This is a genomic window from Pseudomonas sp. SWRI92 (genome assembly GCF_014268685.1).
GTDB classification, from domain to species: domain Bacteria; phylum Pseudomonadota; class Gammaproteobacteria; order Pseudomonadales; family Pseudomonadaceae; genus Aquipseudomonas; species Aquipseudomonas marvdashtae.
This window is the reverse complement of the sequence record NZ_JABWQY010000002.1, coordinates 113965-171254: the sequence shown is the minus strand read 5'-3', so window position 1 is coordinate 171254 and position 57290 is coordinate 113965. Positions and strand designations below refer to the sequence as shown.

At 59.7% G+C, this 57290-nt stretch carries 50 protein-coding genes (2 of these 50 only partly in view); 34 read left to right on the top strand and 16 right to left on the bottom strand.

The features are described from left to right. From atpA to nudK, 12 genes are all read left to right on the top strand, one after another. A protein-coding gene (atpA, locus tag HU762_RS04080) for a F0F1 ATP synthase subunit alpha (RefSeq protein WP_186611298.1) crosses the window boundary here: on the top strand, positions 1–239 show its end. The gene continues 1306 nt to the left of window position 1, outside the view; 239 of the gene's 1545 nt are visible here — the last part of the coding sequence; its start codon lies beyond the left edge, outside the window; the stop codon is at positions 237–239. A gap of 50 nt (positions 240–289) precedes the next feature. Next, positions 290–1150 (top strand): F0F1 ATP synthase subunit gamma, encoded by an 861-nt coding sequence (gene atpG / locus HU762_RS04075; protein ID WP_186611299.1) that lies wholly within the window; start codon positions 290–292, stop codon positions 1148–1150. A 27-nt stretch (positions 1151–1177) separates the two neighbouring features. Next, positions 1178–2554 (top strand): F0F1 ATP synthase subunit beta, encoded by a 1377-nt coding sequence (gene atpD / locus HU762_RS04070; RefSeq protein ID WP_186611300.1) that lies wholly within the window; start codon positions 1178–1180, stop codon positions 2552–2554. A gap of 45 nt (positions 2555–2599) precedes the next feature. Next, positions 2600–3025: a F0F1 ATP synthase subunit epsilon gene (locus tag HU762_RS04065; RefSeq protein WP_186611301.1), complete on the top strand. Its 426-nt coding sequence runs from the start codon at positions 2600–2602 to the stop codon at positions 3023–3025. 115 nt (positions 3026–3140) lie between these two features. After that, entirely contained in the window at positions 3141–4508 is a 1368-nt protein-coding gene (gene glmU, locus HU762_RS04060) for a bifunctional UDP-N-acetylglucosamine diphosphorylase/glucosamine-1-phosphate N-acetyltransferase GlmU (RefSeq protein WP_186633316.1), read from the top strand. Between the two features lie 145 nt (positions 4509–4653). Beyond that, the gene (locus HU762_RS04055; protein WP_186633313.1) at positions 4654–5430 is read left to right on the top strand and encodes a DeoR family transcriptional regulator; all 777 of its coding nucleotides are present in this window, start codon (positions 4654–4656) and stop codon (positions 5428–5430) included. A gap of 1 nt (position 5431) precedes the next feature. Then, positions 5432–7264: a glutamine--fructose-6-phosphate transaminase (isomerizing) gene (gene glmS / locus HU762_RS04050; RefSeq protein ID WP_186633310.1), complete on the top strand. Its 1833-nt coding sequence runs from the start codon at positions 5432–5434 to the stop codon at positions 7262–7264. Between the two features lie 519 nt (positions 7265–7783). Then, on the top strand, positions 7784–8755 hold the full coding sequence (locus HU762_RS04045; protein ID WP_186633307.1) for a tripartite tricarboxylate transporter substrate binding protein: 972 nt from the start codon (positions 7784–7786) through the stop codon (positions 8753–8755). Positions 8756–8834: 79 nt separating this feature from the next. After that, positions 8835–9308, top strand: coding sequence for a tripartite tricarboxylate transporter TctB family protein (locus tag HU762_RS04040; protein ID WP_186633304.1), 474 nt, complete (start codon positions 8835–8837; stop codon positions 9306–9308). Positions 9309–9317: 9 nt separating this feature from the next. Further along, complete coding sequence (locus HU762_RS04035) at positions 9318–10838, top strand: tripartite tricarboxylate transporter permease (RefSeq protein ID WP_186633301.1); 1521 nt, start codon at positions 9318–9320, stop codon at positions 10836–10838. Positions 10839–10992: 154 nt separating this feature from the next. Next, a complete protein-coding gene (locus tag HU762_RS04030) occupies positions 10993–12423 on the top strand; it encodes an FAD-binding oxidoreductase (protein ID WP_186633298.1) in 1431 nt (476 codons plus the stop codon). 52 nt (positions 12424–12475) lie between these two features. After that, positions 12476–13072 carry a GDP-mannose pyrophosphatase NudK gene (gene nudK / locus HU762_RS04025; protein ID WP_186633295.1) on the top strand — a complete coding sequence of 199 codons (597 nt, stop codon included), beginning with the start codon at positions 12476–12478 and terminating at the stop codon, positions 13070–13072. Between the two features lie 6 nt (positions 13073–13078). On the opposite strand, the gene ftrA is transcribed toward nudK, so the two are convergent. Continuing rightward, the gene (gene ftrA, locus HU762_RS04020; protein ID WP_186634404.1) at positions 13079–14074 is read right to left on the bottom strand and encodes a transcriptional regulator FtrA; all 996 of its coding nucleotides are present in this window, start codon (positions 14072–14074) and stop codon (positions 13079–13081) included. Positions 14075–14401: 327 nt separating this feature from the next. Between ftrA and HU762_RS04015 the strand changes: the two genes are divergently transcribed. The 5 genes from HU762_RS04015 to HU762_RS03995 all read left to right on the top strand — a co-directional run bounded on the left by HU762_RS04015 (position 14402) and on the right by HU762_RS03995 (position 19282). Continuing rightward, positions 14402–15685: a cation:proton antiporter gene (locus tag HU762_RS04015; protein ID WP_186633292.1), complete on the top strand. Its 1284-nt coding sequence runs from the start codon at positions 14402–14404 to the stop codon at positions 15683–15685. Further along, a complete protein-coding gene (locus HU762_RS04010) occupies positions 15686–16480 on the top strand; it encodes an ArpA protein (protein WP_186611307.1) in 795 nt (264 codons plus the stop codon). 82 nt (positions 16481–16562) lie between these two features. Continuing rightward, complete coding sequence (locus HU762_RS04005) at positions 16563–17309, top strand: iron-containing redox enzyme family protein (protein ID WP_186633289.1); 747 nt, start codon at positions 16563–16565, stop codon at positions 17307–17309. Beyond that, positions 17306–18235 (top strand): EamA family transporter RarD, encoded by a 930-nt coding sequence (rarD, locus tag HU762_RS04000; protein ID WP_186633287.1) that lies wholly within the window; start codon positions 17306–17308, stop codon positions 18233–18235. Before HU762_RS04005 ends, rarD begins: the two co-directional genes overlap by 4 nt. 57 nt (positions 18236–18292) lie before the next feature. Beyond that, positions 18293–19282 carry an aspartate-semialdehyde dehydrogenase gene (locus tag HU762_RS03995; protein ID WP_186633284.1) on the top strand — a complete coding sequence of 330 codons (990 nt, stop codon included), beginning with the start codon at positions 18293–18295 and terminating at the stop codon, positions 19280–19282. A 60-nt stretch (positions 19283–19342) separates the two neighbouring features. On the opposite strand, the gene HU762_RS03990 is transcribed toward HU762_RS03995, so the two are convergent. Next, entirely contained in the window at positions 19343–21547 is a 2205-nt protein-coding gene (locus HU762_RS03990; RefSeq protein ID WP_186633281.1) for a sulfatase-like hydrolase/transferase, read from the bottom strand. A gap of 230 nt (positions 21548–21777) precedes the next feature. On the opposite strand from HU762_RS03990, the gene HU762_RS03985 reads away from it, so the two are divergent. The 4 genes from HU762_RS03985 to HU762_RS03970 all read left to right on the top strand — a co-directional run bounded on the left by HU762_RS03985 (position 21778) and on the right by HU762_RS03970 (position 26865). After that, entirely contained in the window at positions 21778–22680 is a 903-nt protein-coding gene (locus tag HU762_RS03985) for a LysR family transcriptional regulator (protein WP_186633278.1), read from the top strand. A 125-nt stretch (positions 22681–22805) separates the two neighbouring features. Further along, complete coding sequence (locus HU762_RS03980; RefSeq protein WP_186633275.1) at positions 22806–23432, top strand: glutathione S-transferase family protein; 627 nt, start codon at positions 22806–22808, stop codon at positions 23430–23432. 102 nt (positions 23433–23534) lie between these two features. Continuing rightward, positions 23535–24728 (top strand): DUF3142 domain-containing protein, encoded by a 1194-nt coding sequence (locus HU762_RS03975; RefSeq protein WP_186633272.1) that lies wholly within the window; start codon positions 23535–23537, stop codon positions 24726–24728. Next, positions 24715–26865 carry a hypothetical protein gene (locus HU762_RS03970; RefSeq protein ID WP_186633269.1) on the top strand — a complete coding sequence of 717 codons (2151 nt, stop codon included), beginning with the start codon at positions 24715–24717 and terminating at the stop codon, positions 26863–26865. Before HU762_RS03975 ends, HU762_RS03970 begins: the two co-directional genes overlap by 14 nt. Before the next feature lie 64 nt (positions 26866–26929). Here HU762_RS03970 and lpdA read toward each other — a convergent pair whose 3' ends face one another. After that, positions 26930–28330 (bottom strand): dihydrolipoyl dehydrogenase, encoded by a 1401-nt coding sequence (lpdA, locus tag HU762_RS03965; RefSeq protein ID WP_186633266.1) that lies wholly within the window; start codon positions 28328–28330, stop codon positions 26930–26932. A 217-nt stretch (positions 28331–28547) separates the two neighbouring features. On the opposite strand from lpdA, the gene HU762_RS03960 reads away from it, so the two are divergent. The 5 genes from HU762_RS03960 (at position 28548) to cfaB (ending at position 35875) form a co-directional block, all read left to right on the top strand. Continuing rightward, entirely contained in the window at positions 28548–30512 is a 1965-nt protein-coding gene (locus HU762_RS03960) for a protease modulator HflK (RefSeq protein ID WP_186633264.1), read from the top strand. Then, positions 30509–31549 (top strand): protease modulator HflC, encoded by a 1041-nt coding sequence (locus tag HU762_RS03955; RefSeq protein ID WP_186633261.1) that lies wholly within the window; start codon positions 30509–30511, stop codon positions 31547–31549. Before HU762_RS03960 ends, HU762_RS03955 begins: the two co-directional genes overlap by 4 nt. After that, the gene (locus HU762_RS03950; protein WP_186633258.1) at positions 31546–32598 is read left to right on the top strand and encodes a protease modulator HflK; all 1053 of its coding nucleotides are present in this window, start codon (positions 31546–31548) and stop codon (positions 32596–32598) included. Before HU762_RS03955 ends, HU762_RS03950 begins: the two co-directional genes overlap by 4 nt. Continuing rightward, positions 32595–34490 (top strand): heavy metal translocating P-type ATPase, encoded by a 1896-nt coding sequence (locus HU762_RS03945; protein WP_186633255.1) that lies wholly within the window; start codon positions 32595–32597, stop codon positions 34488–34490. Before HU762_RS03950 ends, HU762_RS03945 begins: the two co-directional genes overlap by 4 nt. A gap of 197 nt (positions 34491–34687) precedes the next feature. Beyond that, entirely contained in the window at positions 34688–35875 is a 1188-nt protein-coding gene (gene cfaB / locus HU762_RS03940; RefSeq protein ID WP_186633252.1) for a C17 cyclopropane fatty acid synthase CfaB, read from the top strand. Here cfaB and cls read toward each other — a convergent pair. Then, entirely contained in the window at positions 35872–37311 is a 1440-nt protein-coding gene (cls, locus tag HU762_RS03935) for a cardiolipin synthase (protein WP_186633249.1), read from the bottom strand. The two genes, cfaB and cls, sit on opposite strands and share 4 nt — an antisense overlap. 140 nt (positions 37312–37451) lie before the next feature. Between cls and HU762_RS03930 the strand changes: the two genes are divergently transcribed. Beyond that, positions 37452–37973 carry a DUF3617 domain-containing protein gene (locus tag HU762_RS03930; protein WP_186611323.1) on the top strand — a complete coding sequence of 174 codons (522 nt, stop codon included), beginning with the start codon at positions 37452–37454 and terminating at the stop codon, positions 37971–37973. A 70-nt stretch (positions 37974–38043) separates the two neighbouring features. Here HU762_RS03930 and HU762_RS03925 read toward each other — a convergent pair whose 3' ends face one another. From HU762_RS03925 to HU762_RS26675, 5 genes are all read right to left on the bottom strand, one after another. Beyond that, entirely contained in the window at positions 38044–38919 is an 876-nt protein-coding gene (locus tag HU762_RS03925; protein WP_186633246.1) for a metal ABC transporter substrate-binding protein, read from the bottom strand. 11 nt (positions 38920–38930) lie between these two features. Beyond that, positions 38931–39797 (bottom strand): metal ABC transporter permease, encoded by an 867-nt coding sequence (locus HU762_RS03920; RefSeq protein ID WP_186633244.1) that lies wholly within the window; start codon positions 39795–39797, stop codon positions 38931–38933. Beyond that, a complete protein-coding gene (locus tag HU762_RS03915) occupies positions 39797–40465 on the bottom strand; it encodes an ATP-binding cassette domain-containing protein (RefSeq protein WP_186633241.1) in 669 nt (222 codons plus the stop codon). Before HU762_RS03915 ends, HU762_RS03920 begins: the two co-directional genes overlap by 1 nt. Continuing rightward, positions 40462–41358 carry a GTP cyclohydrolase FolE2 gene (gene folE2, locus HU762_RS03910; RefSeq protein ID WP_186633238.1) on the bottom strand — a complete coding sequence of 299 codons (897 nt, stop codon included), beginning with the start codon at positions 41356–41358 and terminating at the stop codon, positions 40462–40464. Before folE2 ends, HU762_RS03915 begins: the two co-directional genes overlap by 4 nt. Positions 41359–41472: 114 nt before the next feature. Continuing rightward, on the bottom strand, positions 41473–41868 hold the full coding sequence (locus HU762_RS26675) for a glutamine synthetase (protein WP_238340349.1): 396 nt from the start codon (positions 41866–41868) through the stop codon (positions 41473–41475). 163 nt (positions 41869–42031) lie between these two features. On the opposite strand from HU762_RS26675, the gene zigA reads away from it, so the two are divergent. Both zigA and HU762_RS03900 read left to right on the top strand, forming a co-directional pair. Further along, positions 42032–43240, top strand: a complete 1209-nt coding sequence (zigA, locus tag HU762_RS03905) for a zinc metallochaperone GTPase ZigA (RefSeq protein WP_186633235.1) — start codon at positions 42032–42034, stop codon at positions 43238–43240. Continuing rightward, complete coding sequence (locus HU762_RS03900) at positions 43240–43881, top strand: DUF1826 domain-containing protein (protein WP_186633232.1); 642 nt, start codon at positions 43240–43242, stop codon at positions 43879–43881. Before zigA ends, HU762_RS03900 begins: the two co-directional genes overlap by 1 nt. Here the strand turns inward: HU762_RS03900 and HU762_RS03895 are convergent. Next, a complete protein-coding gene (locus tag HU762_RS03895) occupies positions 43878–44231 on the bottom strand; it encodes an NADH:ubiquinone oxidoreductase (RefSeq protein ID WP_186633230.1) in 354 nt (117 codons plus the stop codon). The two genes, HU762_RS03900 and HU762_RS03895, sit on opposite strands and share 4 nt — an antisense overlap. Before the next feature lie 29 nt (positions 44232–44260). Between HU762_RS03895 and HU762_RS03890 the strand changes: the two genes are divergently transcribed. Further along, positions 44261–45226 carry a CobW-like GTP-binding protein gene (locus tag HU762_RS03890; protein ID WP_186633227.1) on the top strand — a complete coding sequence of 322 codons (966 nt, stop codon included), beginning with the start codon at positions 44261–44263 and terminating at the stop codon, positions 45224–45226. A gap of 12 nt (positions 45227–45238) precedes the next feature. Here HU762_RS03890 and HU762_RS03885 read toward each other — a convergent pair whose 3' ends face one another. Then, a complete protein-coding gene (locus HU762_RS03885; RefSeq protein ID WP_186633224.1) occupies positions 45239–45661 on the bottom strand; it encodes a DUF3301 domain-containing protein in 423 nt (140 codons plus the stop codon). A 118-nt stretch (positions 45662–45779) separates the two neighbouring features. On the opposite strand from HU762_RS03885, the gene pdxY reads away from it, so the two are divergent. Further along, positions 45780–46652 carry a pyridoxal kinase PdxY gene (gene pdxY, locus HU762_RS03880; RefSeq protein ID WP_186633221.1) on the top strand — a complete coding sequence of 291 codons (873 nt, stop codon included), beginning with the start codon at positions 45780–45782 and terminating at the stop codon, positions 46650–46652. A gap of 56 nt (positions 46653–46708) precedes the next feature. On the opposite strand, the gene HU762_RS03875 is transcribed toward pdxY, so the two are convergent. Next, positions 46709–47194 (bottom strand): acyl-CoA thioesterase, encoded by a 486-nt coding sequence (locus HU762_RS03875; RefSeq protein WP_186611335.1) that lies wholly within the window; start codon positions 47192–47194, stop codon positions 46709–46711. A 257-nt stretch (positions 47195–47451) separates the two neighbouring features. Between HU762_RS03875 and HU762_RS03870 the strand changes: the two genes are divergently transcribed. Beyond that, on the top strand, positions 47452–49215 hold the full coding sequence (locus HU762_RS03870) for a cation:proton antiporter (protein WP_186633218.1): 1764 nt from the start codon (positions 47452–47454) through the stop codon (positions 49213–49215). Between the two features lie 22 nt (positions 49216–49237). Here the strand turns inward: HU762_RS03870 and HU762_RS03865 are convergent, their stop codons facing one another. The 3 genes from HU762_RS03865 to uvrD form a co-directional block, all read right to left on the bottom strand. Next, positions 49238–49645 carry an SMI1/KNR4 family protein gene (locus tag HU762_RS03865; RefSeq protein ID WP_003187120.1) on the bottom strand — a complete coding sequence of 136 codons (408 nt, stop codon included), beginning with the start codon at positions 49643–49645 and terminating at the stop codon, positions 49238–49240. A gap of 141 nt (positions 49646–49786) precedes the next feature. Further along, a complete protein-coding gene (locus HU762_RS03860; protein ID WP_186633215.1) occupies positions 49787–50662 on the bottom strand; it encodes a Tim44 domain-containing protein in 876 nt (291 codons plus the stop codon). Between the two features lie 229 nt (positions 50663–50891). Continuing rightward, positions 50892–53075 carry a DNA helicase II gene (gene uvrD, locus HU762_RS03855; protein WP_186633212.1) on the bottom strand — a complete coding sequence of 728 codons (2184 nt, stop codon included), beginning with the start codon at positions 53073–53075 and terminating at the stop codon, positions 50892–50894. Positions 53076–53335: 260 nt separating this feature from the next. On the opposite strand from uvrD, the gene HU762_RS03850 reads away from it, so the two are divergent. Continuing rightward, complete coding sequence (locus HU762_RS03850) at positions 53336–56206, top strand: EAL domain-containing protein (RefSeq protein ID WP_186633209.1); 2871 nt, start codon at positions 53336–53338, stop codon at positions 56204–56206. 75 nt (positions 56207–56281) lie between these two features. Here HU762_RS03850 and HU762_RS03845 read toward each other — a convergent pair whose 3' ends face one another. Continuing rightward, on the bottom strand, positions 56282–56617 hold the full coding sequence (locus HU762_RS03845; RefSeq protein ID WP_186633206.1) for a hypothetical protein: 336 nt from the start codon (positions 56615–56617) through the stop codon (positions 56282–56284). A 424-nt stretch (positions 56618–57041) separates the two neighbouring features. Here HU762_RS03845 and hexR point away from each other — a divergent pair, with 424 nt between their 5' ends. Next, positions 57042–57290 carry the beginning of a transcriptional regulator HexR gene (hexR, locus tag HU762_RS03840; protein ID WP_003187110.1) on the top strand. 618 nt of this gene lie beyond the right edge of the window, so the window shows 249 of its 867 coding nt (coding positions 1–249); the start codon lies at positions 57042–57044; its stop codon lies beyond the right edge, outside the window.

Here is a 57290-nt window from a genome sequence, read left to right as displayed (position 1 = left end):
AATACGCTCCTATGTCGATCGCTGACATGGCGTTGTCGCTGTATGCCGCTGAACGTGGGTTCCTGACTGACGTTGAAATCGCCAAGGTCGGCAGCTTTGAACAAGCGCTGATTGCTTACTTCAACCGCGATCACGCCGATTTGATGGCGAAGATCAACGTGAAGGGTGACTTCAATGACGAAATCGACGCTGGCATGAAAGCCGGTATCGAGAAGTTCAAGGCCACCCAAACCTGGTAAGCCGCAGCGGGAGTCGCAAGGCTCCCGCTTGCTAACCTGATAGGTGTTACATGGCAGGCGCAAAAGAGATTCGCAGTAAGATTGCGAGCATCAAAAGCACGCAAAAGATTACCAGCGCCATGGAAAAAGTGGCGGTCAGCAAAATGCGCAAGGCACAAATGCGCATGGCTGCTAGCCGTCCTTACGCGGAGCGCATCCGCCAGGTGATTGGTCATCTGGCCAACGCCAACCCGGAATATCGCCACCCGTTCATGATCGACCGCGCCGTCAAGCGCGTCGGTTACGTCGTGGTGAGCAGTGACCGTGGTCTGTGCGGTGGCTTGAACACCAACCTGTTCAAGGCCCTGGTCAAGGACATGGCGGTAAACCGCGAACAAGGCGTCGAGATCGATCTGTGCGTGATTGGTAGCAAGGGTGCGGCATTCTTCCGCAACTTCGGCGGTAACGTCGTCGCCGCTATCAGCCACCTGGGTGAAGAACCGTCGATCAATGACCTGATCGGCAGCGTCAAGGTGATGCTGGATGCTTACCTGGAAGGCCGGATTGACCGCCTGTCCGTGGTATCCAACAAGTTCATCAACACCATGACGCAGCAGCCAACCGTGGAGCAATTGATCCCACTGGTGGCGACCCCGGAACAGGAACTCAAACACCACTGGGACTACCTCTACGAACCCGATGCCAAGGAGCTGCTTGACGGCTTGATGGTCCGCTACGTGGAGTCGCAGGTGTACCAGGCGGTGGTCGAGAACAACGCAGCTGAACAAGCGGCGCGGATGATCGCGATGAAAAACGCTACCGACAACGCCGGTGATTTGATCAGCGATTTGCAGCTGATCTACAACAAGGCGCGTCAGGCTGCGATCACCCAAGAGATCTCGGAAATCGTCGGCGGCGCTGCCGCGGTTTAACGGTTCAAATATTCAGAGGATCCAGCTATGAGTAGCGGACGTATCGTTCAAATCATCGGCGCCGTTATCGACGTGGAATTCCCACGCGACAGCGTACCGAGCATCTACAACGCGCTGAAAGTACAAGGCGCGGAAACCACCCTGGAAGTTCAGCAGCAGCTGGGCGACGGCGTGGTTCGTACCATTGCGATGGGTTCCACCGAAGGCTTGAAGCGCGGTCTGGACGTTATCGACTCTGGCGCTGCCATCTCCGTACCGGTCGGTAAAGCGACCCTGGGCCGGATCATGGACGTACTGGGCAACCCGATCGACGAAGCTGGCCCGATCGATACCGACGAGCGCTGGGGCATTCACCGTCCTGCGCCATCCTTCGCTGAACAGGCAGGCGGCAACGACCTGCTGGAAACCGGCATCAAGGTTATCGACCTGGTTTGCCCGTTCGCCAAGGGCGGTAAAGTCGGTCTGTTCGGTGGTGCCGGTGTAGGCAAGACCGTAAACATGATGGAACTGATCCGTAACATCGCCATCGAGCACAGCGGTTATTCCGTGTTCGCCGGTGTGGGTGAGCGTACTCGTGAGGGTAACGACTTCTACCACGAGATGAAGGATTCCAACGTTCTGGACAAAGTGGCACTGGTCTACGGCCAGATGAACGAGCCGCCGGGAAACCGTCTGCGCGTAGCCTTGACCGGCCTGACCATGGCCGAGAAGTTCCGTGACGAAGGTAACGACGTTCTGCTGTTCGTCGACAACATCTACCGTTACACCCTGGCCGGTACCGAAGTATCCGCACTGCTGGGCCGTATGCCTTCGGCAGTAGGTTACCAGCCGACCCTGGCTGAAGAGATGGGCGTTCTGCAAGAACGTATCACTTCGACCAAGGAAGGTTCGATCACTTCGATCCAAGCGGTATACGTACCTGCGGATGACTTGACCGACCCGTCGCCAGCGACCACCTTCGCCCACTTGGACGCCACCGTCGTACTGTCCCGTGACATCGCTTCCCTGGGTATCTACCCAGCGGTCGATCCACTCGACTCGACTTCGCGCCAGCTGGACCCGAACGTGATCGGCCAGGAGCACTACGACACCGCTCGCGGCGTCCAGTACGTGCTGCAGCGCTACAAAGAGCTGAAGGACATCATCGCGATCCTGGGTATGGACGAACTGTCGGAAACCGACAAGCAGTTGGTATCCCGCGCTCGTAAGATCCAGCGCTTCTTGTCGCAACCGTTCTTCGTGGCTGAAGTCTTCACCGGTGCCTCGGGTAAATACGTTTCCCTGAAAGACACCATTGCTGGCTTCAAAGGCATCCTCAACGGTGACTACGACCACCTGCCAGAACAAGCGTTCTACATGGTCGGCGGCATCGAAGAAGCGATCGAGAAAGCCAAGAAACTGTAATCCCGGCGCCCGGCAACGGGCGCTAATTTAGGTTGAGGCAATCAGATGGCTATGACAGTCCATTGCGATATCGTCAGTGCGGAAGGGGAAATCTTCTCCGGTCTGGTCGAGATGGTGGTTGCGCATGGTGAGCTGGGCGATCTTGGTATCGCTCTGGGTCACGCACCGCTGATCACTAACCTGAAACCAGGTCCGATCCGCTTGATCAAGCAGGGCGGGGAAGCAGAGGTGTATTACATCTCCGGTGGTTTCCTCGAGGTTCAGCCGAACATGGTCAAGGTCCTTGCCGACACCGTGCAACGTGCTGCCGACCTGGACGAAGCCTCCGCTCAGGAAGCCGTCAAGGCTGCCGAGAAGGCCCTGAACGAAAAAGGCGCAGACTTCGACTACGGTTCTGCTGCTGCACGTCTGGCCGAGGCCGCAGCCCAGCTGCGCACCGTCCAGCAGATCCGCAAGAAGTTCGGCGGCTAACCCGTCTGCTTTCTGTGCGATTGATTAAAAAGGGTAGCCTCGGCTACCCTTTTTTCTTTTCCCGACTCTCATCATCTGGTCGCAGCCGCTGACCACCCAGGATTGGTAGCCAGTCATGTCTCTCGAAATCGTTATTCTCGCGGCCGGTCAAGGCACTCGCATGCGCTCGGCGCTGCCCAAGGTGCTGCATCCGGTAGCCGGCGACTCCATGCTCGGCCATGTTATCCACAGCGCGCGGCAACTTGATCCACAGCGCATTCACGTGGTGATCGGCCACGGTGCCGATGCGGTACGTGAACGCCTGGCGGCGGATGACCTGAATTTCGTGCTGCAAGACAAGCAACTCGGTACCGGTCATGCGGTGGCCCAGGCCGTACCGTTCATTACCGCCGATACCGTGCTGATTCTCTATGGCGATGTGCCGCTGATCGAAGTCGATACGTTGCAGCGCCTGCTCAAGCACGTTGCACCTCAGCAGCTTGGCCTGCTGACAGTCGAGCTGGATGACCCGACCGGCTACGGCCGTATCGTGCGCAACGGCGCCGGCCAGGTGACCGCTATCGTTGAGCAGAAGGACGCCAACGAGTCCCAGCGCGCGATTACCGAGGGCAACACCGGAATTCTTGCCGTGCCGGCCGAGCGCTTGGGCGACTGGATGAGTCGTCTGTCGAACAACAATGCCCAGGGCGAGTACTACTTGACCGATGTCATTGCCATGGCGGTGGCGGACGGGTTGGTCGTGGCCACCGAGCAACCGTTGGATGCCATGGAAGTGCAGGGCGCCAATGATCGCCGACAATTAGCCGAGCTGGAGCGCCATTATCAGTTGCGTGCCGCCCGCCGCCTGATGGCCCAAGGCGTGACGTTGCGCGACCCGGCTCGTTTCGATGTTCGTGGTGAAGTCAGCGTGGGACGCGACGTGATCATCGACATCAACGTCATCCTTGAAGGCAAGGTTGTCATCGAAGACGACGTGGTCATCGGTCCGAACTGCGTGATCAAGGACAGCACCCTGCGCAAAGGCGTGGTGATCAAGGCCAACAGTCATCTCGACGGCGCAGTCATGGGCGAGGGCAGCGACGCCGGGCCGTTTGCCCGCCTGCGTCCTGGCACTGTGCTGGAAGCCCGTGCCCATGTGGGTAACTTTGTCGAGCTGAAGAATGCCCACATGGGCGAGGGCGCCAAGGCGGGTCACCTGACTTATCTGGGCGACGCTGAGATCGGCGCGCGGACCAACATTGGCGCCGGCACCATTACCTGTAACTACGATGGCGCCAATAAGTACCGCACGACCATTGGAGAAGACGTATTTATCGGCTCCAACAATTCCTTGGTAGCTCCCGTGACGATAGGCGACGGGTCAAACACGGCTGCGGGTTCGACCATCAATCAGGATGTGGATAAGTCCCAACTGGCAGTGGGTCGAGCACGCCAGCGCAACATTGATGGCTGGAAGCGTCCGGAAAAGATCAAGAAGCCATAAAGTTATCCACAGCCCGTATGAGAGCGAGTAAGCCGCTCCCATACGGGCCCAATAATTTCTGAATTTTTCTCCTCACGGCTTGACGGTATCCCTTCAATAGGTTTTGATTGCTTACGTTATCTTTCGAATCGAAACTTAAGCCGATATGTCAAAGCGCAACACACCACAGCGCCGTCACAACATCCTCGCCTTGCTTCAAGAGCAAGGCGAAGTCAGTGTGGACGAACTGGCCAAGCACTTCGAAACCTCCGAAGTTACGATTCGCAAGGATCTTGCCGCGTTGGAAACCAACGGTCTGCTGTTGCGCCGTTACGGTGGCGCGGTGCCGATGCCGCAGGAACTGGTGGCCGATAACGGCCAAACCGTCTCCAAATACAAACAAGCCATCGCCCGGGCTGCTGTGAAGCGGATCCGCGAGCACGCGCGCATCATTATCGACAGCGGCAGCACCACGGCGGCCATGATTCCCGCACTTGGCCTACAGCCGGGCTTGGTGGTGATGACCAATTCCCTGCACGTCGCCAATGCCTTGAGCGAGCTGGAGCATGAGCCGGTGCTGTTGATGACTGGCGGAACCTGGGACCCTCATTCCGAATCGTTCCAAGGCCAAGTCGCCGAGCAGGTGCTGCGCTCCTATGACTTCGATCAGTTGTTCATCGGTGCCGACGGCATCGATCTGGTGCGTGGCACTACCACTTTCAACGAACTGCTGGGCCTGAGCCGTGTGATGGCTGAGGTAGCCCGCGAAGTGATCGTGATGGTGGAGGCCGACAAGATCGGCCGCAAGATCCCCAATCTGGAGCTGCCGTGGAGCAGCGTCCATACCCTCATTACCGATGATCGCCTGCCCGTGGAGGCACGCGATCAGATTCAGGCCCGCGGCATCAATTTGATCTGCGCGCCTGTCAGCCAGGAGAAATAGCATGTGTGGAATTGTCGGCGCCGTTGCTGAACGCAACATCACTGCAATCTTGCTTGAAGGCCTCAAGCGTCTCGAATATCGCGGCTATGACAGCGCGGGCGTGGCGGTCTTCACCAACGATGAGACGCTTGAGCGGATGCGTCGTCCGGGCAAGGTCAGTGAATTGGAACGGGCGCTGGAAGCGCAACCCCTGGTCGGTCGCCTGGGCATTGCCCATACCCGTTGGGCCACTCACGGCGCTCCGTGTGAGCGTAACGCTCACCCGCATTTCTCCAACGACCTGGCAGTGGTGCACAACGGCATCATCGAAAACTATGAAGCCTTGCGTGAACAGCTCAAGGCGCTTGGCTATGTGTTCACGTCTGATACCGACACTGAAGTCATTGCCCATTTGCTCAACCATAAGCTCAAGGATCTGGTTGACCTGACCGTGGCGCTCAAGGCGACGGTCAAGGAGCTGCATGGCGCTTACGGTCTGGCGGTGATCAGCGCAAAACAACCGGATCGCCTGGTCGCGGCCCGCAGTGGCAGTCCGCTGGTGATCGGCCTGGGCCTGGGGGAAAATTTCCTGGCGTCCGATCAGCTGGCGCTGCGCCAGGTCACTGACCGCTTCATGTACCTGGAAGAAGGCGATATCGCCGAAATCCGCCGCGACAGCGTGCAGATCTGGGACCTCAATGGCAAAGAAGTCGAGCGCGAGACGGTCCAGTACCGCGACGGCGCCGAAGCCGCCGACAAAGGCGAGTTTCGCCATTACATGCTCAAGGAAATTCACGAGCAGCCTGCCGTTGTCCAGCGCACCCTGGAAGGCCGCATGAGCCAGAGCCAAGTACTGGTCCAGGCATTCGGTCCCCAGGCGGCCGAGTTGTTCGCCAAGGTGCGCAACGTGCAGATCGTCGCCTGCGGCACCAGTTATCACGCCGGTATGGTCGCCCGCTACTGGCTCGAAGAACTGGCCGGTATTCCGTGCCAGGTCGAAGTGGCCAGCGAGTTCCGCTATCGCAAAGTCGTGGTGCAACCCGACTCGCTGTTCGTCACCATTTCCCAATCCGGCGAAACGGCCGACACCCTGGCCGCCTTGCGCAACGCCAAGGAACTGGGTTTCCTCGCCAGCCTGGCGATCTGCAACGTGGGTATCAGTTCGCTGGTGCGTGAATCCGACTTGACCCTGCTGACCCAGGCCGGCCGTGAGATCGGCGTGGCGTCGACCAAGGCGTTCACCACGCAACTGGTGGGCCTGCTGTTGTTGACCCTGTCCCTGGGCCAGGTCCGCGGCACGTTGGGCGAGGGCGTCGAGGCCAAGCTGGTGGAAGAACTGCGTCGCCTGCCGGCCCGCCTGGGCGAAGCCTTGGCCATGGACAGCATCGTGGAAAAAATCGCCGAGCTGTTCGCCGAGAAAAACCACACCCTGTTCCTGGGCCGAGGCGCGCAATTCCCGGTGGCGATGGAAGGCGCGCTGAAGCTCAAGGAGATTTCCTATATTCACGCCGAAGCCTATCCGGCCGGTGAGCTCAAGCACGGCCCTCTGGCGCTTGTGGATAACGACATGCCGGTCGTCACCGTGGCGCCGAACAACGAGCTGCTGGAAAAGCTCAAGTCCAACCTGCAGGAAGTCCGCGCCCGTGGTGGGCAGTTGATTGTCTTTGCCGACGAGAAGGCCGGCATGACCAACGGCGAAGGCACCCACGTGGTGCACATGCCGCACATCCACGACATCCTGTCGCCGATCCTCTACACCATCCCGTTGCAGCTGCTGTCGTACTACGTCGCGGTGCTTAAGGGTACCGATGTGGACCAGCCGCGTAATTTGGCGAAATCGGTAACGGTTGAGTGAGATAAGGATGGGGCCACCGGATCTGGCCCGCTAGCGTTAACCGAAAGCTAGGGCAAAAAAAACCAACCCCCTGAAATCAGGGGGTTTTTTATACGTGCGAAAAAAGGCATTTCCTGTTTGAAGTCGAAACAGAGGTTCCAGTGCCAGTTCGTCGGCAACCCTTTTCGTCGTATTGAGCGCGGGCCGCTTAACAACTGCGTTGACAACATAGGGTATAGGTGATGATATTCAGTCATACGACGACGTATGACATAACAACAATAAAAAACGAAAGGCGCAGTCATGTCTTTTACATTTGCCGCCCAACGCGTTTGTAATCCACCGCCATCCCACTTTAAAGCAGTGCGTAGGCAGTCTCCCTTAATGCCCGAAAAGCTCCGTGCGGGCTCGTCAGTGCAACCGACTTCCCTCATCTCCACGTTCAAGCATCCTTGCCTGTCCCTACAAGCGTGGCGTTCGGGCGTGTCCGTTTCTTGCTCAACTTCTCACCCAATGAATGGCAGCACCTGGAGAACAATAATGAAGAAAACACTCTGCGCCTCTTTGATCGCCTCATTTCTGAGCTTGACCGCCGGTACGGCCATGGCCGCCGACGCTGGCGACTGGCCAAGTCGTCCGGTGCAGGTGGTGGTGATTGCCAACGCCGGGGGGGACACCGATTTCAACGCACGAATGATGGCCAAGTACTTCACCAAGCTAACCGGTAAAACCATGGTGGTAACCAATATGGCCGGTGGGGGCGGCACTATCGCGGCCGATGCGGTCAAGAGCGCAGCGCCAGATGGCAATACCATCCTGTTCACTCACACCGGCCAGTTGATCGTCAACGAGGTTGCGGGGCTGTCGGAAGACCGCTTCGATGCGTTTGATATCTCTTGCATCGCCGGCGTCGACAAAGGCGCGGTGTTCGTCTCGGCGAAAAGCTCGGGCATCGACAGCCTTGACCAATTGATCGAGAAGGCCAAGGCCAAGCCCGGCACCATCACCTATGGCACCGAGATGGGCAACTTCTCTCACCTGCAGGGCCTGATGTTCGAGAAGCTCGCCGGCGTGAAACTGAAAATGGTCGACAGCGGCACCGTCTCGGAAAAAATCGTCGCCTTGCTGGGCAAACGCATTGACCTCGGCGCCATCAGCTATGGCTCGGTCCAGGATTACATCTCCAGCGGCAAGATGACCGCGCTGGGCCAACCCAACGCCGAGCGCAACGCGCTGCTGGGCGACGTCAAGACCTTCAAGGAACAGGGCGTGGACCTGATTCTGGACAAGCCTTACGTCGTGGCTTTCCCGAAAGGCACCGACCCGGCCATCATCAAGAAAATGGCCGACACCATGAAGAAAATCACTGAACAACCGGAATACGCCGAGGAGTTGAAGAAGTCGTTCAAGCAGCCGGTCAGCTTCCAGGGCACCGAAGAAGCCGTCGCTACCTTGAGTAAAACCCGCGATAGCTTCATGGAGTTCAAGGACGAAATGCGTAAAGGCAAGTAAGTTTGCGTAACGGGGTCGGGTGTGCGCCGCGTTGGCAGCAAGCACCTGACGCCAGTCCTTTCCAGTAAGAGGAGCCTGTATGGATTCCTATAAAAGAAACGAGCTGATAGCCGGCCTGGCTATGTTCGCCGCCGGCATCGCTTATCTGGTGTTGACCATGAACCTGCCGCGTCGCGGGACGGTCGATGCCGCGTTTGTACCTTGGATACTTGCCGTCTCGTTGTGCCTGTTGGGTGCGCTGCAATTGTGGATGTGGCGAAAGCTTCCGAACAAAAGTGCCGAACTTGCAGAAAAGCCTGAGGCGATCGATTACCCAACGGTCATCAAATCCATGGCATTGGTGCTGCTTTACACGGTGCTGATGGAACCGGCGGGTTTCGTGATCGCGACCGTGCTTTATCTCTATGCCCAGTTCATCGTGCTGACTCCCGCGGAACAGAAGGCCAAGCACTTGCAATACGCGCTGATTGCAGTCGTCTCGGCGATCCTGATCTTTTACATCTTTCGCCATGGTTTCGACTTGCTTCTGCCGGTCGGCCTATTGGATTTCTAGGGGACGGCCATGATTGAACTCATGCAAACAGGCTTCGCAGCCGTACTTACACCCTACGCTTTCCTGATAATCACCCTCGGCGTGGTGGTTGGAATTATCTTTGGTGCGATTCCTGGACTTTCGGCCACGATGGCCATCGCTCTATTCCTGCCGCTGACTTACTCGATGGGGCCTGGTACTGGCCTGGCGCTGCTGGTCGCGCTGTTCGTCGGCGCAACCTCGGGAGGGTTGATATCGGCGATATTGCTCAACATACCGGGGACGCCGGCCTCCATCGCCACGACGTTCGATGGTTGGCCGCTGATGAAACAAGGCCATGGCGTCAAGGCCCTGGGGATTGGCGTGGTGTTCTCGTTCCTGGGCACGATTTTCAGTATCGCCGCGCTGATGTTCATCGCTCCGATCCTGGCGGATCTGGCGCTGAGCTTTGGCCCGCACGAATACTTTTCCATCGCGATATTCTCGTTGACGTTGATCGCCACGCTGTCCACCGGTTCGCTAGTCAAAGGCTTGTTTGCCGGCGCCCTGGGCTTTGCCTTCTCCACCGTGGGGATCGCCCCGGTCGAGGCCATCCGCCGTTTTACCTTTGACCTGCCGAGCCTCAATGGCGGCTTTGCCATGCTGACCGTCATGATCGGGATGTTCGCCGTCGCCGAAGTGCTGAAGTTCGCTGAAAGCGCGCGCCTGAGCCACCGGGCCAAACCCCAGCACGTCAGCATGAAAGGCGTGAAAGGTTTTGGCTTTTCGATGAAGGAATTTGTCGGCCAACTGCCCAACGCGACCCGCTCATCGCTGATCGGCCTGGGCATCGGCATCTTGCCCGGCATTGGTGCCGGTACGTCGAATATCGTCTCTTACATCGTGGCGAAGAAACGCTCCAAGACGCCGGAGGAATTTGGCAAAGGCAAGATTGACGGCGTGGTCGCCAGCGAGACGGCAAACAACGCCGGCATTGGTGGTGCGATGATTCCGCTGCTGACCCTTGGCATTCCCGGCGACACCACCACGGCAGTCATGCTCGGTGGCTTCATGATCCACGGCATCCAGCCCGGGCCCCTGTTGTTCATCAGCCAGGCACCGCTGGTCTACACGATCTTCGCCGCGCTTATCCTTTCTTCGATCCTGATGCTAGTGATCGAGTTTTACGGCCTGCGCATGTTCATCAAACTGCTGGCGGTGCCCAAGCACATTCTGTTGCCGATTATCCTGGTGCTCTGCGTGGTGGGCGCTTTTGGCCTGAACAGCCGGATCTTCGACGTCTGGGCGGTGTTGCTGTTTGGCTTGCTTGGGTACGGATTCGTCAAGGCAGGTTTGCCGATTGCTCCGTTCATCATCGGTTTCATCCTCGGCCCGATGGCTGAGACCAACTTGCGCCGTGGCTTGATGCTGTCCGATGGCAACTTCAGTGGTTTCCTGACCAACCCCATCTCCGCGGGCTTCCTCATCCTGGCTGCCGCCTCCATCTCCTGGCATTTGGTGACGGTCATTCGCAACAGGAAAAGCGCTGCCATCGAATTGATGCGCAGCTAGTCCCCTTCATTCGTCCGCTTTCGCTGCTGCAACGCGACAGGTGTTGCAGCAGCCGAACCAGATCGCCACGTATCGCCGCAAACGAGCAATCGGCAAGCTGGACGGCAAGCCAGGCTCAGTTCGCGGCGTCCGTCAGCTGATCGAGGAGAGAAGCATGTCGTTGAACCATGAAGTCATCCAACGCATCGAGCAGGTCGTCGGAGCGACAGGGTTGGTGCGTGATCCCCAACTGATGCGTGGTTATCTGACCGATTGGCGTAACGCCTACCAGGGCCAGGCTGCCCTGGTGGTGCGCCCGGCCACCACCGAAGAAGTGGCTGAGGTTGTACGCATCTGCCATGAAGCCCAAGTTGCCCTGGTACCACAGGGCGGCAACACCGGTTTGTGCGGCGGCTCGATCCCTGACTCGTCTGGCAACCAAGTGGTGCTGTCCCTGACCCGGATGAAGCGCATCCGGGAAATCGACCTGGCTAATGAAACCATCACGGTCGAGGCCGGGGTGATCCTCCAGCAGTTGCAGGACGCGGCCAGTCAGGCCGGTCGTCTGTTCCCGCTGTCGCTGGGAGCGGAGGGCAGTTGCACGGTGGGCGGCAATCTGGCGACCAATGCCGGCGGGACGGCGGTGCTGCGTTACGGCAACATGCGCGAGCTGACGCTGGGGCTGGAGGTGGTGCTGCCCGACGGTCGTGTCTGGAATGGGTTGCGCGGCTTGCGTAAAGACAACACGGGCTATGACCTCAAGCATTTATTCATTGGCTCGGAGGGTACGCTCGGCATCATTACGGCGGCGGTGCTGAAACTCTTTCCGGCGACCCACAGCACAGCGACAGCATGGGTCGCGCTGCCTTCGCCGCAGGCGGCGGTGGATTTGATCGGCCACGTCCGCAGCCTGTGCGCGGATCGTCTGACGGGCTTCGAGATGATGTCGCGCCAAAGCCTGGATTTCGTCCTGGATCATGTGGCCGGCTGCACTGATCCCCTGGAAGCGAAGCATCCCTGGTACGCCTTGATTGAACTGCGGGACACCGTGCCGGACGCGCCGTTGGCGCTTTTGCTTGAAAACGGCCTGGCTCACGCCTTTGAACAGGGTTGGGTCACCGATGCGGTACTCGCCAGCAGCCAGGCGCAGGCTGCGGCGCTGTGGGCGCTGCGCGAAGGGATTTCCGAGGCGCAGAATCATGAAGGCCCGAGCCTCAAGCACGACATCAGCGTGCCCGTGAGTCGGATACCGGAATTCATCGGGCGCACCGACAAGGCCCTGCAACAGGATTTTCCGGGGGTGCGTATCGTTTCCTATGGCCACATGGGCGACGGCAACCTGCATTACAACATCAGCAAGCCGGTCGGCGACGCGGACGCTTCATTCAAGGCCCGCGAACACGCGATCATGCAGGTCATCTACCGGATGACGAGCATCTTCAACGGCAGCATCAGTGCCGAGCATGGGCTGGGACAAGCCAAGCCTGACGCGGCGGTTCGCTTCAAGGATCCGCTGGAGATCGAGTTGATGCGTGCCATCAAACGCACGTTGGACCCGACCGGGCTGATGAACCCAGGCAAGGTTTTCACCGTCGGGCTGGAGTGATCGCGCCGGCCTCTGTTAGCCTCCCGCTCGAATACCGGACATGGAGTGGGTGATGACCCAGGTAACCGCCACCAAAGATCGCGTGCGTATCAAGAACGTCGAAGTCCTCTCGGACAACTGGTACATCCTGCGCAAGACCACCTATGACTACCTCGGCCGCAATGGCCAATGGCGTGAGCTGACGCGCGAGACCTATGACCGCGGCAACGGCGCGACCATCCTGCTCTACAGCAAGGCCAAGCAGACTGTGGTGCTCACTCGGCAATTCCGCTTCCCGGCCTTCGTCAACGGGCACGACGGCCTGCTGATCGAAACCTGCGCCGGCCTGCTGGACAACGATGACCCACAGACCTGTATCCGCAAGGAAACCCAGGAAGAAACCGGCTACATCGTCCAAGACGTGCGCAAGGTGTTCGAAGCCTTCATGAGCCCGGGTTCAGTGACCGAGCGTGTGCATTTTTTCGTCGGCGAATATTTCGATGAAGACAAACAGCACGAAGGCGGCGGGCTTGAGTCCGAGGGCGAGGAGATCGAGGTGCTGGAAATGCCCTTGGACCAAGCGTTGGGAATGATCGAAACCGGGGAAATCTGCGACGGCAAGACCATCATGTTGCTGCAGTACGCCAAGCTGCATCAATTGCTTGATTAACCGGAGTCAGCAGTTGGCGATCCCGGCAGCTTGTTTGCCGGCCTCGCCGCTACCGAACCGTTCACGGTAGGCGGACGGAGCCAGCCCCACCGCATTGCGAAAGGCCGCTCGAAAACTTTCCACCGACCGGTATCCACAGGCTTGTGCGATGCCGGTGGTGTTCTGGTCCGTGCTTTCGAGCAGCTCTCGCGCCCGGTTCAGCCGTTCCTGCTGCAGCCAGACCTTGGGCGAGAGTCCCGTGGTCTCAATGAAACGGCGCAAAAAAGTGCGCTCGCTCATGGCCACGCGGGCCGCCATGTCAGCCACGCTCAACGGTTGCTCCAGGTTCTCGCGAATCCATTGCAGCACTCGCGTCAGCTCGTTGCGCGGTGACTTGCACACCGGGGCGACGATGAATTGAGACTGGCCGCCGGTTCGTTGCGGCGCCATGACCAGGCGTCGGGCCACGGAGTTGGCGATGTGCGTGCCAAAATCCCGGGCGATCAAGTGCAGGCAGGCGTCGATCCCGGCGGCGCTTCCGGCTGAAGTGATCAACTGGCCTGAATCGACGTAAAGCACGTTAGGATCAACCTTGATGTTGGGGAATCGTTCGGCCAGTTCCTTGGAAAATTGCCAGTGAGTGGTTACGGTTTCGCCATCGAGCAGCCCGGTGGCGGCCAGTACGAACACCCCCGAGCAGATAGACAGCAAGCGTGCGCCGCGAGCATGGGCTCTTCTAAGGGCTTGCAGCAGCGCTTCGGGGGGCGGCTCGTAACGATTGCGCCAACCGGGAACGATAATGGTCTGTGCGTTCTCAAGCTCCTCGAGACCTGCGTCGACCGAGATCTGCAATCCTCCCAACGCGTGCATCGGTCCCTCGTCGACAGCGACGATGCGGTGGGTATACCAAGGCACGTCCAGTTCTGGGCGGGGTAGCCCGAATATCTCCAGGGCGATACCGAATTCGAATACGCAAAGGCCCTCATAAACGAGGATTGCCACTGTTCCGGGATGAGCATGCATTTGGCGTAATTTCACCGTTTATTGTCGTCTGCTGCACTGTAGCGGACAGTCCCATGCCCCTACAATCGCTGCCAGGCAATCAACGAAACCAAGACGGCTGCACCCCACAAAGGTGACGGCCGCATTACCGGTACCCCACCCCATCGCATCGGTAGAAGATTGTCACTTCCAGATTTATTCCTGTTTCAACAGAAAACGATTCGTGCGGATTGCTGAAGTGTGCGTCTCTGATTGAGTTCTGTTAACGGACGCCGCTAATGGATATTGGCGGTGTCGAGGAGTTTTAGTGGTACCCGGATTAACCTGGACGTTGTAAGGGAATGGACTATGTTGCTGATCCAGATAGTGTTTGTCATGTTGTCAGCAAAACTCCTGGGGGCTGTGTTCAATCGCTTGGGACAGCCTCAGGTCGTTGGAGAAATGATCGCGGGTTTTGTGTTGGGCCCGGTTGTACTGGGTCAGCTGTTTCCCGCCTTTCATCAACAGTTATTCGACAGTAGCGCTATCACCCAGCTCAAAGTCCTGAGCGAGTTGGGTATCTTGTTATTCATGTTCGTCATCGGCGCCGAGTTTCGATTCCCATTGAAACAGAGCAAGACTGGCTTCAAGGCCATCGTCATCGGCGCCTTCAGCATCGTCATCCCTTTTTCCCTTGGCGCCGCGATAGCGCCCTGGCTGTTCGAGCATTTCGCCACGCCCGAGACCTCCCGGTTGGGTTTCATCCTGTTCATAGGCACGGTGTTTTCTGTCACCGCTTTTCCGGTACTGGCGCGGATCCTCAAGGAACGCGGCATGCTCGGTACGCAAGTCGGTGCGATCGCCTTGCTGGCCGCAGCCATGAGCGACGTGGTCGCGTGGATGCTGATTGCCGCCGTCGCCATGGTGAATGGTCATGACAGTAACTGGATGGCCTTGGTCGTCCGGGGCGCCTGTCTGGTGTTGCTGGTGGTGTTTTCGTTCCTGGTGCTCAAGCCGCTGTTGAGCCGCTGGCTCGCCGCTGAAGGAAAATTCGCGCAACCGATGGTGCTGGTGGCATTGCTGGCCGGCGTGATGATCTATGGCAGCCTGACTCACGCGTTGCAGGTGCATGCGGTGTTTGGCGCCTTCCTGTTCGGCCTCTGTGTGCCGCGGGAACAGCGCTTGCTGGACATGATCATCGAACGGTTGGAGCACGTATCGCTGATCATACTGATGCCCTGTTTCTTCGCTCTTGCAGGCCTGAGCACCACCTCGTCGGCGTTTACCGGCCTGGGTGTCTGGGTGCTGCTGGTGATCCTGCTGGTGGCCATCACCGCAAAGGTTGCGGGTAGCGCCCTGGGCGCCCGGTTGGTGGGATGCACCTGGTCGACGTCGCTGACCATCGGTGCCCTGATGAACACCCGCGGGTTGATGGAGCTGGTCGTGCTCAAGATCGGCCTGGACATGGGAATCATCGCAAGCGAGTTGTTTACCGCCTTGGTGGTCATGACCATCGTCACGACGCTGATGACCGGGCCGCTGATGAATTTGCACAAAAAGAAAGTTATCCCCATGGGCACTCTGTCAATTCCAAGAGTGTCGCCACCCCACGGATTTGTAACACCGACCGATAACAATGGAATGGAGCGATAAATGAGCGAACAAACGTCCAGCTTGGTTATTGAAGTAATGGAGCAACAACTGGCCAAGCATTTCCAGAGTATTTTGCAAGATGAAAACCGGATGAAGCAGATTCGCAACGAATTTCGCCGCGACGGTTATTTCAACTTCAAGAACTTTTCTTTCCTACCGAAAAGGATCTTGGAAAACGTTCATGCCGAGGTTCATGCATTACTCGATGAATATTCGGTACGTCGCGATGTTACGGTTCCGTCCACGGGTAACACCTATCGCAAGATGTACAACGTCAATCAACCGGAAATCGCCGAGGGCGGGACGTTCATTCCTGCGCTTTATCAATCCGAGTCACTGCGTAATTTCCTGGGCAACATTGCCGGCGATGACTTGGCGTCCTGCTGGGAGCAAGAGCAATACCTGATTACCAAGCTGAGCCATCCGGGCGATACCCACGGCTGGCATTGGGGCGATTACCCATACACGATGATCTGGATCATCGAGGCGCCCGAGGACCCGGCGATCGGCGGCGTGCTCCAATGCGTGCCCCACAGTGAATGGGACAAGCAGAACCCGCAGATCTGGCAGTACATCCTCAACAACCCGATCAAGTCCTACCACCACCTCAAGGGTGATGTGTATTTCCTCAAGTCCGACACCACGTTGCACCACGTCGTGCCGATCCAGCAGGAAACCACTCGGATCATTCTCAACACGTGCTGGGCCAGTGCCCATGACCGGCGAACCGATGTCGCCCACGAGAGCATCGAAGTGATCTGGGATACCAAGGCCAGGACCACCGAAGAAGCTTGACGGCGAACGGCTGGGCGGATGGGTGTCCGCCCGGTTTCATCTATCGAATCAATGTTGCCCCCGGGGCTCAAGGAAGCAGGCCATGTCCATCACTCAAGAAACGTTTCAATCCGAAACCGCCTACGTCGTGCGCAACGAAGGCGTCGATCTGGAACTCAAGTTGTTCATGGATGAGCAGATCGAATACATCCTCAAGCATCGGGCGACCGAACACCCGTTTCTCAATGCCTACGCCGAGCACGGCCTGCCGCCGGAGCAAAGCAACGTGCTGTACCTGGAAACCCTGCATTACTTCAAATACCTGCCGTTCTACGTCTGTGGGATTTCCACCATCACCCGTGACGAGGCAGTGCTGCGCACCATCGCCTTCAATGCCCGTGACGAACTGGGCGAAACCCATTCCCATTCCGACCTGTACCGCAAGTTCCTGCACGACAAGGGCATCAGCGAGGAGCAGATCGAAGCTTACAAGTGCCTGCCCAGCACCCAGGCATTGAACGACGGCATCTGCGCGCTCTACAGCAAACCGCCGCTGCAAAAGGCCCTGGGCGGGTTGTTCGCGGACGAGGCGATGTCGGCATCGATGGTTTCCAAGTACAACGATGGATTGATCAAGGAAGGCGTCAGCGACCGCGGGCGGTTCTTCTGGACGCTGCACATGGAAGTGGAAGTTGGCCACTCCAACGCAGTGTTCAACGTCATGGAAAAGCATCTGCAAACGCCGCAAGAGCGTCGTCTGTTCGCTGAAGGGATTGAACAGTACTTGCACCTGATGGAAGTCTACTGGGATGGCATCGAGCGCAAACTCAACGCTGGAGGACGCCAATGACCGCCAAGAACGAATCCGGACAAGGCGTCGCCTTCGGTCTCGGCGCCACGCTGCTCTGGGGCTCGTATCCGCTGTGGTACAAGCCGCTGGCTGGGCTCGATGCCTATCACCTGCTGTCTTGGCGGGTAGTGTTCGCCGAGTTGTTTCTCTTGGCGCTTGTGCTACTGACTGCGCGGGTCGGAACGTTGCGTTCGACCCTCAAAACGGTTCGCCCGGCCAATGTACTCACCGTGTCCGCAGTGTTGGGGTTGTGGTGGTTGATGTACATCTACGGGATCATGACCGGACGCGTGCTGGAAGTGGCTTTCGGCTATTTCCTTAGCCCGATCATGAGCATGCTGGTGTCGCGGGTGATCTTCAAGGAACGCCTCACTTCATTGCAGACCTGGGCGATCTTCCTGGCCGTCACCGGTGTGACATTGATGGCGTTCGAACTGCTGAACCTGCGTTCCTTCCCGTGGATCGCACTGGTCATTGGCTTCTGCTATTCCTTCTACGGCATCTTCAAGAAGAAAGTACCTGGCGATCCGGTGGTCATCCAAACCCTCGAAATCGCCGTGCTGCTGCCGTTTGCGGCGCTGTTCCTGCTGCTGGCGCAGGCCCAGGGCGTGGGGCACCAGTTCCTGCAATCGGGCACCCGCGACCTGCTGCTGGTCGCGACGGGCCTGATCACGGTGCTGCCGTTGTGGTGGTACAGCTTGGCGGCCAAGCAGTTGTCGATGATCACGCTGGGCTTTTTGCAGTTCGTCCCGCCAATTTGCAACTTCCTGTTGGCGGCATTCGTTTATGGTGAACCGGTCTCGTCGTTGAAACTGGCGGCGTTCTCGTTCATCTGGCTGGCGCTTGCGTTGTTCACGTTGAATTCCATTCGGGTCCAGCGTGCAGCGGCAGCCGCCAGATTGTCCGTGCAAATGCGTACGGCATGACCTACCCGCCCGCGCCGCCTTGAAACGGCGCGGGTTTTTCAGGATAAAGGAATTGAAATGAAGAAAGTCGCCGTAGTGGGTTGCACCGGTGCAGTGGGCATGACCATGCTGCAATTGCTTGAAGACACCGACTATGAAGTGGTCTGCATGGCCTCTGAACGTTCGGCCGGCAAGCGCTTGAAGGCGGGTAATACCGAGCACCTGATCGAGCCTTTTTCGGTCGAAGGCTGCGCTTCGTGCGATATCGTGTTCCTCTGTGTGTCAGGCTCCTTTGCCTTGGAGTACGGCGAGCGTCTGGCTGAAAACTCCTATGTGATCGATAACTCATCGGCGTTTCGTTATCACCCGAACATTCCGCTACTGGTTCCGCCAATCAACGGCCAGCGCTACAAGGGCGAAAAGCTGATTGCCAATCCCAACTGCTCCTCAGCCATTGCACTGATGGTGCTGGGGCCGTTGCACGATGCCTTCGGGTTGGAAAGCGCGATCATTTCCACCTATCAGGCCGCCAGCGGCGCGGGGCAGCCCGCGATGCTCGAGCTGCGGGAGAAGGCCAAGGCGTTCAGTGACTACGGCGATCAGGACGACAGCGAAAACTTCGCCCATAACCTGGCATTCAACGTCATCCCTCAAGTCGATTCGTTCGAAGACAACGGTTATACCCGCGAAGAGATGAAAGTGGTCTGGGAGTTGCGCAAGGTCCTGGACGAACCGGACCTGGCCATCAGCACCACAGCGGTTCGGGTACCGACCCTGCGTTCCCATGCCGAGAGCCTGAGCCTGCGATTCAAGCAGCCGGTGCATTCACTGGCCCAGGTGCGCGAGCTCCTGGCGGCTGCGCCGGGCGTCGAGGTGGTGGATGAGCCCAAGCAGGGCGTTTATCCGATGCCCATGACCTCCACGTACAAGCATGCGGTGGAAGTTGGACGGATCCGCTATAACCTGATCTACGGCGAACATGGGCTGGACCTGTTCATCAGCGGTGACCAGTTGCTGCGTGGCGCGGCGCTGAACGCGTTCGAGATCATGCAATTGGTCAATGACTGACCCATCGAGGCATGGCGTAAAAACGCGCAATCGCTTTTCGGCGGTTGCGCGTTTTTTCATTCAGCTGGACTGAGGCTCGCTGTCTTCTTGGATGTCATCCAGGTATTCCGGCTGGTCGGGCAGCTCGGTGATGACGCTGAAGTCACTGATTTCCACGGCACCCGTTCCGTGACCGAGCAAGTGGAAAGAGAACGCCTTGCGCGGTTGCGGGTTATCGAAGTGGATATTCATTACCAGCGGTTGATCAGAGGTCACCGCCACGTCGGTGGGCAAGTCCATCGGCACGTCCCGCTCGAATTCCTTGGCCTTCAGGGAGATATAGGCGGCGTGGTCCGTATCCACGGCGCGGATGGTCAAGCTCACACGCGTGCGGGTGCCTTTGGGCATTTCCAGGTATTGGGCGCCGATGAGGTTGTCGGTCCAATCGTTGGTGACCTGCGCGGGGAGGGGGATTTTTTCAGCACTGCCGAACTGATAGTGCTGGTTCAAGGGCGTGGTGAGCAGCGTCTGGTCCAGCGCCGTGGCCCGTGCGCTGATCAGCCTGGCGCGCTGGCCGCTGTATTGCCCGGCGTACGTGGCGCGATCGGCGATGAAGCCCTCGCTCTTGTAGTCGCGGCAACGCTGGAGGAAATCGCACTCGGTGAAGGTGCCTTTGCCGTCGTGATAGCGCAGCTTGCCGTTGGTGAACGACATGATTTCCCGGCCCGTCGCGTAGTCCCGGAACATCGAGCGACCGGACAACGATGCGGGCACCGCGTAACCGAAGTAGTCGAGAATCGAGGCGGTCAGGTCCACGTGGCCGTAGACGCCTGGCTTGATCCTGGGCAGTGGCTCGGGCGCCAGCGTCAGGTTGAATCCCCAGGACGATGCCAGGCGTACGTCGTCGATGCCATGGGACTCGTCCGAGGTGATGACCACCAGCGTGTTTTCAAGAATCCCCTGGCGTTCCAGGCCCGTCAGGAAACTGTCCAGGGCGTCGTCCAGATAGCCCACGGCGGCCTGCTTGGCGGTGTCGTAGCGTTCCAGATAGTCTTCCGGCGCGGAGTAGGGCTGATGCGTGCCCACGGTCAGCAAGGTCAGCATCCAAGGCTTGTCGGCCTGTTGCAATTGCCCGACATAGTCCAGCGCGCCTTCGAAGAAGGTCTTGTCATCCTTGCCCCAAGGGAATTCCAGATAGGCAGGGCGGGTGAACCAGTCCATGCCCAAGGTGGTGTCGAAGCCGATGTGCGGCATGATCCGGTCCTTGGCCATGAACCGCAGGCCAGCGCCTTGCAGGAAGTGCGTGGAAAAGCCGTTCTTGCGCAACTGGGCCGGTAGGCAGGCTTGGTTGCGTTGGGTCTGATTCAACATCTCGACACCCTTGGGGGTGCCATCGTCGAGTTTGTCGTAGTCGCCACACAGCATCGCGTACAGGCCTCGGATGGTCTGGTGACTGTGCAGCACGTAATCAGGCGTGTTCATGCCGCGTTCGGCCCAGGCACTGAGGCGCGGCATGAGGTTTTCCTGATAACTGCTTTTCAGGGCCTGGCGGTTGGTTTCCAAGTAGGCGCCGGGGATTCCTTCCAGGGCGATGACGAGCACGTTGCGTGCTTGGCCCGGTGCAGCCAGCAGCTTTTGTCCATCAAGGTCCAGCCGGGTGAGTCCTTCCATGGGCGGAACCTGATCCGGCACATCGCCGGCCAACCGTTGCTCGATATGCTCCTGACCGGCGGCGAAGCCTGCGGTGATGAGTTGATGGGGCAGGTTGAACAGGTTCCATTGGTCCGCCTCGTTGGGCCGCCAGGTTTGCACGGTGCCGTGGGCCAGCAAAAGCAGGATCGGCAGCGCCCAGGCGTGGCGCGGCAACGGCGGCGCCTGGTGGCGCCGATTGGTCCACTGAACGATCAACCACAGCGCCAGTGCGGCGAGCACGATGGCGGCAAGCCAAGGATGTGCGAAGCCACCGCTGGTGGAATTCTCGACGAATTGCGGGTCGATCAGATATTGGATGTCCGCCGGTGTTGGCATCCGGCCCACGGCATTGACCAACTCGATGCAAGCCAGCGTCAGCGCACACCAGGCCAGCAGCACGGGCAATGCCAGCCACCAGGGGCGTCGATACAGCAGCGTGATCAACAAGACGCCGATGGCCAGGTCCGAAAGATAACCCAGCGGGTCGGACCAGCCCAATGCAAGCCGCAAGCCCATGGGGACCAGCAGGACGGCGCCAGCCAGGGCGCTGAGTGACGCGAATGGATGGGTGAGTGCGCGGTAAAGAGTGTTCACAGAAACGGGCCCTTCGGTTGAAGCCAATCCATCGGATAACCCATAGGATTTTCCTTTCGGTCATGAAAGTGTCATGACATCGTGCGTGATGGTAGCAAGCGTAGCGGCCAGCGACCGCTCAACGTCGATGTGCCTGGCTGTGGTTCACTTGCAAGGCCTCTACAATGGCCATACGACGCGGCTTCGAGGCGTGCGCAAAACTTGTATCAGGATTTCTCATCGGGGGATGGATGGACAGGTTCCAGGAAATGCAGGTATTCGTCGCCGTCGCCCAGGACTCTGGGTTTTCCTCGGCTGCGCGGCGCCTGGGGCTGTCGGCCGCCAGCGTGACGCGGGCAGTGGCGGCGCTGGAGCAACGCATCGGGACGCCGTTGCTGGTACGTACCACGCGCAACGTCTATCTGAGTGAAGCCGGCCAGCGCTTTCTCGACGACTGTCGGCGGATCCTCGGCGATTTGCAGGAAGCCGAGGATTCGGCGGCCGGCAGCCACGCACAGCCTCGCGGGCAACTGACCATTACCGCGCCCGTGCTGTTCGGCCAACTGTTCGTCACGCCGGTGCTGGTGGATTACCTGGAGCGGTTTTCCGAGGTCTGTGTCAACGCCCTGCTGCTGGATCGCACCGTCAGCATGGTGGAGGAGGGCGTCGACGTCGCCGTGCGCATCGGCGAGTTACCCGACAGCAGCTTGCACGCCGTTCGTGTCGGCGAGGTGCGGCGCGTGGTGTGCGGTTCTGCGAGGTTTTTCGCCCGCCATGGCCGGCCCCAGCACCCACAAGACCTGGAGCGGATGCCCGTGGTGTCGTCATCAGCCATTGGCCAGGTCAGGAACTGGACCTTCGTCGAGGCAGGCCAGCCGCTGTCAGTCCGGCCCGCGCCTCGGCTGGTGGTCACGGCCAACCAGGCGGCCATTGGTGCAGCGTGCCAGGGATTGGGGATGACGCGGGTCCTGTCCTATCAAGTGGCGGCCAACGTTGCCGCCGGCGAGCTGGAAATCGTCCTGGCTGACTTCGAGCTCCCGCCGCTGCCGATCCATGTGGTGTACCAGGGCGGGCGCAATGCGCCGGCGCGCGTTCGCAGCTTCGTCGACTTCATCGTCAGCGCGTTGCGCGAACACCCGGCCTTGAAAGGCTGACGCATTGTTGCGCCGATAGAAATGATGGATTGCGTTTCCAGGTGATTCTATAGCTTCGGGCTAGAGCGGAAGATGAAGCCATCGACGCCGCTTACCGATGGCGTCATTTCCCAGCGGAGTCGACCATGAACCCTATCAAGCTTTATCACTTCCCCCTCTCTGGCCACGCGCACCGTGTGCAGCTGATGCTGTCGCTGCTCAAGTTGCCAGTCGAAGTCATCTTCGTCGACCTGGCCAAGGGTGCGCACAAACAGGCTGATTTCCTCGCGATCAATCCGTTCGGGCAAGTGCCGGTGATTGATGACAATGGTGTGGTGCTGGCTGATTCCAACGCCATCCTGGTGTACTTGGCGCAAAAATATGGCCAAGGCCGTTGGCTGCCAATGGACCCGGTCGGCGCCGCTCGCGTACAGCGTTGGCTGTCGGTAGCGGCCGGACCTCTGCATGCCGGACCGGCCACGGCGCGGTTGATCACCGTATTCGGCGCGTCCCATAACGCCGAGGATGTAATTGCCCGTTCCCACAGCCTGCTCAAGGTCATCGACCATGAATTGAGCAACAGCGCTTATCTGGCCGGTGACACGCCAACCATCGCCGACATCGCTGGCTACAGCTACATCGCCCATGCACCAGAGGGCAATGTTTCGCTGCAAGATTACGCCCATGTGCGCGCATGGCTGGCGCGGGTCGAAGCCTTGCCGGGGTTCGTGGGGATGCCACGTACCGTTGTGGGCCTGCAAAAGGAGGCTTGAGCACCCGGTCGCTCGTGGAGGGGGCAAACGCCCTCGCCACGGTTTCTGTTAAACGTCGAAAGCGCTAATCTGCCAGCCTTTTCCCGCGGGTGGCTGCGCTTCATGACTTTTATCCACAGGCTGTCGCTGGCCCTTGCCGCGCTGTTCCTGAGTGGCTGCGATCAGCCCGCACCTCTCGTCCTCGATCAGCAACTCTATATCTGGCAACGCCAGTGGACACCCGCTCACGCGTTGGCGCTGCGCCAGAGCCGTGGCGACTTTTCCAGTGTCCGGGTGTTGGCGTTGCAGGCATTTCCCGGCGCCGGCTGGAGCCGGGCGCGGATCGATCCGGCGATGCTCAAGGCTGACGGTCGGCCGTTGGTGGCTGTGATTCGCCTGGACGGTCAGCTCAAATCCCTCAACCAGGACGATGTCATCGCGCAGATCCAACGCGTGCTGGGCGACTGGCAAGCCCAAGGCCTGGCGCCGGTGGGAGTTGAGATCGATCACGATGCCGGTAGCGCACGACTACCGGCCTACCGGACGTTCCTCGCACGATTGCGCCAAACCTTGCCGACCACGTTGCAGCTAAGCATCACGGCGCTGCCGGCCTGGCTCGACAGCCCTGAACTGACCGAGTTGTTGCAGACGGTGGACAGCAGCGTGTTGCAGGTTCACGCGGTCAGCGACCCGCGGCAAGGACTGTTCGATGCCGGCCAGGCCAGGCGCTGGGCCAAGCGTTGGGGGGCCGTCACCACGCGGCCTTTTTATCTGGCCTTGCCGGCGTATGGCGTGGCGCTTTTGACTCAGGAAACCGGTGCGCCGGTGGTGGAAAGCGAAGTGCCCATCGACCGGGGCGGCGAGCGTCGGGAATTGTTCGCCGATCCGCAAACCGTGGCCGGGCTTGTTGCCGACCTGCGCGCCGAACCGCCGGAGCATTTGGCCGGGCTGATCTGGTTTCGCCTGCCGCTGGCGGGGGACCGGCGAGTCTGGAGCCTGACCACGCTGGGCGCGGTTGCCCGTGGAGACAGCCTCGACAGTCGCCTGGCGGTGCACGTTGACGAGCAAGACGGCCTGTACGATATCCGGCTGGTGAACCAGGGCAATCTCGACAGCCCCTGGCCCCAGCGCCTGACCCTTGCTGTAGGCGCCTGTGACGGGGTCGATGCCTTGGCGGGTTATACGTTGCAACAAACCCCCGGACTGCTTACCTTCACCCGCATTCAGGCAGGCCGCTTGGCTGCCGGTGCCCAACGGGCTATCGGCTGGGCGCGCTGTACGAAAATTGACCAAGGAGGATTCAATGTCTACCCGTAACTGGCCTCGTCGCCTGCTGTGCCTGAGCCTCAGCCTGCCGCTGGGCCAGGCAATGGCTTGTGGGCCGGATTTCCCGATGCGCCTGCTGGATAACCGTGCCCAGTCATTGGCTGAACTGCCCGAAGGCAGCTTTCGCTTCGAAGTCAGCCGCCTCGGCCAGGCCATCGCGGGGTTGAAGCCAGTGACAGAGGCAACGCGCAACCCGGATTACAGCTACGACGATGTTTCTTCCTACGTGGAACAACGCAACAAGGCCGAACAACTTGGCCTCACGCCACCGCAACAAGCCGTGGTGGAGCGTTTGCGGGCATCAAGCGATGTCGAGCTGGTCGTTGCCGAAGCGGCGAACCTGCCCGCCGAGTTGCGGTTGTATGCGATCGGCGCGGCGGCCTTCAATGCGGGCGATCATCCGCGTGCTGTCGAATCGTTCCAGCAATTGCTCGCGTTGCCGGCCGACGAGCGTCGTTTGCGCAGCACCTGGGCCGCCTATTCCTTGGGACGTGCCTTGTTTGCCATGAGCGTCGAGGCCGGGCGCGGCGAACCGGCGGTGATGCAGGATCAGGCTCGCCAAGCGTTCCGCCAGGCTCGCGAGCTGAGTATCGCCGGCTTCAGTGATCCGCTGGAATTGGGCGTCGCCAGCCTGGGCGAAGAGGCCAGGGTCGCCTATACCGCCGACGACTGGGACGCCGCCATCGGCCTGTATGCGAGCCAGAACGCTCAGGGCTCCCCGGTCGGCTACAGCTCGTTGCTGCAGTTGGCGGGCGGCCTCAGCGTCGAGTCGGAAGAACGCCTGGGCGAATTGCTCAAAGCCAAATCGGTCCAGCGCTTGGTAACCGCCTATTTGCTCAGCCGTGTCGGCTGGTGGGACGGCGAAGAGCCGTCCGGCGAGAAAAAACTCGTCAAGCTCCTGCAAGCCAGCGCCCAGAGCAACCTGGAAGACGCTGATCGCTTGGCGGCGGTGAGTTATCAACACGCTGACTACGCTGGCGCAAAGGCGTTTGCAGACAAGGCCGCCGACACCGGATTGGCCTGGTGGGTGCGGGCCAAGCTCGCGTTGCGCGAGGGCGACAAAGTCGCTGCGGCGGCGGCTTATGCCAAGGCCGCCCAGGCTTTTCCGCAGGACGAGTCCTGGGGCGCCCGCCGCACGCCAGACTGGGATTACGAGACGGTACAGCCCAATTGTCGGGTCGAGGGCGAAAGCGCGATCCTCGCGTTGCAACGGGGCGACTATCTGCAAGCGTTCGATCAGCTTTATCGCGGCCAGGGCAATTATTGGTATGACGCCGCGACGGTCGCCGAGCGCGTGCTGACCGTCGAGGAACTCAAGCAATATGTCGACGCCCAGGTGCCGGCACCACCGCCGTTGAGCCAGGAGGATCGAGACAACTACGTGCAGTTGTCCGTAGCCGCGAACCTGCGCAACCTGCTGGGGCGTCGCTTGCTGCGTGAGGGTCGCTACGACGAGGCACCGGCTTATTTCGATAATGCCGAGCTGCAGGACAAGGCCCGCGCCTACGGAAAATTGCGCCAGGATGCCGAGTCCAAATGGTTGCCGACCAGCCGTGCCGAGGCGTATTTCAACGCGTCCGTCATCGCGCGCAAGTCCGGCATGCAATTGCTGGGCTACGAGATGGCGCCGGATTACGCGAGCCTGGATGGCAACTACAGTTTTGAGCCGGTGGAGCTGAAGATCGGTCCGCTGGTAGCGGAAGGCGAAGTGCAACGGCAACAGGCCAGCGCAGCGCAACCGGACGTGCGTTATCACTACCGTTTTGTCGCCACGGCGTTGGCGAGCCAGGCTGCCGATCATTTGCCGCACACCAGCCAGGCGTTTGCGGCGGTGCTGTGCAAGGCGGTCGGGTACAACTCGAGTCTGGAAGAGCAAAGCGCGTTGTATCAGCGTTACGTGAAGGAAGGCCCGTACGTGGAATGGGCGTGGGATTTCGGACATCAATGTGCGGAACCGGCGTTCGACCAGGCGAATAAACGCTACGTCACCCAGGCCCTGGCACCGATTCGCTCGGCCCTGCGGCCTTTCAAGGCGTGGTTGGAGGTGGGTGGCGCGGTGCTCGTGGTGGCCGTGGTGCTGGCATTCATCAGCCGCCGCAAGCGCAAGGCGCGGATGGCAGCCGAGTAGATTGATCAACCTGTGGCGAGGGAGCTCCCCCGCCGCAGGAATCTACCGCAGTGCTCTTTGTTGCCTACATCTGCGTAGCCATTCCTTCCACATTCATCGCCGCCTGACGCAGCGCTTCCGAGCGAGTGGGGTGGGGGTGGCAAATCAGGGCGATGTCCTCGGCCGATGCGCCGAATTCCATCGCGACGCAATACTCGCCGATCATCTCGCTGACACTCGGGCCGACCAGATGCACGCCGAGAATCTGGTCGGTGTGTTCATCGGCCAATATCTTGGCGAACCCTTCGGTTTCGTGATTGATTTTTGCCCGGCTGTTGGCCGTGAACGGAAATTTGCCGACTTTATAGGCGCGACCTTCAGCCTTGAGTTGCTCTTCGGTTTTGCCGACGCTGGCCAGTTCCGGACGGGTATAGATAACGTTGGGGATCAGCTCGTAATTGACCTCGCCCGCCTTGCCGACGATTTGTTCGATGCAGGCCATGGCTTCATCTTCCGCCTTGTGGGCCAGCATTGGCCCGGAGGTGACATCGCCGATCACCCAGACGCCCGGCGCTTCTGTGCGGTGGCGCTGGTTGGCGAGCATGCCGCGTTTGTCGGTCGCCAACCCGACGTTCTCCAGCCCCAGCCCCTGGGTATAAGGGCGGCGACCGATGGCGACCAGCACGTAATCGGCGTCCAGCGTTTGCGCCTCGCCGCCTGCCGCGGGTTCGACGTGCAACTGCACGCCGTTCGCCGAGGACACGGCGCCGGTGACTTTAGCGCTCAACTTGAACTGAATGCCTTGTTTGGCCAGGGCCCGTTGCAGGGTCTTGCCGGCTTCGCCATCTACGCCTGGGCAGATGCGATCGAGGTATTCCACCACGGTTACCTCGGCACCCAGGCGCCGCCAGACCGAACCCAGTTCGAGGCCGATGACGCCAGCGCCTATCACCACCAGATGCCGGGGCACTTCGCCCAGGGACAGCGCACCGGTGGAGTCCAGGATGCGCCGGTTATCGATGTCTACGCCGGGCAGCGGGGTGGGCTCGGAGCCGGTGGCAATGATGATGTCCTTGGCGCTCAGTTCGGTCTTGCCGCCGTCCTCGGCGGTGACGGTCACTTTGCCCGGCCCATTGATATGGCCCCAGCCCTTGATCCAGTCGACTTTGTTCTTGCGGAACAGAAATTCGATGCCCTTGGTCAGGCCAGTCACGCTGTCGTCCTTCTGCTTCATCATCTGTACGAGGTTGAGGGTGGGGCTGACGTTGATGCCCAGGTTGGCAAACTCAGAGCCCTTGGCCGCTTCGTACAGTTCCGAAGCGTGGAGCAACGCCTTGGAGGGCATGCAGCCGACATTCAGACAGGTGCCGCCGAGGGTGGCGCGGCCCTCGATACAGGCCGCTTTCAACCCCAGCTGTCCGGCGCGAATCGCCGCGTTATAGCCGCCAGGACCGCCGCCCAGAATGATGACGTCGTAGTTGCTCATACCGTTCTCCCGCTTGGCTTGTAAAAAATTATGTACGTAATATGAGCGTTTCCGAAGAATTCGGTCAAGGCTTACGTCAAGTGGCAGGCTTCTGCATACCGTGAACAATTCAAAACAGAAATTTCACAGAAATGGTTATAAGGTAACGCCACGTAACGGAGCGGCATTGGGCGTCGGTTGCCAATGCAGATTTTGATCGCCACAAGCCTGGGGTGACATGCAAGTCGATCTTGATATCCAAGGGGCACAAGTGGCTGAGTGGCCGCGCTTTCAGCAGGCGTCGTTGCAAGCGCGTCGCTTGAAGCGGGTCGTTTTTTTGCTGGGCGGCCTGGCGAGCGTTGGGCTGGTGCTGGCGTTTTTCACTGGGTTGTTTTCGCCGCAGTCGATATGGCCTGCGCTGTTGGTTAGCCAAAGTGCCAGCTTGATTGTGCTGGTGGCGGGCCTGCAATCGGCTGGCTGGGTGGCCAAGTGGCGCAGCCAGGCGCTTGTGCGCCAGGTCGAAATCCCAGTTCTTGCCGCCGCCGAGCCTGTGGATAACGTGGGCTGGTATGAGCAGATGCTCGAGCGAATCAGCGCCCGCTCGATTGGTTTGCTGACGCAAATCGGGGCGCCTGTCTTGTGGCTCGCCGGTTGGTCGCTCTTGACCCTGTTGAGTCTGGAGCAGGCTTGGAACCTTGATCTTCCAGCTGCTTCGCTTGGCGTGTCGGCCAGTGTCGGCGCCGTGCTCGCATTGTTGTTGGCGTTCGGCTTGCTGGTGTTTGAGCGGCAACTGGTTCAACAATCTGCCCTCGAATGGCCAGAAGCATCGTCGCTCGCGCAACTGTCACGAGTCGCCATCGCCGTTCTTGTGCTGACAGCCTTGTGCTTGCTCTTCGCCGGGGAATCGTCGGTATGGCCGGTGCGCTTGGCGGTGCTGACCGGGGTATTGCCAGGGCTGGTAGCGGTGGAATTCTTGCTGCGCGCCGCGCTCTCGTTGTTCAGCCCGCGCCGGGAGTCCCTGGAGCCGAGGTTGTTGGGGCGAAGCGTCATCGCCGACCTGCTGCGCTGGCCGCCGCAACCGTTGCTGGCCCTGCAACATGAGCTGCACAACCGCTTCGGCATCGACTTGCGCCAGATCTGGGCGTTCAGCTACATGCGCCGGGCCTCCTTGCCGGTTCTGGCGCTGGTGGCATTGGTGGGTTGGCTGCTGACGGGCGTGCATGAGGTGCCGCTGCAAGCACGTGGCATCTATGAGCGGTTTGGTAAACCGGTGGAAGTCTTCGGCTCGGGCCTGCATGCCGGGCTGCCTTGGCCGTGGGGCAGGGTGCTCAGCGTAGAAAACGGCGTTGTGCATGAGTTGGCGACCAGTATCGGCGATAACAAGGCGGTCCCGGAAGCTGAGCCAGCGGAAGGGCCTGCCCCGACGGTTGCCAATCGCTTATGGGACGCCAGTCATGTGAACGACAAATCCCAAGTGATTGCCAGTCGGCGCGGCGATCAACAAAGCTTCCAGATCGTCAACATGGACGTGCGCTTCGTATATCGCATCGGCTTGACGGACGCCGCCGCACTGGCGGCCACTTACAACAGTGCGGATGTGCCGGCGTTGATCCGCAGCACCGCCAGCCGCATCCTCGTGCATGAGTTTGCTTCGCGCACGCTGGACGGTTTGCTCGGTGCGGACCGTGTCAGCCTGGCGGATGAAATCGGCCGTGCGGTGCAGGCCGACTTGCAATCACTCGACAGCGGCGTGGAGATTCTCGCGACGGTGGTCGAGGCGATTCACCCACCGGCCGGTGCGGCCAATGCCTACCACGGTGTGCAGGCGGCGCAGATCGGTGCCCAGGCACTGATTGCCCGGGAGCGTGGCGCCGCTGCGGAACAAACCAACCAAGCGCAACTGCAAGCGAGCGTTGCCTATGACCGGGCCCAAGGCACCGCCCGGGAAATCAGCGCCACCGCCCAGGCCGCGGACCTGCGCTTCAACGCCGATCGCAAAGCCTACGCGTCGGCGGGGCACGCCTTCGTCCTGGAGCAATACCTTAGCCAAATGAGCCAGGGACTTGGCCAGGCCAATCTGCTGATACTCGATCATCGCCTGGGCGGCAGCGGCAACGCGCCGACCATTGACCTGCGTAACTTCACGCTGCCGGCGGACCCCGCGTCGCCACGTAACCCTGTCCAGCCAGGAGCTGCCCATTGAGCCAGTCTTCGTCACACGATCACCCTGACCACGCCGGTCACGATCACGGCCATGCCGGTCATCACCACGGACATCATCACGCCCATCACGGCGATCCGCAGGTGGCCGGGCCGTTTCCCTGGCGACGGATGAGCTGGGCATTATTGCTGGTGGCCTTTGCCATCGCGGCCGCCAGCCTGGTGCAAGTGCGGTCGGGTGAAGCTACCGTCATCACCCGTTTTGGCAATCCGGCGCGGGTGTTGCTGCAGCCGGGCCTGGGCTGGCGCTGGCCAGCGCCATTCGAAGCGGCGATCCCGGTGGATTTGCGCCTTCGTACCAGCTCCAGCGGTTTGCAGGACGTCGGTACGCGCGACGGGTTACGGATCATCGTCCAGGCCTACGTGACGTGGCAGGTGCAGGGTGACACGGACAATGTGCAGCGTTTCATGCGGGCCGTGCAGAACCAGCCGGACGAAGCCGCGCGGCAAATCCGCACGTTTGTCGGTTCAGCCCTGGAGACCACGGCTGCCAGTTATGACCTGGCAAACTTGGTCAACACCGATGCCAGCCAAGTGCGCATTGCTGATTTCGAAGCCCAGTTGCGCCAGCAAATCGAACAACAACTGTTGGCCACCTACGGCGTGCGCGTACTTCAGGTTGGCATCGAGCGCCTGACGCTGCCGTCAGTGACGCTCACTGCAACGGTGGACCGTATGCGTGCAGAGCGCGAAACCATCGCTACGGAGCGCACGGCCATCGGTAAGCGTGAGGCCGCACAGATTCGGTCTGCCGCCGAACGTGATGCACGAATCCTGCAAGCCGATGCAACGGTTAAAGCCGCTGAAATCGAGGCGCAGTCCCGGGTAGAGGCGGCTGAAATCTATGGCAAGGCCTATGCGGGTTCGCCTCAGCTTTACAACCTGCTGCGTTCACTGGACACCCTGAGCACCATTGTCAGCCCAGGCACCAAGTTGATCCTGCGCACTGACGCCGCGCCGTTCCGTGTCTTGGTAGACGGTCCCCCGACGGCGGAACTCAAGGGTGGAACACAGCCATGAGTTTGGTTCCACGTGGAACAAACGAGTTGTCCAGCCCATGGATCCAGGCCGGGCGCTTAGCGTTTCTTGCTCTTTATGCCGTTACGATTTTGGCTGCATTGGCTTGGATTTTTTCCAATGTGCGGCAGATCGACCCGCAGGACCGGGCGGTGGTGATGCACTTTGGTGCTCTTGATCGAATCCAGAACGCCGGACTCTTGATCGCCTGGCCTCGTCCCGTGGAACAGGTGATTCTGTTGCCCGCTGCGGATCGCGTACTGGAGCGAAGGATCGACAATCTGTTGCGTTCGGACGCGGCTCTGCAAGCTGATCGTGTCGCCAGTTTCGCTTCTCCGGTCAGCGACGCGTTGGCGGGCTCTGGTTATTTATTGACCGGTGACGCAGGTGTGGTGCAACTGGATGTGCGGGTGTTCTATAAGGTCACCGAGCCTTACGCGTACGTCCTGCAAGGTGAACATGTATTGCCGGCGCTGGACCGACTGGCGACCCGCAGCGCCGTGGCACTCGCCGCCGCCAGGGACCTGGACACCATTCTGGTGGCCCGGCCTGAACTGCTGGGCAGCGACAACCAGGCTGCGGAGCGCCGCGAACGCTTGCGTGGCGACTTGGTGCAAGGCATCAACCGCCGCTTGGCTGATCTTGCAGCGACAGGGCAGGGGCTGGGGATCGAAGTGGTCCGGGTCGATGTGCAATCGAGCCTGCCGGGCCCAGCGGTGGGGGCGTTCAATGCGGTATTGACTGCTAGCCAGCAAGCCGACAAAGCCGTCGCCAATGCTCACACCGAAGCCGAGAAACAAACCCAGGCCGCCCGCCAGGATGCCGATCGCACGTTGGAAGTCGCCCATGCGCAGGCCGGCGAACGGCTCGCCAAGGCTTCGGCGGACACGGCTACGGTGTTCGGGTTGGCGAAAACCCAAGGCCAGGATCCTCAGATGTTGCTGCGCCTTTACCGCGAACGCATGCCTGACATCCTCCTCCGGGCGGGGTCAGTCACCACGGTCGACCCGAAAGACGACAGCCGTCTGATCATCCAGGGAGCCGGCCAATGACCGCCCAAAACACAGCCATGCCGATGTTGTCCTCCGCCGAGCAGCGTTCAGCCGCACGGCAACTGACGCTGGCTATGCTCGCCCTCGGCCTGCTTGCCTTGGGCCTTGCATGGCGCGGCTGGTCGCCGGAGCAAAGCGGGGTCAGTCAACTGCTGTTGGGGTTTGCCTCATTGTTGGTAGCGGTGCCGGTGATGCGTTCCGCCTGGTACAGCTTGCGTTATCCAAGCCTGCACGGGATCACCGATCAACTGATCGCCCTGGCGATGCTCGGCGCCTGGGCCACTGGCGATCTGCTGACCGCGGCGCTGCTACCGATCATCATGATTTTCGGTCACGTCCTGGAAGAGCGCAGTGTCATTGGCTCCCAGGAAGCGATTCACGCACTCGGCCAGTTGACCCGCAGCCAGGGCCGCAAGGTGCAGGCCGACGGCTCGATTGTCGAAGTCGATAACGGTACGTTGCGACCTGGCGATGTGGTGGAGGTTCGTGCTGGAGATCGGGTGCCCGCCGACGGTCGGGTGTTGTCCGGTCAGGCAAGTCTCGACACCGCGCCTATTACCGGGGAGTCGGTGCCATTGGAAGCGGTGGCCGGCGTCGAAGTGTTTGGCGGCGCGATCAATCTTGATGGTCTGCTGCGTCTGCAAGTGACACGCACCGGCGAGGAATCGACGCTGGGCAAGGTGATTGCCCTGATGCAAAACGCCGAGCGCTCCAAGCCACCGATTACGCGTTTGCTGGAACGATACGCCGGTAGCTACCTGGTGTTGGTGCTGTTGCTGGCGGCGGTGACCTGGTTCGTGACCAACGACGCCCAGGCGATGCTCGCGGTTCTGGTCGCGGCGTGTCCCTGCGCCCTTGTGCTGTCGGCGCCGGCCACGGCGATTGCCGGCATCGCGGTGGCAGCGCGCCATGGCATCTTGATTCGCAGCTCGGCCTTCCTTGAAGAGCTGGCGGACCTGACATCGTTGGTCATCGACAAGACCGGCACTTTGACTTATGGCACGTTGCGCCTGCAGTCGATCCAAAGTGCCTCAGCTGATCGCACCGTGCTGCTGCCATTGGCCGCGAGCCTCGGCTCGGCCAGCAGTCATCCGGTCAGTCGTGCTTTGGCGAGCTTGGTGGAACAGCACAATTATCTGCCACTCACTGATATCCACGAACGCCAGGGTTTGGGTGTGGTGGCAATGACCGAGCAAGGGGAGGCTGCACTCGGCCGCCCCGAGTTGTTTGCCCAATTGGGGATCCAGACCTCGACGATTCCCGATCATGACGGCCCGATCGCCGGATTGGCCCTAAATGGACACTTTCTCGCCTGGCTGCTGCTGGCCGACAGCGTCAAGCCGGAAGCGGGGGCGGCCATGGAGCAATTACGCGCGCTTGGCCTGGGGCGCCAGTTGTTGTTGACCGGTGATCGCCAGAGCGTGGCCACTGCCCTGGCACAAGAAGTTGGCATTAATGACGTTCAGGCTCAGGCATTCCCAGAAGATAAGCTCAAACGGGTCATGGCCGAAATTGGCCACGGGTTCCGGCCCATGGTGGTGGGGGACGGGATCAATGATTCGTTGGCGCTCAAGGCCGGCGTGGTGGGCGTTGCGATGGGCGCTGGCGGCGCGGACATTGCCCTCGCGTCGGCGGATATTGTCCTGATTGGCAGCGACCTGCGGCGCCTGGGCACCTGCGTGCGATTGAGTCGCCAATGCCGGCGGACGCTCCAGGTCAATGTGATCATCGGCTTGGGCTGGACGCTGGCCATCGTCGCCTTCGCTGCATTTGGCTGGCTCGGGGCGGCGGGGGCGATGATCGCGGCGCTGCTGCATAACCTAAGCACATTATTGGTACTGGGTAACGCTGGACGGCTGCTGCGGTTCCAGGAGCCATTGCCAAAAATCTAGCGTGTCTGCTTGAGTACTTGAAGCGAACTGTTGGTCGCTCCTACAGTCATTTACGAGAGGGGCGCACCACTTCAGGCGGTTACTGCTCAAACAGTAGAATTGGAAGCGATAGAAAAAGGCTATAAATTCGATAGCCTACTATTTTTCTACGATGGTCTACCCTCATTTCAGACGTCTGAAACAAGGGGGGATTCTTCATGCTCGCTCACCTTCCACCGGCCTTACAGAATCTGCATCTTCCGCTTCGGCTGCGGCTCTGGGACGGTAATGAGTTCACGCTGGGTGCCGACCCCAGCGTCACGATTGTGGTCAAGGACCCACAAATGGTTGCGCAATTCACCCATCCCAGCCTGGACGCATTGGGAGCGGCATTTGTCGAAGGCAAACTTGAACTCGAGGGCTCGATCAACGAAGTCATTCGGGTCTGCGACGAGTTGAGCCAGGCCTTGTTGAAAGACGACGACAGTCATTTGCCGATGCGCTCGGTCCATGACAAGGAAACCGACGCCAAGGCGATTTCCTACCACTACGATTTATCCAATGCCTTTTATCAGCTCTGGCTCGACAGCGACATGGCATATTCATGCGCCTATTTCGAAACCGGCAGCGAAACCCTCGAACAAGCGCAGCAAGCCAAGTTCCGCCATCTGTGCCGCAAGTTGCGCCTGCAACCGGGCGACTATCTGCTGGACGTCGGGTGCGGATGGGGCGGGTTGGCCCGCTTCGCGGCGCGCGAATTCGGCGCCAGGGTTTTCGGCATCACCCTGAGCAACGCGCAACTGGCCTTGGCCCGCGAGCGGGTCAACGCGCAAGGGCTGGCGGATCAAGTTGAGCTCCAGCTGATGGATTACCGAGACCTGCCCCAGGACGGTCGCTTCGACAAAGTGGTCAGCGTCGGTATGTTCGAGCACGTAGGGCACGCCAATCTGGCGCAGTACTGCAAGACGCTGTTTGGCGCCGTTCGCGAGGGTGGCCTGGTAATGAACCATGGGATTACTGCCAAGCACACCGACGGCCGCCCGGTCGGTCGCGGCGCGGGTGAGTTCATCGAGAAGTACGTGTTCCCCAACGGTGAACTGCCGCACCTGTCGATGATCTCTGCCGAGATCAGCGAAGCAGGGTTGGAAATCGTCGACGTGGAAAGCCTGCGCATGCATTACGCGCGCACGCTCGACCATTGGAGCGAGCGCCTCGAAGACAACCTCGAAGCCGCCTCCAGGGAAGTGCCTGAACAGGCGCTGCGAATCTGGCGACTCTACTTGGCCGGCTGCGCTTATGCGTTTGCCAAGGGTTGGATCAACCTGCACCAGATTCTCGCGGTGAAGGCCCATGCCGATGGTAGCCATGAGTTGCCCTGGACCCGCGACGACATCTACATCCCTTAAAGGATCGGGGAAATGAGCCGGGCGATCCGCATGCCGACTTTCTGCAGGCGGTGGGTCTCCCGGCTTTCTTGTTTGGCGATTTCGTGGGCTTGGGCGAAATCGTTTTCCAGCATTTGCTCCACTTCGCTGGCGAAGGCGGCATCCACCGTCAGGAGCATCACCTCGAAATTCAATCGGAACGAACGGTTATCCAGGTTCGCGCTGCCGATGGCGCTTATTTCCCGGTCGACCAAGACAACTTTCTGATGCAAAAAGCCTGGCTCATAACGGAACACCCGCACGCCGGCCCGAACCGCTTCGAAGGCATAGAGGCTGGATGCGGCGTAGACAATCTTGTGGTCCGGCCGCGACGGTAGAAGGATGCGCACATCCACCCCGCGCAGGACCGCGAGGCGCAGTGCCGCAAACACTGCTTCGTCGGGTATGAAATACGGCGTGGTAATCCAGACCCGCTCGCTTGCGGCGTGGATGGCCTCGACAAAGAACAGCGAGCAGGTTTCGTAGGCATCGGCCGGACCGCTGGACAACAGCTGGCAGAGCACGCCGCCCTCTGGATAAGTGTCCGGAAGGATCAACGGCGGCAACGAGCGAGCGGCCCAGAACCAGTCTTCGGCAAATGACTCCTGCATGCTGCCCACAACGGGGCCGCGGACTTCGACATGGGTATCGCGCCAGGGGGCCAAGGGAGGCTTTTCACCCAGATATTCATCGCCCACATTGTGGCCGCCGACGAAGCCCAGGACGCCGTCCACAGCGACAATCTTGCGGTGGTTGCGAAAGTTGACCTGGAACCGGTTGAGCCAGCCGCTGCGAGTGGCGAACGCCTTCACGTGGACACCGCCGTCACGCAGCGCCTGGACGTAACGGTGGGGCAGGGAATGGCTGCCGATACGGTCATAAAGCAGATACACCGCCACGCCTTCGGCGGCTTTCTTTAAAAGCAATGCTTGCAGGCGTTGTCCGAGACGGTCGTCGTGGATGATGAAGAATTGAACCAGCACCGCTTCCCTGGCATGTTCAATGGCTTGGAAAATAGCCTCGAACGTTACCTGGCCGTCTACCAGCAACCGCACCTGATTGTTCGCCAGGCACGGTGCCCGGCCCAATTTAGGCATCGCCCGTAACGAAGCATAAGCCTGGGACGCGCGGGCGGTCAGCGCTTCTTCGACCCAGGGGCGCCAATTCAATTCAGAGATCGCCTTGCGCATTTCTTCGTTGGCTTGCCGGCGCGCCTTGATGTAACCGTCGAAGGTGCTGCGACCAAAAACCAGGTAGGGAATCAGTGTCAGGTACGGAATGAACACCAGTGACAGGGCCCAGGCGATCGAGCCTTGGGCGGTTCGCACGGTAAGCACCGCATGAACGGCGGCAATGGAACCGAGGGTGTGGAGCAGCGCGATCAGGTAACCAAAAACATGCGGGCCAAAATAATCCATGGGACAGCCATGCTCCTGAGGTTCGATGCTTAACAGACCATGTTCCATCGCGAATGTCGCTATTTAATTCACTCGCCCCGAGCCTGAACCGAAGTCTGTGGAAGACGTCTAACGGCCACTTGTCCTCTGGAGTTTTTGCAATGAAAGTTCGTCTGCTGGGTTTGGCCTTGGCCGTTGGCTTGTCGGTTCCTGTGGCGGCTCAGGCGCAGATGCTTCAACCGGGCCTGTGGGAATTGACGACAAGCAATATGAAAGTCGACAACCAGAACCTGCCGGACCTGCAATTGATCCTCGGCCAGCTGCAAGGCCAGATGACGCCGGAGCAGCGGGCAATGCTCGAGAAGCAAGGCATTACCATGGGCGGCAAGGGCATTCGGGTGTGCCTGACTCCGGCACAGGTCCAGACCAACGACATTCCATTGCAGGACCCGCAATCGGGATGCAAACAACAGATCACCGAGCGAACCGGCAATCAGTGGAAGTTTCGCTTCAGTTGCCCTAAAGCCCAGGGCAACGGTATCGCGACATTCCAGAGCGATCGGGAATTCACCACTAAGGTCAACGGCACGTTCAACGCCACTGGGATCCAGCAGAACGGTAGCCTCGACACTCGAGCCGTGTGGCTGGGGCAGGATTGCGGCACGGTCAAGCCGAGGGCTTGACCTGTTTCAAACCAGCCCCTGGGACGAGGGCGTTCGCTCCCGTCGGGTTGCGTATTGCTAGCCCAGCCGATCAAGGCCGGCTCAATGCCTCGTAAAGCGTGTTGAGGTTGTACTCGAACAGGCCGGTGAAGGTACTGGCGGGGCCGCTGGCGGCGAGGGCGTCGGAGTACAACGTGCCGCCAATGTGCGCGCCGCTTTCGTCGGCGATCTGCTTGAGCAGACGTGCGTCCTTGATGTTTTCCATGAACACCGCTTTGACTTTCGCCTGGCGAATTTGAGTGATCAGGGCGGCCACTTCCGCCGCCGATGGCTCACGCTCAGTGGACAAGCCTTGGGGCGCCATGAAGTCGATGCCATAGGCTTGGCCCAGGTAACCGAACGCATCGTGAGACGTGACGATCTTGCGATTGCCCGGAGGCAGTGCACCGAACTTGGTCTTGGCTTCGGCGAGCAGGGCGTAGATCTTCTTCAGGTAAGTCTGGCTGTTGCGTTCGTAGTCAGCCTTGTTGGCCGGATCGGCGGCTACCAGCGCCTTGGTGATATTGCTGACGTACAGTTCGGCATTGGCAAGGTTATGCCAGGCATGCGGGTCGGGGATGGTCTCGCCATCTTCATCCAGCGAACGCGGGATCACGCCACGGCTGGCGCTGATCACCGGGGCGCTGGTTTCAGTGCTGGTGACCAGGCGGTCCAGCCACGGCTCGAAGCCCAGTCCGTTCTTGATGATCAGTTTTGCCGCGAGCAGTGCCTTGGCGTCGTCCGGCGTGGGCTCGTAGGTGTGCGCATCGGCGTCCGGTCCCACCATGTTGATGATCTTGACGTGTTCGCCGCCGACCTGTTGGGTCATGTCGGCCAGGATGGAGAAGCTGGTGACCACGTGGAGCTTTTCTGCGGCAGACAAGGACATGGACAGCATCAAGCTGAATATCAGAAACAGGACGCGCATCGGGAAACACCTCATTGGGATGTAAGCAGGGGCGGGCGGCGCAGCAAACCGTGCACCGGACCGAATACCACGGACAGCAGATAAGACGCGCCCGCCACCAGGACGATGGCCGGCCCGCTGGGCAGCGACAGATAGAACGACAGCAGCAGGCCCAGCCATACCGACAGACAACCGAGCAGTGCCGCGACCCCTATCAGCATGGGCAAGCGACGGCTCCAGAATCTCGAAGCGGCCGCTGGCAGCATCATCAGGCCAACAACCATCAATGCGCCGATCGCCTGGAAGCCGATCACCAGATTGAGCACCACGAGGGTCAGGAATACGCCATGGGCCAACGGCCCGAGACGGCTGACGGTTTGCAGGAACAGCGGGTCGAGGGTGTCCAGCAGCAGGGGACGATAGATCAGCGCCATTGCGGCCAGGCTGGCCGCAGAAACCCAGAGCATCCCGGTGAGTGTCGGGCCGTCCACGGCCAGTGCCGAGCCGAACAATAAGTGCAGCAAGTCCAGGCGTTTACCGGCCATGCCGAGAATCAACACGCCCGCGGCCAAGGAGATTGGATAGATTGCCGCCAGGCTGGCATCTTCCCGCAGGCCGGTACGTCGGGTGATCCAGGCAGCCAACCCGGCCATGCTCAGGCCAGCGCCCAGGCCGCCCAGAGTCAAGGCTGGCAAGCTCAGCCCGGCGAACCAGAAGCCGAGGGCTGCGCCTGGCAAAATGCCGTGAGCCACTGCATCGCCGATCAGGCTCATGCGCCTTAGGATAAGGAACACTCCCAGCGGCGCCGTGCTGCACGCCAACATCAGGCCGCCGAGCAAGGCTCGACGCATAAAGACAAATTCCTGGAAGGGTAGCCAGAGTTGAGCTGCGGCGAGCATCAAGCCACCCGTGTGTAAGTGGGCTGGGCGATGAGATCGGCGCTGCGACCCAACTCGCATCCGGTGGGTCTGATCAACAATGTGTGAGGGATGTGTCGGTGTACCGCAGCCAAGTCGTGGCAGACCACCACCAAGGTGCGCCCCTCGCGATGCCATTGATGAATGTGTTTCCACAGCAACGTCTGGCCCTGTTCGTCGAGGGCCGCGTGGGGCTCGTCGAGTAGTAAAAGCGGCGCTTCGGCCAGGCTCAAGCGGGCGAGCAGGGCACGTTGCAGCTCGCCTCCCGAGAGCGCCATTAGCGGCCGCTGCTCAAGACCGCTCAAAGCCCAATCGTCCAGGACAGCCTTGAGTCGCTGATTTCGTGTGGCTGGAGCATGTCTTGAGCCCCAGGAGCCAGCGGCCACCAATTCCTGAAGACTGATGGGAAACTGCCGGTCCAGATGTTGCTGCTGGGGCAGAAATGACACGCCGCCGCGCCGTGGAACCTTGATTAGCACGCTTCCCGACAGGGGCTTTTGCAGCCCGGCGATGACTTTCAGCAGGCTGCTTTTCCCCGCGCCGTTCGCGCCGATAATGGCCGTCAGACTGCCTTCCGACCGCTCCATATGAAGGGGCGGCGTCAGGGGTTGTCCGGGCGCGCCCCAGCGTAGGTCTCGGCATCGGATCATGATTGCTCCCCGTTCCAATGGCTTCGTGCAACAGCATCATGGGCATGCAGGCTTTCGGCATGAACCACTCGTACGTCGAATGAAGTGATTGAAGGCACGCTTCTTAGCGCCCTGTTCAATCGACGCGCAGCGTCCTCGCAGAACATCAGGTTTTGGCCATTGGCGAGGGCGAACGCTTGCTCATCGGCGCGTTTGACGGCGGTTTGTACGGCGGTGCCGAGGGCTTTTTCGGCCTCATCGATAATCGGTAATAACGGAAGCTCGGCGACGTTGGGGGTCAACCGCACGGCAAGGGTGGCCACGCTGCGTTGGCTATGAGGGGTAGCAACGATGCCTTTCGTTGAGCCTAGCCAAGCCAGCACCTGCGCATGCTCGAGGGCTTTGTTGGCAAAATCGTCGACGAATTGTTGCTGGATCAACTGCCGCGCCAGCGCCGCAGAGCAAGGGCACGTCGATGAATAAGGGATCTGAATTTCGAGTTCCACGTGGAACACTGAGTTTTTCAGCTGAGCTTCGATGGCGATTGGATAACGCTTCCAGCCGGCCAGTGGGCTGACCAGCGCGGGGCGCTTTAATAACAAGTCAGTGTGCAAAGTCAGGGAAGCGCTACGGGACAGGCCATCATGGCTAACGAGAAATTGCTGGAGGATTTGACGTAAAAGGACCGGAGAGAGCGGGGCCTCTTCTAGCATCTGCAATGCCAGATACAAGCGTGACATATGGATGCCACGCGCCTCGCCGTCGTCGAGGCTGACACCCGCGTCGGCCGTTGCATTCAACCGCTGGCCGTTTACCAATACCGGCACCGCGATGCCGCACATGCCTACCCACTCCAGAGGCAAAGCTTGGCGAGAGGGCTGTGCCGCAATATCCGGCAGAGTTAACGCGTTCATTTTCAAGATCCATCAGGGGCTCGGTTTTAATGTTATAGTATAACAATGAAAGCGACGAATCCTTTTTTATGAACAGAGTTTCATCCACCGCGGCTGGTCGTTCCACGTGAAACATCAGCGCGCCGAATCCTGGCAGCCCGTGATTCGCCCGCACACGAATCTCCCAGCGCTGCCCCCAGAGCTGGAGAAACGATTGATAGTCGTCCAGCCCACGCGACGACTGTATCCAACCCAAGCTTCGCCATTTGAAGCCAATCCCGTGAAAAAAGTTAGCTGCCCGTAGCGGCTGTTTGTTTGGGCCCAAGAGCGACGGCCTGATACCTCGAATCCGCGCAGATAAATCGTATTTCCAGCCGTTAAGACGCTATAGGCGTTGCCTTGTGCATCCACACAAGCAAGCACATTGGCGCTGCGGGTGCATTTCGCCAACAGAGGATCTTGCGCGGATACGCCTGGGGCGACCAGCAACAACAAGCACCCCGCGATCAGCAACCGACAGAGGTTATGCATGGATTTCACTCTCAAGCGGCAGGAGGGAAGTTGGAAAGGTTGCGTTTATGGTTATAGTATAACATCAACAAAGCAGACCTTGGCCGAACCAAAGCCTGAAAACGAGCCGTGACACGCCAAAACGACGTCGCCAGCGGCCGCCGCCCTGATGAGGATAAACCTGATGCCCAAGCGCCTCCCAGTCACCGTGCTTTCCGGATTCCTCGGTGCCGGTAAAAGTACCTTGCTTAATCACGTCTTGCGCAATCGCGATAATCTGCGCGTCGCAGTGATCGTCAACGATATGAGCGAGATCAACATCGATGGCAGCGAAGTTCAGCGAGATGTCACTCTCAATCGGGCCGAAGAACGATTGGTGGAGATGAGCAATGGCTGTATCTGCTGCACGCTACGTGAAGACTTGTTGATAGAAGTCGGCAAGCTGGCCAGGGAAGGGCGCTTCGATTATTTGCTGATTGAGTCCACCGGTATTTCGGAGCCGATGCCCGTGGCCGAGACCTTCACCTTTCGTGATGAAGAAGGTCGCAGCTTGGTCGATGTCGCGAGGCTCGACACCATGGTCACCGTGGTCGACGGTGTGAATTTTATGAAGGATTACCAAGCCGCCGAGAACCTTTCGACAAGGGGCGAAACCCTCGGGGAAGAAGACGAGCGCTCTATCACCGATTTGCTGATTGAACAGGTCGAGTTTGCCGACGTGATCCTGATCAGCAAGATCGATCTGATCAGCCGCCACGAACGGGAAGAACTGACGGCAATTTTGAAGCGTCTCAACAGCCAAGCGCAGATTGTTCCAATGGCCATGGGCCAGGTACCGCTGGAAACGATCCTCGACACCGGCCGTTTTGACTTTGAGCGCGCCTCGCAGGCGCCCGGTTGGCTGCGGGAGCTGCGCGGCGAGCATGTGCCCGAAACCCAGGAATACGGCATCGCGTCGACGGCTTACCGCGCCCGCCGTCCATTCCATCCGCAACGGTTTTTCAGCTTTATCGATCGCCCATGGACCAACGGTACGCTGTTGCGCTCAAAGGGTTTTTTCTGGCTGGCGAGCAAACACGAGGAGGCCGGCAGTTGGTCGCAAGCCGGCGGTCTGATGCGCCACGGCTTCGCCGGACGCTGGTGGCGATTTGTGCCCAAAGGTCAATGGCCGCAGGACGAGGAGGACACTGCCGCCATCATGAAAAACTGGCTGGCGACCACCGGCGATTGCCGCCAGGAGCTGGTGTTCATCGGTCAGGATATAGATTTTTCCCTGCTCACCTCCGAACTGGACGCCTGCCTGCTCACCGACGCGGAGATGAGCCTGGGGGTAGAAGGTTGGCGTCACTTGCCGGACCCGTTCGGTCCCTGGCATGACGAGGTTGCGGCGTGATGCTGGCGACTCGTTTGAAACAGGTGCGGCAGGTTCACGGGCATACCCCGCTGACCTTGGCGCAGATTCTGGATGATGACATCAACCTGGCGGTCTGGCAGCGCCAGCTCCCGGCGCATATTAGTGACTTCGCGGCCATGGTGGTTTCGATGAACCAGTCCGTGGCCGAGTCGATGGTTCTCGACATGCCGGATGAAGACACCCAGCCGACGCTGCACGGTCTTGCTGCAGGTTTCAGCGATCTGCAGGGATATGAGGGTTTTGTCGCGGACGTGGCCTGGCTGGTCAGCGCGTTTTCGTGCCTGCTGGGCGCCCGACGCGTAGGCGTGCGCTTGCGAGCGTTGGATTCGGCGATGTGCCCGCGTTTTCACGTCGATCATGTACCGGTTCGACTGATCACTACGTACGTCGGTGTCGGTAGTCAGTGGCTGATGGAGGGCGGTATGGACCGTCGGCGGCTGGGCCAGCCTGACGCCGAGCCTGACGACCCGGAGATGATCCAGCAGATGTGCAGCGGCGAAGTGGCGCTGCTCAAAGGTGAAAAATGGCACGGCAATGAAGGGTTCGGACTGATCCACCGTTCACCGCAACCGACGCCGGGCGACCGTCGGCTGATCCTCTCGCTGGATTGGCTGGCCTAAGGCTTGAGCCAGGTTCCTTGGCTTTTGCTCTCACAAAAGGGTTTCAGGTAAGCCGAGTCGGTGGCCACGCCGTAATAGTGAATGTCCTGGCGATAAGGCATATTGGCGACCTGGGCGTTGCTGCAGATGCCAAAGGCGCCGCGGGGGCAATGTTCGACGTACTGCACGTCGACTTTCTGCCCGGCCAGGCTTGGCTGGCAGAAACCGTCGGCGAACAGCTTCTGCGGGATGTTGCGGTTTTGTTGGCAGACTTTGACATCGAGCCGCTCAGCCTGGCTGTGCACCACGCAAGCCTGGGCCATGGCCTGGTTCGAAGTCAGGGCCAGCAACAACCAGCCAATCATTCGCATCGTTAACCTCCGTCGAAAAACTATCGATCATGTTGCAGAACATTCCCACCCATGTCATTGCCGGGCCCTTGGGGGCAGGTAAGACCAGCTTGATCAGGCAATTGCTGGCCCAGCGCCCGGCTGATGAACGCTGGGCGGTGTTGATCAATGAGTTCGGTCAGATCGGCCTGGACGCCGCGCTGCTGAGCCAGGCTGCCGATGGTATCGCACTGGGCGAAGTGGCCGGGGGCTGTTTGTGTTGCGTCAACGGCGCGCCGTTTCAGATTGGCCTTGGCCGTTTGTTGCGCAAGTCGCGCCCACACCGTCTGTTCATCGAACCTTCCGGGCTGGGTCATCCTGCGCAATTGTTGCGGCAGCTGAACCAGGCGCCTTGGCTCGGTGTACTGGCGGTCCAGCCTTGCGTGCTGGTGCTGGACGCCCGAGCGTTGGCTGATGGCAAGCCATTGCCTGATGCGCAACGACAGGTCTTGGCTGATGCCGGTTTATTGCTATTGAACAAATCCGAAGGCCTGACCGAAACCGATCGCCAGCGCATCTCTGCGCAGCTGCCGGAGGTTGGGTTGTACTGGACGCACCAGGCTGCGTTGCCTGTCGATCGATTGCCTGGCCTTGGCTCTCGCGGCAACGGTGTAGTGGGTAACTTGGCGCTGCCCAAAAGCCTCGGGCAGATGCCTGCCATTTGGAGTGACCCGACGTCGCCGATTTGCCTTTATCAGCAACAGGGCGAGAGATGGAGCATCGGATGGCGCTGGCATCAGAGCCAACGATTCAACGTGGCGGCGGTGTCTCGATGGGTGCAAGGCGCCACCTGGGAGCGGGCGAAAATGGTCATCCACAGCGATGGCGGTTGGGTTTCAGCCAATGCGTTGGAAGGCGGGACGTTGGAATGGCAAGCAAGCGAGTGGCGGCAGGATTCGCGAATTGAACTGATTTTCTCCGAGCCACAAGACCCGCAAGCGCTTCAAGCAGGCCTGGCGAGTTGTCGCCTTCCCTGAGCCCGTCTTATTTCAGGGCTTCCACTTGTTGTGCTCCTGGCGCCACTGGCTCAGCTCGATGACTTCAGCCCTGGGGCGGGTCTGGACCGACTCGATCGGCGGTGGCGGCGTCTCTTCGAACGGCATGGGGTAGGGCGCGAGTTCGATGTGTGCACTGTGCGCCCCGAACTGGGTGATGGTGCCCGAATGACGGGTCTCTCCCGTCACCGTGAACTCGAAATTATAGATCCGTGCCAACCGTCGTCGCCCGCTAGCGTCCTTTACGAAGCCGATCTTTCGCAGCGCCACGTTACCGTCCAGCAACTCGATCTTGAGGTTGGCGCAATGTTGCATGACCCTTGCCAAGGCCCGTTCGCGCAAGCCATGGTTGTGCCACAGCCAAGCGCCACCGGTAGCCAGCAGCATCAGCACGAAAATGTTTCCAAGGGTCAGCATGAACGAGGTGCTCCAACAAGTTGCCGTCAGCTTAACTGTCTCGCCGGTCTGTCGTACAGGCTGTGTTTAGTCGCATACTGCGCGGCTTGAATTTCATTCGTTTTACGGAACCTGCCGCATGAAACGTACGCCTCATCTGCTTGCCATCCAGTCCCATGTGATATTTGGTCACGCCGGCAACAGCGCTGCCGTATTTCCGATGCAGCGGGTTGGGGTAAATGTCTGGCCGCTCAACACCGTGCAGTTTTCCAATCACACCCAGTACGGACAGTGGGCCGGAGAAGTGCTTGCGCCGGCCCAGATACCGCTTCTGGTAGAGGGCATCGCTGCGATTGGCGAGTTGGGCAATTGCGACGCGGTGCTGTCTGGTTATCTGGGCAGCGCCGCCCAGGGGCAAGCGATTCTGGCGGGCGTAGCGCGGATCAAGGCATGCAATCCCAAGGCGTTGTACCTGTGTGACCCTGTCATGGGGCATCCGGAGAAAGGCTGCATCGTGGCGCCCGAGGTGAGCGAGTTCCTGCTGGAAGAGGCGGCCGCCGTGGCGGACATCATGTGTCCGAACCAGTTGGAGCTGGACAGCTTTTCCGGGCGCAAGGCGCTATCCTTACTCGATTGCCTGGCCATGGCTCGCGCGCTGTTGGCCCGTGGACCGAAGGTAGTGCTGGTCAAGCACTTGGCTTATCTCGGCAAGCCAGACGACAGCTTCGAAATGCTACTGGTGACAGCTGATGGCAGCTGGCATCTGCGCCGCCCGTTGCTGGCGTTTCCCCGCCAGCCAGTGGGGGTTGGCGACCTGACCTCGGGGTTGTTCCTGGCGCGGCTATTGTTGGGGGACAGCCTGGTAGCGGCTTTCGAATTCACCGCTGCGGCGGTACACGAAGTGCTGCTGGAAACCCAGGCGTGTGCAAGCTACGAGCTGCAGTTGGTTCGCGCCCAGGATCGAATCGCTCATCCGCGCGTGCGCTTCGAAGCCGTGCCGATCAGCCTATGACCAAAAAAATCAATGTGGGAGCAAGTTCGCTCCCACATTGATTTCGGACAGCCCTATCAAGGCCCGTCTGCCTTGATTTCCTGATAACGCCGCTCCAGCTCCTGGCGGATCTGACGCCGTTGCTGGGCTTGTTCGTAACGGCGTTTTTCCTCGCCATTTTGCGGCTGCAAGGGAGGAACGGGCGCGGGCTTGCGCTGGTCATCTACCGCAACCATGGTGAAAAAGCAGCTGTTGGTATGGCGGACCGAGCGTTCACGAATGTTTTCGGTCACGACCTTGATGCCAACTTCCATCGAGGTATTGCCGGTGTAGTTTACCGACGCGAGGAACGTCACCAGCTCGCCAACGTGAATGGGCTCGCGAAAAATTACTTGGTCGACCGACAGCGTCACCACATACCTCCCCGCGTAACGGCTGGCACAGGCGTAGGCGACTTCGTCGAGGTATTTGAGCAACGTGCCGCCATGGACATTGCCAGAAAAGTTGGCCATATCGGGGGTCATCAATACCGTCATCGACAGCTGGGCGTTTCCGGGTTCCATAACATTCTCACGGTTCAAGGCAGCCAATCGGGAGTGCGCCTCTGCGGACGCTGGCGGATCATTCCAAAACCACCGATATCGGGACGTTGCGCCCGCAGTTGCCGTCACGCTTCGGTGGATCTGTTTCGATATATTGCACCGTCTTTCTGCCAGAAGTCGCGGTGTTACCCTTCAAAAGCCTCTCGCAAGGGCATTTCCTACAAAGGAAACGGACTTATCCACAAACGATGAGTCATTTTGAACAGGGAGCCTCGTATATGCATGCCATCAGTTTCATCCAAGACCTGGCGATTATCATGATGGCTGCGGGGCTGGTGACCGTACTCTTTCATCGTTTCAAACAACCGGTGGTGCTGGGCTACATCGTCGCAGGCTTCATCATCGGCCCGCACACACCGCCGTTCGGGTTCATCCATGACGAAGACACAATAAAGACCCTGGCCGAGCTTGGGGTGATCTTCCTGATGTTTTGCCTGGGCCTGGAGTTCAGCCTGCGCAAGTTGTTCAAGGTGGGGGCCACGGCATTCATCGCTGCGTTCCTCGAGATCGTGCTGATGATCTGGATCGGCTACGAGATAGGTCGCTGGTTCGACTGGAGCACCATGGATTCGCTGTTTCTCGGTGCTATCCTCGCAATCTCCTCGACGACGATCATCGTCAAGGCCCTCAATGACCTGAAGATGAAAAACGAGCGCTTCGCGCAGCTCATATTCGGTGTCCTGATTGTCGAGGATATCCTTGGCATCGGCATTATCGCCCTGCTGTCGAGCATCGCCGTCAGCGGCACGGTCAGCTCCGGCGAAGTTTTTTCGACGGTGGGCAAGTTGTCGCTGTTCATGATCGTCGCCCTGGTGATCGGCATTTTGCTGGTGCCGAGGCTCTTGGCCTATGTGGCGAAATTCGACAGCAATGAGATGCTGCTCATCACCGTGTTGGGCTTGTGCTTCGGCTTCTGCCTGCTGGTGGTAAAGCTCGAGTACAGCATGGTACTGGGAGCGTTTCTGATCGGTGCAATCATGGCCGAATCCCGGCAGCTGTTGAAGATCGAGCGACTGGTCGAGCCGGTGCGTGACTTGTTCAGCGCCATTTTTTTCGTCGCCATCGGCTTGATGCTCGATCCCGCGATTCTGCTGCAATATGCCTGGCCCATCGCGGTGATCACCGTAGCGGTGGTGTTGGGCAAGATGTTGTCCTGCGGCCTTGGTGCTTTTATCGCCGGTAACGATGGACGTACCTCACTGCGCGTCGGGATGGGGCTTTCGCAGATTGGCGAGTTTTCCTTCATCATCGCCTCGCTGGGGATGACATTGCAGGTCACCAGCGATTTCCTCTACCCGGTAGCCGTCGCCGTCTCGGTGCTGACCACGCTGTCCACCCCTTACCTTATCCGTGCTGCGGACCCCTTATCTGTAAAACTGGCGACGGTGATGCCGCAACGGCTGACACGGGTGCTAGGCATGTATGGCGAATGGTTGCGCAGCATCCAACCCCAAGGCGAGGGTGCGCTGGTGGCGGCTATGATCCGGCGGATTTTGTTGCAGGTGGGCGTCAATCTGGCGTTGGTGATCGCGATTTTTGTTTCTGGCGGCTATTTCGCCGAGTGGATGTCAACGTATCTGCAAGCCTGGATCAGCGATCCAAGCTGGCAGAAAGCATTGATCTGGGGCGGGGCATTGCTGTTGTCACTGCCGTTCCTGATTGCTGCGTATCGCAAGCTCAAGGCGTTGTCGATGTTGCTGGCAGAGCTGGGTGTGAAGCCGGAAATGGCCGGCCGTCACACTCACCGCGTCCGTCGGGTGATTGCCGAAGTGATCCCCATTCTTTCGCTATTAGTGATTTTCCTGCTGTTGGCAGCCTTGTCGGCCAGTATTCTACCGACCAACAAGTTGCTGGTATTGATCGCCGTGGTGGCGCTTGCCGTGGCGGCGCTGCTCTGGCGCTGGTTCGTGCGCCTTCACACGCGTATGCAGGTGGCGTTGCTGGAAACCTTGGACAATCACAAGGAATCCTCCGGGCATTGACCGACGGCAGGCGTCTGGCGGATCAGCTTTCCAGCCAGACGTCCCGCGCCCAGTGCCAGACCGATTCCCAGGTTTCCTCGGCGATCAGTTCTTCTTCGGCCTGCCACAGCACCACGGTGCCGTCCTCTTCGACGCAATAGTAATCGTCGCCGTCCTGGCAGATCGGAATCAGGCTGCGGTCCACGCCAGCATCCCAGGCATTTGCCGCTACATCCGGCAAGTAGGTGTGGGATTGCGGGTCGGTAACGGTTACCGGTTCCAGGCTGCCGTATACAACGTCGCTGACCGTCAGCAAGAACTCCCTGAACACGAACGGTATATCGATGAACAGCTGCTCTTCGATCTCTACCAGCAAATCTTCGTCGGGCAGCTCCAGCGGGACCGGTACGGGCTCGTTGGCTTCACGCAATTGTTCGATGATTTCTTCCACGTCCGGGGATCCTCTTTCTCGATGGCGCGGTTTTACATGGAGCGGTTTATACAGTAGCTCGCTATAGATGCAACCGCGAAAATAGAAAACCCCGGCCTGAGCCGGGGTTCTTTTATTTCAACATGCAAAACGGGCAAAGGTTCAACCGTTCTGGCGAATCCCGGCCACCATCCAGGGCTGGTCATCGCCCTGGGCGCGTTCCATGTTCCAGCTTTCGCTGAACGCTTCGCCTTTGTCGAAGCGAGAATCCTTCGACAAACCGCTGAAGGTCAGGGTGGCGATGGTCTTGTCGGCGCGATCGTCGACGCCGTCCAGTTGCACTTGCAGATTGTCGATATAGGTGGACTGGAAGCCATCACCCAGCTCGGCACGTTCGCGCTTAAGGAACTCCAGCAGTTGCGGGGTCACGAACTCGGCAATTTTGTCCATTTCGTTCGCGTCCCAATGTTGCTGCAGGGACATGAAGTGGCTACGCGCCGCTTCGATGAAACGTTCTTCGTTGAACCAGGCCGGCGCATTGATGACCGGACGAGCGGCCACAGGCGCTGCTGAACCACCGAAAATCGAACCGCTGGCTGGCGGCTGGTTGAACACCTCACGCTGCATTGGCGCGTGGCCGGCTGGAGCCAGTTGCTCTTGCTGCTTGCGACGACGAGCGGCAATGAAGCGGAAGACCAGGAAGGCGATGACCGCCATGATCAGGATGTCGAAGATCTGCATGCCTTGGAAGCCGTCACCCATGAACATGGAGGCGAGCAGGCCACCGGCGGCGATACCGGCCAGGGGGCCGAGCCAGCGCGATGCGCCGCTGGCCTTGGTGGCAGCGCCTGCGGCACCGGCCGCGCCTGCGGTGGCAGCAGTGGACCCGGCCGCAGAGGACGGCGCCATCTGGCTGGTCTGGTGAGTCGGGGCCGCGCCCGAACTTTTACCACCGCCAAAACGCTTGGCGGCATTGGCGTCGATTGCCATCGTCAGGCCGATGCACAGCGCCATGGCGATGCTAAGAAAACGTTTCATATAAAGGCATTCCCATTTGTGAGTAGCACGCGGCCCATGTTGCACAGGTGAGCTGTTGCTGGCTAGCGGCAGAGTGTTTCGGGCTTTTGCATGACAGCCGAGGTTCAGGTTCGGCTGCGCAAGAAGGCTTGTTCGCTTTGGGCTGTAGGAAAGGTAAACAAGTTCTATCGGAAAGCTCAGTGGATCACCTATGGGGGCGAGCCTTCGCTCCCATAGGGTCCTGCGAATCTTAGATTGCTTCCAGCTTGGCATACCCCAGCATCAGCCATTTGCTGCCTTCGCTGAAGTTGACCTGGACCCGAGCCTGGGCTCCAGCGCCTTCGAAATTGAGGATCACGCCGTCGCCAAATACCGAGTGACGCACAGCCTGGCCGAGGCTGAAGCCGGTTTCCGGTATATCGCTGCCGCCAAACAGGCTGCTGGTGCCTTGCTGCTGGCTGCCGCCGAACGGACGGCTGACGCTGTTGGAAAGTCGCACTTCCTGGATGAGACCCTTCGGCACTTCGCGTACGAAACGAGACACCTTGTTGTAGGTCTCGCTGCCATACAAACGACGGGTTTCAGCATAAGTCAGCACCAGGTTCTGCATGGCCCGGGTGATGCCGACGTAGGCCAGGCGCCGCTCTTCTTCCAGGCGGCCCGGTTCTTCCAGACTCATCTTGTGAGGAAACAAGCCTTCCTCCATGCCCACCAGGAATACGTACGGGAACTCCAAGCCCTTGGCGCTGTGGAGTGTCATCAATTGGATGCTGTCCTCGTGCTCATCGGCCTGGGTGTCGCCGGCCTCCAGGGACGCATGCCCCAGGAACGCTGACAAGGGGGACAAGTCCCCATCTTCGTCCGTGGTTTCGAAGTTGCGCGCAGCGCTGACCAGTTCCTCAAGGTTTTCCACCCGGGCCTGGCCTTTCTCGCCCTTTTCCGCTTCGTGGTAGGCAATCAGGCCAGACTGCTCGATGACGGTCTGGGTCATCAAGTGCAGGGGCATTTCGGCGCATTTGGCAGCCAGGTCTTCTATCAGATCGATAAACGCCTTCAGCGCCCCGGCTGCGCGGCCGGTTACGCCTTTGTTGTCGACTAACTGGCGCATGGCTTCCCACATCGACACATGGCTGTGGCGGGCATGGTCGCGAATCGCTTCGACGGTTTTCTCGCCAATGCCCCGCGTTGGCACGTTGATCACCCGCTCCAGGGCGGCATCGTTGCCGCGCCCTTCGATCAGGCGCAGGTAGGCCATGGCGTTCTTGATCTCCGCGCGCTCGAAGAAGCGTTGGCCACCGTAGATCCGGTATGGGATCCGTTCGCGCAACAAGGCTTCTTCCAAGACCCGCGACTGCGCGTTGGAGCGATACAGGATGGCGATATCGCTGCGGGCCAGGCCGGTCTTCAACGCGCTTTCGATGGTTTCCACTACATAGCGGGCTTCATCGTGTTCATTGAATGCGGCGTAGAGATTGATCGCCTCGCCTTCGCTGCCGTCAGTCCACAGCTCTTTGCCCAGGCGGCCGGTATTGTTGGCGATGAGAGCGTTGGCGGCCTTGAGGATACCGGCGGTGGAGCGGTAGTTCTGTTCCAGGCGGATGACTTCGGCGTCCGGAAAGTCCGCCGAATACTGATGAATATTTTCGATTTTGGCACCGCGCCAGCCGTAGATCGACTGGTCGTCGTCGCCTACGACCATCAGGCTGTCGCCGCCCTTGGCAAGCAGGCGCAGCCAAGCGTACTGAACGGCGTTGGTGTCCTGGAATTCGTCCACCAGGACATGCCGGAAGCGTTTCTGATAGTGCGCCAGCAGGCCCGGATGGTCGCGCCACAGGTCCAGCGCCCGCAGCAGCAGCTCCGAAAAGTCGATGACCCCGGCACGTTGGCATGCTGCTTCGTAGGCTTCGTAGATGCTGCGCATGGTCGCCAGGAACAAGTCGCCACTGGCCTGGATGTGTTGCGGGCGCAGGCCTTCGTCTTTCTGGCCGTTGATGAACCACTGGGCCTGACGGGCGGGCCAGCGTTGTTCGTCCAGGCCCAGTTCGCGGATGACGCGCTTGACCAACCGCTGCTGATCGTCGCTGTCGAGGATCTGGAAGGTCTGGCTCAGGCCGGCCTCCTGCCAATGGGCACGCAACAGGCGGTGCGCCAGGCCATGGAACGTACCGACCCACATGCCAGCCGGATTGAGGCCCATCAACTGTTCGATGCGATGACGCATTTCGGCAGCGGCCTTGTTGGTAAAAGTCACTGACAGAATCGAATGGGGCGAGGCGTTCTCGACCTGGATCAACCAGGCGATACGGTGCACCAGCACTCGGGTCTTGCCGGAGCCGGCACCGGCCAGGACCAATTGACGGCCCACGGAGGCAGCAACTGCCTGGCGTTGGGCATCGTTTAGGGAGTTCAACAGAAGGGAGAGATCATCGCGCATCGAAGCATTCTAGGGTGCGGCGTCACCCCGGGCAAACCGAGCTTCGCATCAGCCGATAAAAGACCGTTTGGTGATGACCGGCTGGTCAGCGCCTACAAGCCTTTGCGGGTCGGGCTTGACGCGACTGGCACTCAATGAAATGGCAGTTTTTTCGGCATTTTTATGAGCGAGAGCAGTGTGGGATGCCCTTTGGCTTGTGTATGCTCGGGGCTCGTTTCGGATGCACCATGCATCCTTGAATAAGAACAAGAACATCACCTATGACCTTCAATTCCGATCTGGCGGGCCCTTGTGTGGATCCGCGGATCATCTGCAAGCAGTACGCCACGGAAATGGCGGTCGAACGCACAAGGTTGTTGTATCAGGGCTCGCTGCTGCCCACCCTCTTCATGCTGATCAACGGGCTGGTCTGCGCCGCGCTGTTGTGGGAGCCGTCGCGTTATTTCCTGGTGAGTGTGTGGCTGGTCTGGCTGCTGTCACTGGTGGCGCTGCGGGTGATTCAGGTGGCCGCTTTTGATTCGGCGATGCCCAGCCGCCAGGCGCACCCGGTCTGGTTGCGTATGTTTTTGTTGGGCTCAGCCATGACCGGTCTGACGTTGGCGGCTGCCGGCATTGCCCTGGTGCCGGCCGACAGCTTTCAGCAACAGGCATGGGTGTTTGGGCTGATCGGCGCAGCCACCCTCTCGGCCAGCGTCGCTTATGCCGTGAGCCTTCCGGCATTTCTATCCTTTACGCTGCCCTGTCTGCTACCGGCCATCGGTTATCTTTTCTGGGGTGGTGATGAGCATCAGCGCGGATGGGGTTGGCTCGGGCTGATTGTGCTGGTGGCGCTCAGCGTGGTGGCCTGGCAGGTCAACCGAGTGATACGAAATGGAATGTTGCGACGGTTCCAGAATCAGGCACTGATCGAGCATCTGCAGCAGACGCAGGCCCGCAGTTCGCAGCTTAACGAGGCGTTGGGCAGGGAAGTCGAACAACGCCGTTCCGCCGAGGCCCAGCTGCGTACGGCGCAGGTTGGGCTGGAGGCGCGGGTCGAGCAGCGCAGCCTTGAGCTGGAGGCGGCCAGCCAAGCCCTGAGTAAAAGTGAAGCGCGTCTGGCGCTGGCCCTAAAGGCAAGCGAGCTGGGGTTGTGGGATTGGAACCTGCAGACCGATGAAGTCCATCACACCCAACTCAAGGAGCTGTTTGGCCTGGAGCCCGAATACATTACTGCCATGCTCAGTCACCTCACTCCGCGCCTGCATCCTCAGGATCTCCCGGCGCTCAAGCGCGCCCTGATCGAGCATCTCAAAGGGCGCAGCGAGGATTATCAGATCGAATACCGAGTGCGCCATGGGGACGGTCATTGGGTCTGGATCGAAGATCGCGGCCGGGCGGTGGAGCGCAGCGCGAGTGGTCGGGTGCTGCGCATGGTCGGCACCCGGCGAAACATCAGCGCCAGCAAAGAGCTTGAACAACAGCGGCAACTGGCGGCCACGGTATTCGAGGCCGCCAGTGAAGGTATCGTGATTTTCGACCCCAACTACGCGTTGCTTGCGGCCAATCAGGCGTTCACGCGGGTGACGGGCTTCAATATCGCCGACATGCTGGGTTGCAATGTGGTTGATTTGCCGTGCAGTCGCGACGCGCGCCGGCACTATCCGATCATCCGCCAGGCCTTGAAGCAGCACGGCACTTGGCAAGGCGAACTGGTGGAAGCGCGCGCCAACGGCGAGCTCTACCCGCAGTGGCTGCAATTGAACGTTGTGCGAGACCTTCGGGGAAATGTCAGCCATATAGTGGGCTTCTTCGCTGATCTTTCGGCTCGACGCGAGTCCGAAGAGCGGATGCGTTATCTCACCCATTACGATGAGCTGACCGGGTTGGCGAACCGCTCGCTGTTCCGCGAGCGTCTGAACGAAGCCCACCAGCGAGTGCGCCAGGGCGGGCGGCGGAGCCTGGCGTTGCTGCATATCAACCTGGACCGTTTCAAGCTGCTCAACGACAGCCTTGGTCATGACATCGCCGACCAATTACTGCAGAAAATGGCCCGGCGCTTGATCAATGCATTGCCCGAAGCCGACACCATCGCCCGATTGTCCGGCGACGAGTTCGCGGTACTGTTCGACGCCTATGGCAACCTTTCGAGTCTCGCCCGGGTGGCGACCCGGCTGGCGGCCAAGCTGCGCGTGCCGCTGACCGTCGATGGCCACGAGCTGGTGATCAGCGCATCCATCGGCATCAGCCTGTTGCCTGACAATGCGCGGGAAGTTTCCACACTGGTCAGCCAGGCAAACATAGCCATGCAACATGCCAAGCATCTGGGTGGTAATAACTTTCAGTTTTACACCGATAGTTTGCAGGCCAGCACGCTGGAGCGGCTGCAACTGGAAAACCAGTTGCGCAAGGCTCTCGAAGAAAAACAGCTGAAGGTCTTCTATCAGCCCAAGCTGTGCCTGGCGACTGGTCGCCTGAACGGCGCCGAGGCGTTGGTGCGCTGGGACCATCCAACCATGGGTCAAGTCCCACCGGGAGATTTCATTGGCTTGGCTGAAGAGACCGGGCTAATCGGGTCGATTGGTGAGTTCGTGTTGCGCCAGGCCTGTTGGCAGGCATGCGAATGGCAGCGCCAAGGGCTTGCGCCGATCAGGATGTCGGTCAATCTGTCGGTGCACCAATTGCGCCAGGGAAAGCTTGTCAGCCTGGTGCGGCAAGTGCTGGAAGAAACCGGCCTGGAGCCCCAGCACCTGGAGTTGGAGTTGACCGAGAGCCAGTTGCTCGACAGCGTCGAACACATCATTGCCACCTTCCAGCAGCTGCGCGACCTTGGGGTCAAGCTGGCGATCGACGATTTTGGTACTGGCTATTCATCCCTGAGCTATCTCAAGCGCATTCCGGTGGATTACGTGAAGATCGACCAAGCCTTCATTCGTGGGCTAGGGGAGGGTGGAGAAGACGCGGCGATTACACGAGCGATCATTGCAATGGCCCATGGGTTGTCGCTCAAGGTAGTCGCCGAAGGCGTAGAGCGGCAGGAGCAGCTCGACTTCTTGAGAAGTGAGCGCTGCGATGAAGTGCAAGGGTATCTGATCAGCCGCCCCGTGGAAGCCGAGGGGTTGGCTGGGTTGTTACGAGCGCAACACTTGGTTTGAGTTAAGTTAATCATGACGGTAACTTCCCGCCGGACGAAGGAATCGTCTGGCGGGAAGTTATGTACGGGTAATTGCTTAGTCGGTAATCAGAATTTTATCGATGTGCTTCACTAGTACGTTGTCGAAATAGATGTTGACGCCAGTGACGTTGGATGCACCCAGTTCTTTGTATTCGACGTGCTTGTCTGTTACAACTTGCAGCGAGGTTTCGCCGGAGCCTTCCAGACTTAAGTCCAGATTCAAATTAAAGGACTTGTCCTGCTGTTCGCTTCGTTTCAGCGTCGGGATAACGCCGGCATGTGGCACGGTTACGGTGCCGCAGGTACGGAACGACGCAGCGCCTGGCATGCGATCAATTTGTGCGGTCCAATTTTTAGTATTAATAGTAGGTTTAGTAGGTTTAGTATTCATAGTAACTCCTGTAATTAAGTTGATTGCGTCCTGCGGGAATCAATATATACAGTTTGATCTGGGTGTGGGTGAGCGATTAAGGTTTAGGTTGTAACGAGAAGTTGTTGCTTAGAGCATGTAAAAGAATGCCCTGGAGTTGCTGGCTTATTAGCCCGGGTGCGGACTTCTAGATAGCTACCCAGTAGCCAGCCATTAAAGAAATGGTCTTTTCGAAGTTGAAGGCTCAGGTTGCGCCTGAACCCCGCAGGTTTGCAGCGCTGGCGGTTGTGCTACCGCACAAGCTGCTACATCTGACGATCCTCTGCCAAAACAAGGGGCCGCGAGACAATCCAGTTACGTATTGGACAGGCAAAAGGCCAATTCTTGTAGTATAACTACAAGCTTGCTACATCCCGGCACCCGCCCATAACAAGAGTCCAGCCCCTTGAACCTGTTGCAACACATCGCCCAATCACGCCACCTGCTGCGCAAGTCGGAGCTGAAAGTCGCTGATCACGTACTGCTTGATCCGGCGGCCGTGATGCACAGTTCCATGGCTGATCTTGCCCATAGCGTCGGTATCAGCGAACCGACCATCGTGCGTTTTTGCCGGGCCATCGGTTGTTCGGGTTTCCAGGATCTGAAACTCAAGTTGGCGCAGAGCCTGGCGGCTGGTGCGAGCTTCGGCCAGTTT

What these genes read in the sequence shown, in the direction of transcription:
- folE2 (WP_186633238.1), bottom strand. Translation starts at nt 41,358, where the DNA reads ATGAACGCGTTAACTCTGCCGGATATTGCGGCACAGCCCTCTCGCCAA.
- ftrA (WP_186634404.1), bottom strand. Translation starts at nt 14,074, where the DNA reads ATGCATGCTCATCCCGGAACAGTGGCAATCCTCGTTTATGAGGGCCTT.
- HU762_RS03985 (WP_186633278.1), top strand. Translation starts at nt 21,778, where the DNA reads ATGGACAGGTTCCAGGAAATGCAGGTATTCGTCGCCGTCGCCCAGGAC.
- HU762_RS03885 (WP_186633224.1), bottom strand. Translation starts at nt 45,661, where the DNA reads ATGCTGACCCTTGGAAACATTTTCGTGCTGATGCTGCTGGCTACCGGT.
- nudK (WP_186633295.1), top strand. Translation starts at nt 12,476, where the DNA reads ATGACCCAGGTAACCGCCACCAAAGATCGCGTGCGTATCAAGAACGTC.
- HU762_RS03925 (WP_186633246.1), bottom strand. Translation starts at nt 38,919, where the DNA reads ATGCGCGTCCTGTTTCTGATATTCAGCTTGATGCTGTCCATGTCCTTG.
- HU762_RS03875 (WP_186611335.1), bottom strand. Translation starts at nt 47,194, where the DNA reads ATGGAACCCGGAAACGCCCAGCTGTCGATGACGGTATTGATGACCCCC.
- HU762_RS03850 (WP_186633209.1), top strand. Translation starts at nt 53,336, where the DNA reads ATGACCTTCAATTCCGATCTGGCGGGCCCTTGTGTGGATCCGCGGATC.
- HU762_RS04010 (WP_186611307.1), top strand. Translation starts at nt 15,686, where the DNA reads ATGAGCGAACAAACGTCCAGCTTGGTTATTGAAGTAATGGAGCAACAA.
- HU762_RS03995 (WP_186633284.1), top strand. Translation starts at nt 18,293, where the DNA reads ATGAAGAAAGTCGCCGTAGTGGGTTGCACCGGTGCAGTGGGCATGACC.
- cls (WP_186633249.1), bottom strand. Translation starts at nt 37,311, where the DNA reads ATGGATTATTTTGGCCCGCATGTTTTTGGTTACCTGATCGCGCTGCTC.
- HU762_RS03960 (WP_186633264.1), top strand. Translation starts at nt 28,548, where the DNA reads ATGCAAGTCGATCTTGATATCCAAGGGGCACAAGTGGCTGAGTGGCCG.
- HU762_RS26675 (WP_238340349.1), bottom strand. Translation starts at nt 41,868, where the DNA reads ATGCATAACCTCTGTCGGTTGCTGATCGCGGGGTGCTTGTTGTTGCTG.
- HU762_RS03890 (WP_186633227.1), top strand. Translation starts at nt 44,261, where the DNA reads ATGTTGCAGAACATTCCCACCCATGTCATTGCCGGGCCCTTGGGGGCA.
- HU762_RS03975 (WP_186633272.1), top strand. Translation starts at nt 23,535, where the DNA reads ATGACTTTTATCCACAGGCTGTCGCTGGCCCTTGCCGCGCTGTTCCTG.
- lpdA (WP_186633266.1), bottom strand. Translation starts at nt 28,330, where the DNA reads ATGAGCAACTACGACGTCATCATTCTGGGCGGCGGTCCTGGCGGCTAT.
- HU762_RS03945 (WP_186633255.1), top strand. Translation starts at nt 32,595, where the DNA reads ATGACCGCCCAAAACACAGCCATGCCGATGTTGTCCTCCGCCGAGCAG.
- HU762_RS03930 (WP_186611323.1), top strand. Translation starts at nt 37,452, where the DNA reads ATGAAAGTTCGTCTGCTGGGTTTGGCCTTGGCCGTTGGCTTGTCGGTT.
- HU762_RS04030 (WP_186633298.1), top strand. Translation starts at nt 10,993, where the DNA reads ATGTCGTTGAACCATGAAGTCATCCAACGCATCGAGCAGGTCGTCGGA.
- HU762_RS03860 (WP_186633215.1), bottom strand. Translation starts at nt 50,662, where the DNA reads ATGAAACGTTTTCTTAGCATCGCCATGGCGCTGTGCATCGGCCTGACG.
- HU762_RS03970 (WP_186633269.1), top strand. Translation starts at nt 24,715, where the DNA reads ATGTCTACCCGTAACTGGCCTCGTCGCCTGCTGTGCCTGAGCCTCAGC.
- HU762_RS04065 (WP_186611301.1), top strand. Translation starts at nt 2,600, where the DNA reads ATGGCTATGACAGTCCATTGCGATATCGTCAGTGCGGAAGGGGAAATC.
- zigA (WP_186633235.1), top strand. Translation starts at nt 42,032, where the DNA reads ATGCCCAAGCGCCTCCCAGTCACCGTGCTTTCCGGATTCCTCGGTGCC.
- atpD (WP_186611300.1), top strand. Translation starts at nt 1,178, where the DNA reads ATGAGTAGCGGACGTATCGTTCAAATCATCGGCGCCGTTATCGACGTG.
- HU762_RS03895 (WP_186633230.1), bottom strand. Translation starts at nt 44,231, where the DNA reads ATGCGAATGATTGGCTGGTTGTTGCTGGCCCTGACTTCGAACCAGGCC.
- cfaB (WP_186633252.1), top strand. Translation starts at nt 34,688, where the DNA reads ATGCTCGCTCACCTTCCACCGGCCTTACAGAATCTGCATCTTCCGCTT.
- HU762_RS03980 (WP_186633275.1), top strand. Translation starts at nt 22,806, where the DNA reads ATGAACCCTATCAAGCTTTATCACTTCCCCCTCTCTGGCCACGCGCAC.
- HU762_RS04055 (WP_186633313.1), top strand. Translation starts at nt 4,654, where the DNA reads ATGTCAAAGCGCAACACACCACAGCGCCGTCACAACATCCTCGCCTTG.
- pdxY (WP_186633221.1), top strand. Translation starts at nt 45,780, where the DNA reads ATGAAACGTACGCCTCATCTGCTTGCCATCCAGTCCCATGTGATATTT.
- HU762_RS03900 (WP_186633232.1), top strand. Translation starts at nt 43,240, where the DNA reads ATGCTGGCGACTCGTTTGAAACAGGTGCGGCAGGTTCACGGGCATACC.
- HU762_RS04005 (WP_186633289.1), top strand. Translation starts at nt 16,563, where the DNA reads ATGTCCATCACTCAAGAAACGTTTCAATCCGAAACCGCCTACGTCGTG.
- uvrD (WP_186633212.1), bottom strand. Translation starts at nt 53,075, where the DNA reads ATGCGCGATGATCTCTCCCTTCTGTTGAACTCCCTAAACGATGCCCAA.
- HU762_RS03845 (WP_186633206.1), bottom strand. Translation starts at nt 56,617, where the DNA reads ATGAATACTAAACCTACTAAACCTACTATTAATACTAAAAATTGGACC.
- atpG (WP_186611299.1), top strand. Translation starts at nt 290, where the DNA reads ATGGCAGGCGCAAAAGAGATTCGCAGTAAGATTGCGAGCATCAAAAGC.
- glmU (WP_186633316.1), top strand. Translation starts at nt 3,141, where the DNA reads ATGTCTCTCGAAATCGTTATTCTCGCGGCCGGTCAAGGCACTCGCATG.
- HU762_RS03915 (WP_186633241.1), bottom strand. Translation starts at nt 40,465, where the DNA reads ATGATCCGATGCCGAGACCTACGCTGGGGCGCGCCCGGACAACCCCTG.
- HU762_RS04035 (WP_186633301.1), top strand. Translation starts at nt 9,318, where the DNA reads ATGATTGAACTCATGCAAACAGGCTTCGCAGCCGTACTTACACCCTAC.
- HU762_RS03920 (WP_186633244.1), bottom strand. Translation starts at nt 39,797, where the DNA reads ATGCTCGCCGCAGCTCAACTCTGGCTACCCTTCCAGGAATTTGTCTTT.
- HU762_RS03870 (WP_186633218.1), top strand. Translation starts at nt 47,452, where the DNA reads ATGCATGCCATCAGTTTCATCCAAGACCTGGCGATTATCATGATGGCT.
- HU762_RS04045 (WP_186633307.1), top strand. Translation starts at nt 7,784, where the DNA reads ATGAAGAAAACACTCTGCGCCTCTTTGATCGCCTCATTTCTGAGCTTG.
- HU762_RS03950 (WP_186633258.1), top strand. Translation starts at nt 31,546, where the DNA reads ATGAGTTTGGTTCCACGTGGAACAAACGAGTTGTCCAGCCCATGGATC.
- rarD (WP_186633287.1), top strand. Translation starts at nt 17,306, where the DNA reads ATGACCGCCAAGAACGAATCCGGACAAGGCGTCGCCTTCGGTCTCGGC.
- HU762_RS04015 (WP_186633292.1), top strand. Translation starts at nt 14,402, where the DNA reads ATGTTGCTGATCCAGATAGTGTTTGTCATGTTGTCAGCAAAACTCCTG.
- HU762_RS04040 (WP_186633304.1), top strand. Translation starts at nt 8,835, where the DNA reads ATGGATTCCTATAAAAGAAACGAGCTGATAGCCGGCCTGGCTATGTTC.
- glmS (WP_186633310.1), top strand. Translation starts at nt 5,432, where the DNA reads ATGTGTGGAATTGTCGGCGCCGTTGCTGAACGCAACATCACTGCAATC.